This is a genomic window from Mesorhizobium sp. WSM4814 (assembly GCF_055811595.1).
On record NZ_JBVVQT010000009.1, the window covers coordinates 70825 to 128495 of the forward strand.

The 57671-nt window shown below is 63.5% G+C and carries 46 protein-coding genes (1 of these 46 running past the window's edge); 12 read left to right on the forward strand and 34 right to left on the reverse strand.

The features are described from left to right. Nucleotides 1–89 precede the first annotated feature (89 nt). Nucleotides 90–329 carry a VOC family protein gene (locus AC0L2V_RS15950; RefSeq protein ID WP_473508861.1) on the reverse strand — a complete coding sequence of 80 codons (240 nt, stop codon included), beginning with the start codon at nt 327–329 and terminating at the stop codon, nt 90–92. Nucleotides 330–421: 92 nt separating this feature from the next. Here AC0L2V_RS15950 and AC0L2V_RS15955 point away from each other — a divergent pair, with 92 nt between their 5' ends. Then, complete coding sequence (locus tag AC0L2V_RS15955; RefSeq protein WP_473508859.1) at nt 422–1945, forward strand: MFS transporter; 1524 nt, start codon at nt 422–424, stop codon at nt 1943–1945. Nucleotides 1946–2108: 163 nt separating this feature from the next. Here AC0L2V_RS15955 and AC0L2V_RS15960 read toward each other — a convergent pair whose 3' ends face one another. Then, nucleotides 2109–3002, reverse strand: a complete 894-nt coding sequence (locus tag AC0L2V_RS15960) for a PhzF family phenazine biosynthesis protein (RefSeq protein ID WP_473508857.1) — start codon at nt 3000–3002, stop codon at nt 2109–2111. A 70-nt stretch (nt 3003–3072) separates the two neighbouring features. Further along, the gene (locus AC0L2V_RS15965; protein ID WP_091599833.1) at nt 3073–3426 is read right to left on the reverse strand and encodes a VOC family protein; all 354 of its coding nucleotides are present in this window, start codon (nt 3424–3426) and stop codon (nt 3073–3075) included. A gap of 229 nt (nt 3427–3655) precedes the next feature. Between AC0L2V_RS15965 and AC0L2V_RS15970 the strand changes: the two genes are divergently transcribed. The 4 genes from AC0L2V_RS15970 to AC0L2V_RS15985 all read left to right on the forward strand — a co-directional run bounded on the left by AC0L2V_RS15970 (nt 3656) and on the right by AC0L2V_RS15985 (nt 10632). Next, complete coding sequence (locus AC0L2V_RS15970) at nt 3656–4264, forward strand: TetR/AcrR family transcriptional regulator (RefSeq protein WP_091599945.1); 609 nt, start codon at nt 3656–3658, stop codon at nt 4262–4264. A gap of 74 nt (nt 4265–4338) precedes the next feature. Beyond that, a complete protein-coding gene (locus AC0L2V_RS15975) occupies nt 4339–5478 on the forward strand; it encodes an efflux RND transporter periplasmic adaptor subunit (protein ID WP_413468478.1) in 1140 nt (379 codons plus the stop codon). 248 nt (nt 5479–5726) lie between these two features. Further along, nucleotides 5727–8882, forward strand: a complete 3156-nt coding sequence (locus AC0L2V_RS15980) for an efflux RND transporter permease subunit (protein ID WP_473514806.1) — start codon at nt 5727–5729, stop codon at nt 8880–8882. A 256-nt stretch (nt 8883–9138) separates the two neighbouring features. Further along, nucleotides 9139–10632, forward strand: a complete 1494-nt coding sequence (locus tag AC0L2V_RS15985) for an aldehyde dehydrogenase family protein (RefSeq protein ID WP_473514805.1) — start codon at nt 9139–9141, stop codon at nt 10630–10632. A 164-nt stretch (nt 10633–10796) separates the two neighbouring features. On the opposite strand, the gene AC0L2V_RS15990 is transcribed toward AC0L2V_RS15985, so the two are convergent. The 11 genes from AC0L2V_RS15990 to AC0L2V_RS16040 all read right to left on the reverse strand — a co-directional run bounded on the left by AC0L2V_RS15990 (nt 10797) and on the right by AC0L2V_RS16040 (nt 24998). Further along, nucleotides 10797–13166 carry a DUF1989 domain-containing protein gene (locus AC0L2V_RS15990; RefSeq protein ID WP_473520574.1) on the reverse strand — a complete coding sequence of 790 codons (2370 nt, stop codon included), beginning with the start codon at nt 13164–13166 and terminating at the stop codon, nt 10797–10799. 264 nt (nt 13167–13430) lie between these two features. Further along, nucleotides 13431–14060 (reverse strand): sarcosine oxidase subunit gamma, encoded by a 630-nt coding sequence (locus AC0L2V_RS15995; protein WP_473508850.1) that lies wholly within the window; start codon nt 14058–14060, stop codon nt 13431–13433. After that, on the reverse strand, nt 14053–17031 hold the full coding sequence (locus AC0L2V_RS16000; protein ID WP_473508970.1) for a sarcosine oxidase subunit alpha: 2979 nt from the start codon (nt 17029–17031) through the stop codon (nt 14053–14055). The genes AC0L2V_RS15995 and AC0L2V_RS16000 overlap by 8 nt, the downstream gene beginning before the upstream one ends. A 229-nt stretch (nt 17032–17260) precedes the next feature. Then, nucleotides 17261–17533, reverse strand: coding sequence for a sarcosine oxidase subunit delta (locus AC0L2V_RS16005; RefSeq protein WP_473508848.1), 273 nt, complete (start codon nt 17531–17533; stop codon nt 17261–17263). Nucleotides 17534–17549: 16 nt separating this feature from the next. Then, complete coding sequence (locus AC0L2V_RS16010; protein ID WP_473508847.1) at nt 17550–18803, reverse strand: sarcosine oxidase subunit beta family protein; 1254 nt, start codon at nt 18801–18803, stop codon at nt 17550–17552. A gap of 92 nt (nt 18804–18895) precedes the next feature. After that, entirely contained in the window at nt 18896–20203 is a 1308-nt protein-coding gene (glnT, locus tag AC0L2V_RS16015; protein ID WP_473508846.1) for a type III glutamate--ammonia ligase, read from the reverse strand. A gap of 40 nt (nt 20204–20243) precedes the next feature. Next, the gene (locus AC0L2V_RS16020) at nt 20244–21572 is read right to left on the reverse strand and encodes an FMN-binding glutamate synthase family protein (RefSeq protein ID WP_128171957.1); all 1329 of its coding nucleotides are present in this window, start codon (nt 21570–21572) and stop codon (nt 20244–20246) included. 6 nt (nt 21573–21578) lie between these two features. Then, complete coding sequence (locus AC0L2V_RS16025; RefSeq protein WP_473508844.1) at nt 21579–22310, reverse strand: protein GlxC; 732 nt, start codon at nt 22308–22310, stop codon at nt 21579–21581. Between the two features lie 4 nt (nt 22311–22314). After that, nucleotides 22315–23211 (reverse strand): class II glutamine amidotransferase, encoded by an 897-nt coding sequence (locus AC0L2V_RS16030; protein ID WP_473508842.1) that lies wholly within the window; start codon nt 23209–23211, stop codon nt 22315–22317. Nucleotides 23212–23344: 133 nt separating this feature from the next. Further along, entirely contained in the window at nt 23345–23563 is a 219-nt protein-coding gene (locus tag AC0L2V_RS16035) for a hypothetical protein (RefSeq protein WP_473508841.1), read from the reverse strand. Between the two features lie 37 nt (nt 23564–23600). After that, nucleotides 23601–24998, reverse strand: coding sequence for an ammonium transporter (locus tag AC0L2V_RS16040; protein WP_023799478.1), 1398 nt, complete (start codon nt 24996–24998; stop codon nt 23601–23603). Between the two features lie 165 nt (nt 24999–25163). On the opposite strand from AC0L2V_RS16040, the gene AC0L2V_RS16045 reads away from it, so the two are divergent. The 4 genes from AC0L2V_RS16045 to AC0L2V_RS16060 are packed head-to-tail and all read left to right on the forward strand — an operon-like array spanning nt 25164 to nt 28920. Continuing rightward, the gene (locus AC0L2V_RS16045) at nt 25164–26297 is read left to right on the forward strand and encodes an aminomethyl transferase family protein (RefSeq protein WP_473508840.1); all 1134 of its coding nucleotides are present in this window, start codon (nt 25164–25166) and stop codon (nt 26295–26297) included. A gap of 14 nt (nt 26298–26311) precedes the next feature. Next, on the forward strand, nt 26312–26908 hold the full coding sequence (locus AC0L2V_RS16050; protein WP_473520575.1) for a dimethylamine monooxygenase subunit DmmA family protein: 597 nt from the start codon (nt 26312–26314) through the stop codon (nt 26906–26908). Beyond that, nucleotides 26905–27870 (forward strand): PDR/VanB family oxidoreductase, encoded by a 966-nt coding sequence (locus tag AC0L2V_RS16055; RefSeq protein ID WP_473508838.1) that lies wholly within the window; start codon nt 26905–26907, stop codon nt 27868–27870. The genes AC0L2V_RS16050 and AC0L2V_RS16055 overlap by 4 nt, the downstream gene beginning before the upstream one ends. Nucleotides 27871–27879: 9 nt before the next feature. Next, on the forward strand, nt 27880–28920 hold the full coding sequence (locus AC0L2V_RS16060) for a heme-dependent oxidative N-demethylase family protein (protein ID WP_473520628.1): 1041 nt from the start codon (nt 27880–27882) through the stop codon (nt 28918–28920). Nucleotides 28921–29090: 170 nt separating this feature from the next. Here AC0L2V_RS16060 and AC0L2V_RS16065 read toward each other — a convergent pair whose 3' ends face one another. Continuing rightward, nucleotides 29091–29801 (reverse strand): helix-turn-helix domain-containing protein, encoded by a 711-nt coding sequence (locus AC0L2V_RS16065; protein ID WP_473508837.1) that lies wholly within the window; start codon nt 29799–29801, stop codon nt 29091–29093. A 257-nt stretch (nt 29802–30058) separates the two neighbouring features. Between AC0L2V_RS16065 and AC0L2V_RS16070 the strand changes: the two genes are divergently transcribed. Next, nucleotides 30059–31417 carry an NAD(P)-binding domain-containing protein gene (locus AC0L2V_RS16070; RefSeq protein WP_473508835.1) on the forward strand — a complete coding sequence of 453 codons (1359 nt, stop codon included), beginning with the start codon at nt 30059–30061 and terminating at the stop codon, nt 31415–31417. A gap of 34 nt (nt 31418–31451) precedes the next feature. Here the strand turns inward: AC0L2V_RS16070 and AC0L2V_RS16075 are convergent, their stop codons facing one another. The 9 genes from AC0L2V_RS16075 to AC0L2V_RS16115 form a co-directional block, all read right to left on the reverse strand. Then, nucleotides 31452–32474, reverse strand: coding sequence for a serine hydrolase domain-containing protein (locus tag AC0L2V_RS16075; protein ID WP_473508834.1), 1023 nt, complete (start codon nt 32472–32474; stop codon nt 31452–31454). 64 nt (nt 32475–32538) lie between these two features. Further along, a complete protein-coding gene (locus AC0L2V_RS16080; protein WP_473508833.1) occupies nt 32539–34521 on the reverse strand; it encodes an ABC transporter permease in 1983 nt (660 codons plus the stop codon). Further along, on the reverse strand, nt 34518–35603 hold the full coding sequence (locus AC0L2V_RS16085; RefSeq protein ID WP_473508831.1) for a quaternary amine ABC transporter ATP-binding protein: 1086 nt from the start codon (nt 35601–35603) through the stop codon (nt 34518–34520). The genes AC0L2V_RS16080 and AC0L2V_RS16085 overlap by 4 nt, the downstream gene beginning before the upstream one ends. 245 nt (nt 35604–35848) lie before the next feature. Next, a complete protein-coding gene (locus AC0L2V_RS16090) occupies nt 35849–36823 on the reverse strand; it encodes an ABC transporter substrate-binding protein (protein ID WP_473508829.1) in 975 nt (324 codons plus the stop codon). Between the two features lie 520 nt (nt 36824–37343). Then, on the reverse strand, nt 37344–38129 hold the full coding sequence (locus tag AC0L2V_RS16095) for an SDR family oxidoreductase (protein ID WP_473508827.1): 786 nt from the start codon (nt 38127–38129) through the stop codon (nt 37344–37346). Between the two features lie 8 nt (nt 38130–38137). Then, entirely contained in the window at nt 38138–38902 is a 765-nt protein-coding gene (locus tag AC0L2V_RS16100; RefSeq protein WP_441338722.1) for an SDR family oxidoreductase, read from the reverse strand. 134 nt (nt 38903–39036) lie between these two features. Further along, complete coding sequence (locus AC0L2V_RS16105) at nt 39037–40545, reverse strand: sugar ABC transporter ATP-binding protein (RefSeq protein WP_473508826.1); 1509 nt, start codon at nt 40543–40545, stop codon at nt 39037–39039. Between the two features lie 50 nt (nt 40546–40595). Next, nucleotides 40596–41534, reverse strand: a complete 939-nt coding sequence (locus tag AC0L2V_RS16110) for a substrate-binding domain-containing protein (protein ID WP_473508824.1) — start codon at nt 41532–41534, stop codon at nt 40596–40598. Nucleotides 41535–41684: 150 nt separating this feature from the next. After that, a complete protein-coding gene (locus tag AC0L2V_RS16115; RefSeq protein WP_473508823.1) occupies nt 41685–42695 on the reverse strand; it encodes an ABC transporter permease in 1011 nt (336 codons plus the stop codon). 431 nt (nt 42696–43126) lie between these two features. Between AC0L2V_RS16115 and AC0L2V_RS16120 the strand changes: the two genes are divergently transcribed. Further along, nucleotides 43127–44089, forward strand: coding sequence for a sugar-binding transcriptional regulator (locus AC0L2V_RS16120; protein WP_473508822.1), 963 nt, complete (start codon nt 43127–43129; stop codon nt 44087–44089). Here the strand turns inward: AC0L2V_RS16120 and AC0L2V_RS16125 are convergent. The 6 genes from AC0L2V_RS16125 to AC0L2V_RS16150 form a co-directional block, all read right to left on the reverse strand. Further along, entirely contained in the window at nt 44086–45612 is a 1527-nt protein-coding gene (locus AC0L2V_RS16125) for a xylulokinase (protein WP_473520576.1), read from the reverse strand. The two genes, AC0L2V_RS16120 and AC0L2V_RS16125, sit on opposite strands and share 4 nt — an antisense overlap. A gap of 19 nt (nt 45613–45631) precedes the next feature. Further along, nucleotides 45632–46954, reverse strand: a complete 1323-nt coding sequence (locus tag AC0L2V_RS16130) for an NAD(P)H-dependent oxidoreductase (RefSeq protein ID WP_473508818.1) — start codon at nt 46952–46954, stop codon at nt 45632–45634. 355 nt (nt 46955–47309) lie between these two features. Then, nucleotides 47310–48416, reverse strand: coding sequence for a mandelate racemase/muconate lactonizing enzyme family protein (locus AC0L2V_RS16135; protein ID WP_473520577.1), 1107 nt, complete (start codon nt 48414–48416; stop codon nt 47310–47312). A 259-nt stretch (nt 48417–48675) separates the two neighbouring features. Beyond that, on the reverse strand, nt 48676–49845 hold the full coding sequence (locus AC0L2V_RS16140) for an efflux RND transporter periplasmic adaptor subunit (protein ID WP_473508815.1): 1170 nt from the start codon (nt 49843–49845) through the stop codon (nt 48676–48678). A gap of 15 nt (nt 49846–49860) precedes the next feature. Next, nucleotides 49861–53037 carry an efflux RND transporter permease subunit gene (locus AC0L2V_RS16145; RefSeq protein WP_287072861.1) on the reverse strand — a complete coding sequence of 1059 codons (3177 nt, stop codon included), beginning with the start codon at nt 53035–53037 and terminating at the stop codon, nt 49861–49863. After that, entirely contained in the window at nt 53031–53288 is a 258-nt protein-coding gene (locus tag AC0L2V_RS16150) for a hypothetical protein (protein ID WP_473508813.1), read from the reverse strand. Before AC0L2V_RS16150 ends, AC0L2V_RS16145 begins: the two co-directional genes overlap by 7 nt. A gap of 263 nt (nt 53289–53551) precedes the next feature. Between AC0L2V_RS16150 and AC0L2V_RS16155 the strand changes: the two genes are divergently transcribed. Continuing rightward, nucleotides 53552–54133, forward strand: coding sequence for a TetR/AcrR family transcriptional regulator (locus AC0L2V_RS16155; protein ID WP_091596146.1), 582 nt, complete (start codon nt 53552–53554; stop codon nt 54131–54133). 506 nt (nt 54134–54639) lie between these two features. Here the strand turns inward: AC0L2V_RS16155 and AC0L2V_RS16160 are convergent. The 4 genes from AC0L2V_RS16160 to AC0L2V_RS16175 form a co-directional block, all read right to left on the reverse strand. Next, nucleotides 54640–55662, reverse strand: coding sequence for a LacI family DNA-binding transcriptional regulator (locus tag AC0L2V_RS16160; protein ID WP_473508812.1), 1023 nt, complete (start codon nt 55660–55662; stop codon nt 54640–54642). A 69-nt stretch (nt 55663–55731) separates the two neighbouring features. Beyond that, on the reverse strand, nt 55732–56526 hold the full coding sequence (locus tag AC0L2V_RS16165; protein ID WP_287049588.1) for an ATP-binding cassette domain-containing protein: 795 nt from the start codon (nt 56524–56526) through the stop codon (nt 55732–55734). Nucleotides 56527–56529: 3 nt separating this feature from the next. Further along, the gene (locus AC0L2V_RS16170) at nt 56530–57516 is read right to left on the reverse strand and encodes an ABC transporter permease (protein ID WP_473508811.1); all 987 of its coding nucleotides are present in this window, start codon (nt 57514–57516) and stop codon (nt 56530–56532) included. A gap of 123 nt (nt 57517–57639) precedes the next feature. Continuing rightward, nucleotides 57640–57671: the 3' portion of a substrate-binding domain-containing protein gene (locus AC0L2V_RS16175; RefSeq protein ID WP_027152256.1), read on the reverse strand. It continues 901 nt past the right edge of the window; the window shows 32 of its 933 coding nt (coding positions 902–933); its start codon lies off the right edge, out of view; its stop codon occupies nt 57640–57642.

Sequence of the window (57671 nt, forward strand, 5' to 3'; positions counted from 1 at the left end):
GCAGGACAGAGGGGGGCGCGAAGGATCACGACAGATCAGAATTTAGCCTGAGCCGCCGCTCATGCCGGGAACCGGCAATGGGGGCCCGTTCAGTATTGTGAACAATTTTTTTGCCGAAGATGCGAGAGCACGTTGAGCAGCTTGCCGGTTGGGTCGGCAATGAAGAAGCGTCTTACGGTCAAATCATAGACCACTCTGCAACCGATCTCGTTCGCGCGCAGATAAACCGCGTCGACATTGTCGACCTCGATCGACAGATCAGCCACCGGGGTGCCTGAGCCGCACTCAACAACGTGCCTTGCAGCAGCTGGATCGGCTGAACGGAGCAAAAAGATCACTCCGTGTCGGATCGAGTGCCTCCCGATCGTCCTCGATACAGAACCGACTCGACGAAAGAAGATCTAGCAGGAGGAGCATTCTGATGGAGAACGCGGAGCGGGGCCCCAGGGCTACACGGCGCGAATGGATGGGGCTCGCGGTTATCGCGCTGCCTTGCCTGCTCTATTCCATGGACCTGACGGTCTTGAATTTGGCTGTGCCGCGATTGAGCGCAGACTTGAGGCCTTCGAGTTCGCAACTTCTGTGGATCGTGGACATTTATGGCTTTCTGCTTGCCGGATGCCTGATCACGATGGGCACGCTGGGCGACCGCATCGGCCGCCGCAGATTGCTTTTGATCGGCGCGGTGACATTTGCAATTGCTTCGGTCTTCGCGGCGTTCTCCACAAGCGCCGAAATGTTGATCGTCTCGCGTGCGCTGCTCGGGATTGCCGCGGCCACGCTTGCGCCGTCCACCCTCTCGTTGATCCGCAACATGTTCCTCGATCCGAGGGAGCGCACGGTTGCGATCGGCGTCTGGATCGCCAGCTTCTCCGCGGGCGCTGCCATCGGCCCGCTGGTCGGGGGCATCCTGCTGAGCTATTTCTGGTGGGGTTCCGTGTTCCTCGTGGCCGTACCGGTCATGGTCGCGCTGCTGGTGTTCGGTCCGATGGTCCTGCCCGAGTATCGCGATCCAGAAGCGGGTCGGCTCGATATCTTGAGCGCCGCGCTGTCACTTGCCGCGGTGCTTTCGGTGATCTACGGCATCAAGGAAATCGCCGAACATGGATTCGGCCTGGCGGCGGCCTTCGCCATTGTCTTCGGCGCGGCTGTCGGCGCCGTTTTCGTCTTGCGTCAACCACGGCTGAAAAATCCCCTGGTCGATCTGCGGCTCTTTCGCTCGCGCGCCTTCAGCGCTTCATTGGCGGTCAACGTTCTCGGCTTCTTCGTCGCGTTCGGCTCGTTTCTCTTCATCGCGCAATATCTGCAGCTGGTGCTCGGGATGGGACCCTTTGTAGCGGGCCTTTGGACGGTGCCTTCCGCCATCGCTTTCATCGCCGGTTCGATGCTGACGCCGATCGCGGTCGGTAAGGCTCGCCCGGGCTATGTGATGGCTGCCGGCCTTGCGCTCGCGGCAGTGGGATTCCTTATTCTCACCCGCAGTGGCGGCCGAGCCGATCTCGCGGTCATCGTCACAGGCTACAGCGTCTTCTCCCTGGGCCTTGCACCGGTGTTCACTTTGGCCACCGACCTCATCGTGGGCACCGTTGAACCCGGGCAAGCCGGTGCGGCCTCGGGCCTCGCGGAAACCAGCAGTGAGTTGGGCGGCGCGCTCGGCATCGCGATCCTTGGCAGCATCGTCACCGCCATCTATCGCAGCGGCGTGACCGGGATGGTCGCGGATGGGGTGTCCGCACAAGAAATCAGCGTTGCCAAGGACACGCTTGGAGGCGCCGTCGCAGTTGCAATCGCCTTACCGGAGACGCTCGGTTCCGATCTACTCGGCAAAGCGCGGGAGGCGTTCACTCAGGCGTTCCAGATGACGGCCGGTATCTGCGCGTTGGTGGCGCTGGCTGCGGCCATCCTTGCGGGGGTCCTGTTGCAAAAAGTACGGGGGCAGGTCTGAGGCTGGGCAGCAGCCAGCAAAAGCTGCGACACCAACCGACCCCTGAGGCCTAAGCACGACACGGAACAGAGGAGGAAACCCATGCCGATTTTCGGACTATCGCCTGGAGGTCAAGACGAGACCCTTTCTCGGCCATGGGCGCAAAGGCCGCCGCGGTCAGCGACTAGATCGAAAACGCCCCGCTCGCCACCACGATGCCACGTCCACACACGCTCACCGAGCCGGCATCGACATCGACCTCGATGATGCTGGTACGTCCGAGCGCCGTGCCTTGTTTGACCTTGATGACGCCGGGCTGCGCAACACCGTGTGCAACCAGATGTGCGGCGAGCGGACCAGCCGCCGTACCGGTTGCCGGATCCTCGGCAATGCCGACAGTCGGGTTGAAAAACCGTGCATACGCCGTGGTTTCGGGCTGCCGTGGATCGAGTGAGAAGACGTAGCAGCCTTCCCCGCCGATCTGGTTGAGCAGGTCGAAAAGCTGTTTGGCATCAGGCGAAATCCGGTCAACGGCTTGGCGATCGCGGATTGGCACAAGGAGATGGGCAGCACCGGTCGAGACCACCTGGCAAGGCACGACGTCCGTTATTTCTTCAGTATTTAGGCCAAGTGCCGCGGCAAGGGCACCAAGGTTTGAGATCTGCCGGCCGGCCACTGGGGCTTCTTGCCGCATAATGATCTTTTCGAGTTTTCCCTGGCTTTGCCAGATGGCCAATGGATATACCAAGTCGCCGATCTGTTGGTGAAACCATGTCGGGCCATCGCCCAGCTCGAGCCGCCCCGCCGCAGCGAGCCACCACCAGGCCCCTAGCGTGTTGTGGCCGCCTGCGCCGAAAACCTCCACGCCTTTCGGCGTGAAAGAGCGCAATTTCCAATCGGCGTCCGCCCGGGTCGCCGGCAGGACAAAAGTGGTCTCGGACTGGTTGAACTCACGGGCAATGTTCTGCATCAGCTCGAGCGCCAACTCGTCACCGCCATCGACCACCGCAAGGGAATTGCCGGTCAGCGGCTCTACCGCGAAGACATCGACGAAATGAAATGGAATTGTTCTGCTCATGGTTTTTCCTCCGAGAACCGCAATTGGGCCCGTTCAGTTTGCAGAACAATCTCTACCGAAAGAACAATCTCTACCGAAGATGCGAGAGCACGTTGAGCAGCTTGCCGGTCGGGTCGGCAATGAAGAAGCGTCTTACGCCCCACGGTTCGTCGGTCAAATCATAGACCACTCTGCAACCGATCTCGTTTGCGCGAAGATAAACCGCGTCGACATTGTCGACCTCGATCGACAGATCAGGCACCGGGGTGCCTGAGCCGCCCTGGCTGGCGATGCTGATCTGGGGGACGGTGGTTTCGCTGGACGCCAGCGTGACGAGCCAGCCGTGATCCATGACGGCATCGAGCCCGAACAAGTCGGTATAGAACTTCCGAACATCCGGAATGCTGTCTGTTGCGATGTTCGAGACGATGCGCAGCACGGTCATTCCATGTCTCCTTCACAGCTTGGCGTATCTCCACAGCTTCGATGATAACGCATTGCTGCGCTGCGGGGACCCGCAGCAGGCTTCGTTAACGCTGTTCACGCCCAGGTTGTATCAACAGGTGTCGCCCGTCGCCCAGAAAGGTTAACATCACCTGTTGACAGGCGGGCGATTTCGAATTACGAGTGACGAAATTCAAAATTCGTCACTCGTAATGAGCTACTGATACATGATGCATGACACCCTCGACACGACGGCTGACCTGGTCCGGCAGGAGAATGTCGCGCGCATCCTCGATTGCGCAGAGCGACTGTTCCGCCACTACGGCTACGGCAAGACCAATGTCGCCGACATAGCCCGTGAACTCGGCATGTCGACGGCCAACATCTACCGTTTCTTCGCCTCCAAGGTCGAAATCCACCAGGCGGTGTGCGGCCGTATGCTCGCTACCTGCTACCAACTGACCTACGACGCCTGCCATAGTCCCGGAACGGCCAGCGACAGGCTGCGCCGCTACGTGCAAACGCACTATCAGTGGACCCGCGACACCATGCTCGACCAGGAGAAGGTGCACGAAATGGTCGTCGTCGCCATCGAGCGCGATTGGCATGTCATCGAGAAGCATATCGACAGGATCCGCGGCTTGGTCGAGGAGGTGATCCGCGAGGGAATCGCGGCCGGCGAGTTTGCCGACCAGGACCCGGAAGTCGCTTCGCGGTGTTTCGGCGCCGCTATCATCACCCTGTGTCACCCGCAGATGGTCGCCCAGTGCCTTGCCAAGAACAACCGGGCGATGCCGGACGAGCTTATCGAGTTTGCCATCAGGGCCTTGAAGAAATGACCGGCGGCGTCCGCCGGGCGTCGACAATCCATCTCCAGTTCGGGAGTACGCAAGTGTCTTTGTCCAAATCCATCATGAACAGGCTGCCGGCCATTGGTCCGGCTCTGGTCGTCGTCGCGGCGCTTGGGCTCGCCGGTTGCTCGCAAGAAAAAGTGGAAGTCAAGGACATCGTCCGGCCGGTCAAGGTCGTCGAGATCGCCAAGGCGAACGATACCCGTGAGCTCTCCTACTCCGGATCGGTGCGTGCCCGCACCGAGATGAATCTCGGCTTCCGCATCAACGGCAAGATCACCGAGCGCCTGGTCGACATCGGCCAGCGCGTCAAGCCGGGCGACGTTCTGGCCCGCATCGATCCCGCCGACTACGACCTTTCGGTCAACAGCGCCGAGGCCAGCCTCGAGGCCGCCGAGCGGCAGGTCGAGACAACGGGCCTTGCCCGCCGTCGTGCCGAACAGCTGTTTGCCAAGAAGTTCTCCTCGAAATCGCAGCTCGAACAGGCGACGCTCAGCTATGATCAGGCGGTCGCCACCCGCAATTCCGCCCGTTCAGCGCTTGACCAGGCGAAGAACCAGGTTCTCTACACCGACCTCAAGGCGGACAGGAATGGCATCGTCACGTCAGTCACCGCCGATGTCGGTCAGGTGGTCGGCTCCGGCACGCCGGTTGTGACCGTTGCCGTCGATGGCGAAAAGGAAGTGCTGATCGCCGTGCCGGAAACGGATATCGCCCAGTTCAAGCCGGGCAAGGACGTCAAGGCAAGCTTCTGGTCCGACGAAGCGCTGACGCTCGACGGCAAGGTCCGTGAAGTCGCCGGCAGCGCCGATCAGCAGTCGCGTACCTTTGCCGTTCGCGTCAGCCTGCCCAGCGATCCGCGCGTGCTTCTCGGCATGACCGCGAATATCGAGGCTTCGGCCGCCAACAACAGCCTGCAAAGCGTATCGATCCCGTTGAGCGCGCTGGCGCAAAAGGACGGCCAGCAGATCGTCTGGACCGTGGACCGCAACGGCGAGACCGTCCATGCGCGTCCGATCAAGGTCGCCGAGTTCACCGCCGACGGCGTGCATGTTGCCGAAGGATTGAAACCCGGCGATGTCGTCGTTGCGGCGGGCACGCAATTCATGACCGAAAATCTGAAAGTCAAGCTGGCCGGCGATGCGGTGCAACAGTCCGCATCGGCGGACGATGATGGCGACGCCGTCAAGCGCGTGCGCTGACGGCCAGGCAGAAAACGGCTTTTCCTCGCATCGGCGCAAGCCGCGAGGTCAAGCGGTTCACGGTTTCCGGGCGGCAGGCGCCCGATTGTCGAGACGTCAGGTCGATGTACCCCCCGACATCGATCCTGGCGCCCCACCGCGATGAGTGTCTCTCCGCTCGGAAAGCCTCGCCGCCCGGAAGCCAGCACTAGAAGCTCCGTGGGCATGCCATGTGCGTGCGCTGACGATCAGACAGATGGACTGGCGCTATGACCACCGACACCACCGACACCAATAAAAAACGGCCCTTCAATCTTTCGCGCTGGGCGATCGGGCACCCGAGCATTGCGCGGTTCCTGTTCGGCCTGATCATCGTTGCCGGTGCGCTCGGCCTGATGCGCATGGGCCAGAAGGAAGATCCGGATTTCACCTTCCGCGTCATGGTCGTCCAGGCGGTCTGGCCCGGTGCCTCGATCCAGGAGATGGAGGACCAGGTCGTCAACAAGATAGAGCGCAAGCTGCAGGAAACGCCGCATCTCGATTTCGTCCGTTCCTATACGCGCGCCGGCAGCGCCATCATCACCTTGCAGGTGGAAGGCGACACCAATCCGACCCAGGTCGCGGATGCCTTTTACCAGGTCCGCAAGAAGGTGGGCGATATCGCCAATGAGCTGCCCCAGGGGCTGCTTGGGCCTTACTTCAACGACGAATTCGGCGACACTTTCATCACCCTGCATTCGATCAGCGGCGATGGCTACAGCTATCCCGAGCTGAAGAAATTGGCCATCCAGGCGCGTGACATGCTGCTGACCACGCCCGGCGTCGAGAAGGCCGTGATCATCGGCGACCAGCCGGAAAAACTCTATATCGACGTTTCGTCCAAGGTGCTTGCCGAGCGCGGCCTGACACTCACCGATCTGCAGAACGCGATCAAGGGCCAGAACAATGTCGATCCGGCAGGCTCGGTCGACACCGGCCAGCGCTCTGTGCGCATCTCGGTCGAAGGCAGCGTGACGGAGGCGGCCGACATCCGCGAACTTCGCCTGCGCGCCGGCAATCAGGTGACGCGCCTCGGCGACATCGCAACCGTGACCACAGGTCTCGAGGATCCCTATCAGCGCAAATACCGCTTCAACGGCCAGGACAGCGTCCAGGTCGGCGTCGTCATGGCCAAGGGCTTCAACGTCACCGATGTCGGCAAGGAGGTCGAGGCGACCTATCACCGCTTCGAAGAGGCCTTGCCTTACGGCGTTTCAGTCGATCAGATCGCCGACCAGCCGGAAGTCGTGCGGGACGCGGTAAGCGAGTTCATGACGGCGCTCGGCGAGGCGCTGCTGATCGTGCTTGTCGTTTCGTTCCTGACGATCGGCTGGCGTTCGGGTCTGGTGATCGCAATCACCATTCCGCTCGTTCTGGCCGCCACCTTCGCCATCATGTACGAGATCGGCATCGATCTGCAGCGCATTTCGCTTGGCGCGCTGATTATCGCGCTCGGCCTGCTTGTCGACGACGCGATGATCGTCGTCGAAATGATGGAACGCAAGCTCGAGGAAGGAATGGTCAAGATCGAGGCGGCGAGCTTCGCTTACACCTCGACGGCCTTCCCGATGCTGACCGGCACGCTGATCACCACCGCCGGCTTCATCCCGGTCGGCTTCGCGGCTTCGACGGCCGGCGAATATGTGCGCACGCTGTTCTACGTCGTCGGCATCGCGCTGGTCGTCTCCTGGTTCGTGGCGGTCTATTTCACGCCGTGGCTTGGTCATATGATCCTCAAGCAGCGAAAACACGCCGGCAGCCATCATGATGTCTTCGACACGCGCTTTTATCGCCGGCTTCGCGCCACCGTCAGCTGGTCCGTGCGCCACCGCATCATCGTGCTGGTCATGACGCTGGTGACCTTCGTCACCAGCCTGTGGGCGTTCCAGTTCATCCCGCAGAATTTCTTCCCGCAGTCGTCGCGTCCGGAAATCCTTGTCGACCTCTGGCTGCCGGAAGGCACCAGCATCAAGGAAGTCGAGACGCAGGCCAAGGCGCTCGAAACCAGGATGATGGACGACAAGGACAAGCGCTTCATCGCCACCTATATCGGCGAGGGCGCTCCGCGTTTCTTCCTGCCGCTCGACCAGCAGCTCCGCAATCCGAATTTTGCCCAGCTTCTGGTGATGGCCAATGACGAACCGGCCCGCGAACGGCTGATCGTCAAGCTGCGCACCATTCTGGCCGAGGATTTCCCGTCGGTCCGTGCCAAGGTCGACCGCCTGTTCCTCGGGCCGCCCACCGGCTGGCCGGTGCAGATGCGCGTCATGGGCCCGGATCGCCAGGAGGTGCGCCGCATCGCCGACGAGGTGAAGGCGAAGTTCCAGGCAAATCCGCTGCTCGGCGCCGTCCACGACGACTGGCTCGAGCCGGTGCCGGAGATGAAGCTGGTGATCGACCAGGATCGCGCCCGTGCGCTCGGCGTCACCTCGCAGCGCATCCGCCAGATGCTGCAGGCGACCATGTCGGGAGCGCCGCTCGATGATTTCCGTGATGGCGAGGAGACGGTTTCGATCGTCGCTCGCGAGCCGAAGGCAAGCCGCCACCTGCTGTCGGCGGTCGACTCGATCTCTGTCCCGACGGATTTCGGTGGCTTCGTGCCGCTGTCGCAGGTCGCCAAGGTCGTCCCGGTGCTGGAGCAAGGTGTCGAATGGCGCCGCGACCGTCTGCCGACCATCAGCGTGCGCGCCACGCTGCCGGACGGCGTGCAGTCGAACGATGTCGTCATGAAGATGTACAGCGAGATGCAGGGCCTGCGGGACGGTCTGGCGCCTGGCTACAACATCGAGATCCAGGGCGGCGCCGAGGATTCGGCCGAAAGCCAGGCCTCGATTGCTGCGAAAGCTCCAATCATGCTGGCCGTCATCGTCGTGCTGCTGATGATCCAGCTGCAGCATTTCGGCAAGGCGATGCTGGTGCTGGCGACTGGTCCGCTCGGCATCATCGGTGCTGCGGCGGCACTTTTGATCAGTGGCGCGCCGTTCGGCTTCGTCGCCATTCTCGGCGTCATCGCGCTGCTTGGCATCATCATGCGCAACTCGATCATCCTGGTCGACCAGATCGACCAGGACATCGCAGCCGGCATGGAACGCTCGGAGGCCATCATCGGCTCGGCAGTCCGCCGTTTCCGGCCGATCATGCTGACGGCGCTGACGGCGGTCCTGGCGCTGATCCCGATCTCGCGCGGCGTCTTCTGGGGGCCGCTCGCCTATGCCATGATGGGCGGCATCCTCGTTGCCACGGTGCTGACCATCCTCGTCCTTCCGGCAGGCTATGCCTTGTTCTTCGGCCGGGAGCGCAAGAAGGTCGAGGACGCGGCGCCGGCCGCCGAGCCGAAACTGGCGGAAAACGATGACCAGCCGCAACTGCCCCTGGCGGCCGAATAGCGGTCGAGGCAATCGCGCAGGTTGGCGCCGCCCCTCATCTGGCTGCCGCCATCTTCTCCCCGTATAGTGACGGGGAGAAGGACGCCTGCGCAAAGGATTTCGCCAATCTCCAGCGCTGCAAAAAAGCGCCGAGCGTGCGGCCAGCCCCTTCTCCCCGTCACTATACGGGGAGAAGGGCCCGGCAGGGCGATGAGGGGCGGCGCCGAGATCGATAATTAATCTCAAGTGAGGCTACCGCGCGCCGGAGGAGGACGTCATGACCATAGCTCAGGCACCGGTGGCGCTGCGCCGGCCGATCGACGGACGCCACCGCAAAATGTTCGTCGATGGCGCCTGGGTCGACGCCCGCTCTGGCAGGATCATGGAGACCCGCAATCCGGCCACCGGCGCGGTCATTGCCACGGTGCCGCGCGGCGACCGCCAGGATGTTGAGCTGGCGGTGGCCGCAGCGCGCAGGGCCTTCGACGGGCCGTGGAGCCGGTACAAACCCTATGAGCGGCAGGTGCTGCTGCTCAGGATCGCCGATCTCTTCGAAAAGCACTGGGAGGAGATCAGCCGCTCGGACACCACCGACATGGGCATGCCGATCGTGCGCACCCTGGCCAACCGCAATCGTGTTATCGGCATGCTGCGCTATTATGCCGGCATGGCGACCTCCCTGCACGGCGAGACGATCGAGAACTCGCTGCCGGGCGAAATCGTCTCCTTTACGCGCAAGGAGCCGGTCGGCGTCGTCGGCGCCATCATCCCGTGGAACGCCCCGACGGCCGCTTCGATCTGGAAGATCGGACCGGCGCTGGCGACCGGCTGCACCGTGGTGCTGAAACCGTCGGAAGAGGCGCCGCTGACGCCGCTTCTGATCGCCGACATCATGAACGAGGCCGGCGTTCCGCCAGGCGTCGTCAACATCGTGACCGGCACCGGCGCCGAGGCAGGCGCCGCCCTTGCCGAGCATATGGGCGTCGACAAGATCGTCTTCACCGGCTCGACGGCAACCGGCCAGTCGATCGTCCGCGCCTCGGCCGGCAACCTCAAGCGCGTCTCGCTGGAGCTTGGCGGCAAGTCGCCGGTCATCGTCTGCGCCGACGCCGATCTCGACAAGGCGGTGCCGGTGGCGGCGATGTCGGTGTTCGCCAATTCCGGCCAGATCTGCATCGCCGGCTCGCGCCTGTTCGTCGAATGCTCCATCCATGATGAATTCGTCGAGCGGCTGGCGACCTATGCCAAGGGTCTCAGGATCGGCGACGGCATCGATCCGGCGACCGAGATCGGCCCACTCGTCTCCGAAAAGCAGCTGCAACGGGTCGCCTCGTATCTCGAGGCCGGCGCGGCGGAGGGCGCGACCCTCGTCACCGGCGGTCAACGCCTCATGGAAGGTGCGCTGGCCGCCGGCAATTTCGTCGCGCCGACCGTCTTTGCCGATGTCTCGGACGACATGAGGATCGCGCGCGAGGAGATCTTCGGGCCGGTGATTTCGGCGCTGCCGTTCGATACGCTCGATGAGGCGGTCGAGCGTGCCAACAACACGCCCTACGGTCTTGCCGCCGGGGTCTTCACCCGCAATGTCGCCACCGCCCACCAGCTGTCGCGAAAAATCCGCGCCGGCTCAGTCTGGGTGAACACCTATCACGCCATCGATCCGGCCGTGCCCTTCGGCGGCTACAAGATGAGCGGCTACGGCCGCGAGGGCGGTGCCGAGCACCTCGACGAGTATCTCAACACCAAGGGCGTGTTCATCAAGATCGATTGAAAACGCGGCTCTCCCTTCTCCCCTTGTGGGAGAAGGTGGCCTCGCGAAGCGAGGTCGGATGAGGGGTGTTCCAGCTTGGCACGGACGGCACTCCGGCCAACACCCCTCTTCCGTCTTGGCGCTACGCGCCGATCCACCTTCTCCCACAAGGGGAGAAGGCAAGATCAGGACCGCGGCCTGGTCTTCTGCGGGTCGTAATGGGCAAAAGTCACGACGCGTGCCGGCAGCCGCTTGCTGTGGCCGTCGAGCTTGCCGATCTCGACCGCGGTGCCGATCGCAGCATGGGTGACGTCAAGCCTGGCCAGCGCGATGGTCTTGTTGAGCAGCGGCGAGCGCATGGCGGACGTGACCTCGCCGATCTGGGCGCGGCCGACATGGACGCAATCGCCATGCCCGACCGCGACATTGGCGTCGATGTCGAGGCCGACCAGTTTCCTCTGCGGGTTTTCCTTGCGCCGGATCAACGCCTCGCGGCCAATGAAATCGTCGGTCTTGCTCTTCAGCGGCACGGTGAAGCCGATGCCGGCCTCGAACGGATCGGTCTGGTCGGAAAATTCGTGAGCAGCAAAGATCAGCCCGGCCTCGATGCGTACCATGTCGAGCGCCTGCAGCCCCATCGGCTTCAAGCCATGCGGCTGGCCGGCCGCCCAGATGGCGTCGAACACCTTTTCGGCGTCGCGCGGGTGGCACCAGATCTCGTAGCCGAGTTCGCCGGTGTAGCCGGTGCGCGAGACGACGATTGGAATGCCGTTGCCGCCGCCGATGCGGGCGACGGCGAATCGGAACCATTCGAGCTCCTCGATCGACGGCTGCAGCGGCGAGGTCCAGATGATCTCCTTCAGGATGTCGCGGCTCTTCGGTCCCTGTACGGCGACATTGTGCATTTGCTCGGTCGACGAGCGCACCAGCACGTTGAGGCCGAGGCGCGTCGCGGTGTCGCGCAGCCATTCGCCGGAAAGATCGTCGCCGCCGACCCAGCGGAAATTGTCCTTGCCGAGCCTGAGCAGCGTGCCGTCGTCGATCATGCCGCCATGCTCGTAGCACATGGCGGAATAGACGACCTGGCCGACGCCGAGTTTTTTCACGTCACGGGTCAGCGTGTATTGCAGTAGCGCTTCCGAATCCGGGCCGGTGACCTCGAACTTGCGCAGCGGCGAAAGGTCCATGATGACGGCGGCCTGCCGGCACGCCCAGTATTCGTCGATAGGGCCCTCTTTTGCGAAGGAATTGGCCAGCCAATAACCCCTGTACTCGACGAAGTTGCGGGTGTGCTTGGCAAAGCTCGAATGAAATGATGTCTCGCGGGTCATTTTCGGTTCCGAATCGGGCGTCATGCGTCTGGCGATCGCTCGCGAGAATTTATGCTTACCGGAATAGGTCCGCACATGGATGTCGGTCAGGTTCCAGCCATTGGCCGGCGTCGTGTCGTCGGGACAGGCGGACGACACGCAAACGATGTCGGTAAGTGCCCGCAGCAGCACATAGTCGCCCGGCCGCGACCATGGCTCGTCCGACACCATGACGCCATGCGCGTCGATCGCCGTGTTGAAGAAGAAATTGATCGCCATCCAGCCCGCGCGAGGAGTTACACCCTTGTCGGCGAGCGCGTGGTTGAAGTTCTCCGAGCAATTGGGGTGACCGGGATAGCCGATGTCGTCGTAATATTTGGCGGCGCAAGCGAGCGCGAACGCATCGTGCCGGCCGCAGGTGTCCTGCACCACCTCGACCAGCGGCTCCATGTCCTGGTCGTAATATTTCGAATGCAGGCCTGGCATCGGATAGCTCGAACCCATCAGCGTGCGGGTCGTCGTCACGTCGAGCGGATGGTCGCGCCCCTTGTCGAGCTTGCGCGCCGAAAAGCACTGGAAGTCGGTGCATTGGCGCCCGTCGACATCGATGATCTGCAGATAGTCACCCGCCTTGACGAAGTAGGCTTCCGCGGTCGCCGAATGGACGCGCAAATCGAGCACCGGGTCGGCCAGCGGGTCGCCAAGCCTGGACTTCGCCGCCGGACGGATCGTGGCGCGGCGAACGATGACGTTGAGCGGCGTCGCCGTGTCGTGGCCGTCGACCGGCATCGGCCCGCCCGGGGCGGCGATCAGCATCGAGCCGTCGCGAGCGACGGCAAAACCCTGTTCGGTGCCGGCAGGGGTGGCGCCGCCGAAGATGCGAACCGCCTTTGCCTGATCGAACTGCACCTGGCGTCGCTCGAGCCCCCGGCGCAACGAAGCGAGGCTGTCGTCGCCATCGGCCAGCAGCGCCTTGATGCCGGCGGCATTGCTGTTCGATTTCTCGCCGAAAATGCCGGCATCAGGCACGCCGCTGCTGTCCCATGCCAGCAGCTCGCAGGCCTGCCCGCCTTCTACGTTGCGTACGCTGACGGTATCGCCGGCCTCGACATCGATGAGCACCGCCCCATTGCCTTGAACGGAATAGCGTTCCATGCCGGCCGGCAGCGCCATCTGGCCGGGCCGCAGGATCAGGCTCGGTCGTGGCGGTCCGGCGGCGACGGCGGGGTAGGGCGACTGGCTCATCTCGACCCGGGTCTCAAGAAACAAGTTTGCCTGTACGTAAAATTATTTTATCAGCAAGAATAGCAGTGCTTGTCGGTTTGGCAAGGCGAAGGTGGTGGGACTCCCCCTTCTCCCCTTGTGGGAGAAGGTGGATCGGCGCGTAGCGCCGAGACGGAAGAGGGGTGTTGGACGGAATGCTGTCGGTGTCAAGCTGGAACACCCCTCATCCGACCTCGCTTCGCGAGGCCACCTTCTTCCACAAGGGGAGAAGGGAAGAGGCAACCGCTACCCCAACTCCCCTGAATACCCGATGTCGACGCCATACTCGGCGGCTGCGTCGAGCATCGTGTGCCACAGGCTTTCGGCGAAACTTGCAAACACCAGAAGATTGAACACCGCCTGCCCGTCCGGCCGGTCATTGCCACGCCAGAGATTGACGCCGGTGTGGTCGATCGATGTGGCGGCAGCGGCGTCGATCGGAAACGCCGCCGGGTGCAGGTCGATCGACGACAGCTTCGCAAGCATCGCGCGCGCCTTTTCCCCGGATAGGCTGATCAGCGCCCGCGCATGCGATTGGTCGGACAGCGAGGCCGAGCCGGCGAAAGCGGAGCCAAGCGCCTCGGCCGAATGCTTGCCGGCTTTGGACAGGACGAAGAACTGGTCCGGTCCCGACCAGATCAGCGTCGCATCCGCCGTGCCGACCGCCTTCGGCAGATCCGGAGCCGCCATGCCGAAACGGGCCTTGGCGGCGTTTGCCAGTTCCGCCCCTTTGCCGCGCCGCGCCATCACCTGGATCAGGTCGAAATTGCGAATCTCGGTGAACGAAATGCCCGGCGCGACGTCGCGCGCGCCATGGGCGCCCACGACAAGGACATGCTCCAGCGGACTGCGAGAAAGCCACGAAAACTCAGCCACGCTGGCGCCCTCCATCCGGATCGTAGAAGACGGGGTTGCACAACTCGACGTCATAGTCCTCACTACGCAGGGGGTCATGCGCACGGACGATCTCGCCGATGCGCTCGCGGCCGCGTTCGACAAGCGCGAGCCCGATCCACTGGTCAAGCGTCGGCGAGAAACAGACCGAGGTGACATAGCCCTGATCGTTGTCGGGACCCGGTATCTCGGCCTTCGGGATGACATGCGCGCCGGAGCGCAGGCGGCGCGCTCTGTCCGTCGGCTTGATGCCGACCACGACCTGCCGATCCGGTGCGACCAGCGCCTCGCGTCCGGCCATGACGCGGCCGACAAAATCCTTCTTGGTCGACATCATCTTGCCCAAGCCGAGATCGACCGCCGTCGTCGTGCCGTTCAGCTCGGGCCCGGCGACATGGCCCTTTTCGATGCGCATGACGCCGAGCGCCTCGGTGCCGTAGGGCGTTACGCCGTATTGTTTGCCGGCTATCATCAGGTTGCGCACCAGCGCGTCGCCGTAGCGGGCCGGAACGGAGATCTCGAACGCCATCTCGCCGGAGAACGAAATGCGGAACAGCCGCGCCCTGATGCCGCCGCGAAGCGCGACTTGCCGCGCGCCCATGAACGGAAAGCCCTCGTTCGACAAATCCTCGGCCGGATCGACGATTTCGCGAAGCAGGTCCCGGGTCTTCGGCCCGGCGATCGAGAATTGCGCCCACTGGTCGGAGACTGACGTCAGTTGCACGTCGAATTGAGGAAACAGCACCTGCCGGCAGAATTCGAGATGCTGCATCACCGGCCCGGCCTTGGCGGTCGTGGTGGTCAGGAGATAGTGATCCTCGGCCAGCCGCGACGTGGTGCCGTCATCATAGACCAGGCCGTCCTCGCGCAGCATCAGCCCATAGCGGGCTTTTCCCACGGCAAGATTGGAGAAGGTGTTGATGTAGACGCGGTCGAGGAAGGCGCCGGCATCCGGTCCGTGCACATCGATCTTGCCGAGCGTCGAGACGTCGCAAAAACCGACGCCGCCGCGTACCGCGTTGACCTCGCGGGTGACCGTTTCCAGCCAGTCCTTCTCGCCGGCGCGCGGATACCATTGCGCCCGCTTCCACAGGCCGGTGTCGATGAACACCGCGCCCTGTTCAACTGCCCAGTGATGCGACGGCGTCAGCCTTGTAGCATGGAAGTTTTCGTCGCGATGATGGCCGGCAAAGGCGCCGATGGCGACCGGCACATAGGGCGGACGGTAGATCGTCGTGCCGGTCTCGGGAATGGATTTGCCTGATAGCGCCGCCATGATGGCGAGGCCGGCGACGTTCGAGGTCTTGCCCTGGTCGGTGGCCATGCCGAGCGTCGTATAGCGTTTCAGGTGCTCGACCGATTCAAAGCCTTCGCGCTGCGCCAGCTCGATGTCGGCAGCGGTGACGTCATGCTGGTAATCGACAAAGGCTTTGCCTTTGCCGGCAACATGCCAGAGCGGGGTCAGCGAAAACGCTTCGTCTTCGGCGACTGGCGGCGTGCCGGCACTGCCGCTGTGCCCGGCGTTCTTAGCCGCTGCCGCACCGGCGGCAAACCCCTGGCGCAGGCAGGCGCCGAGCCCAAAAGCGCCGTTGGCGGCACCGGCGGCCACCATGCCGGGAGGCGCGCCGTCCGGCACGAAGGCCGATATATCGTCCTGCCATTTCGGCCGGCCGCGATGGCATGAGGTCAGCCCGACCGCCGGGTTCCAGCCGCCGGAAACGGCAAGCCCGTCGGCTTCGACCTCGGCGCGTGCGCCGCCTGCCAGAGATATCGAGATTTTCCTGACACCGTCCTTGCCGCCGTCCACCCCGCTGACGAAACCGTTCAAAATGGCAAAGCCGGTTTTGGCGGCAAGCGCGCGATGCGCGGCCGATACGTCTGGACGCGCATCGACGACGGCAGCGATCTGCAATCCGGCGCCGAGTGCCGCCTCGACCGTGCGCCAGCCATCGTCATTGTTGGTGAACAGCGCAATCCGCTTCGCCGGGGTTGCCGCATAGCGCGCGATATAGCTCCGCATTGCCGAAGCCATCATCACGCCGGGCGTGTCGTTGCCGGCAAAGACGATCGGCCGTTCGATGGCGCCGGCGGCAACAATCGAGCGCTTTGCCACGATCCGCCACAGGCGCTGGCGCACCTGATGCTCCGGCGGCGAGGGCAGATGATCGTTGACCCGTTCGATGGCGCCATAAGTCCCGCCGTCATAGACGCCGAACAGTGTCGTGCGGTTCATGATGCGGACATCGGGCAGCGAGGCGAGCTCGGCCAGCGTGCGCGAAATCCATTCGGCTGCGGGCACCCCGTCGATCGTGCCGCCGTCGGCAAGCAGGCGGCCGCCAAGCGCAAAATCTTCCTCGCACAGGATGACGCGGGCACGAGATCGGCCGGCGGCAAGTGCTGCCGCCAGCCCGGCTGGGCCGGAACCGGCGATCAGCACGTCGCAATGCGCCCACATCTTGTCGTAATGATCAGGATCGGCAACGCCCGCGGCGCGGCCGAGACCAGCGGCGCGGCGGATCGCCGGCTCATAGACTGCTTCCCAGAATTTTGCCGGCCACATGAAGGTCTTGTAGTAGAAGCCGGCGACGAACATCGGTGAGAACAGCTGGTTGACCGCCATCAGATCGTGGCGCAGCGACGGCCAGCGGTTCTGGCTGGCGGCTTCCAGACCGTCATAAAGTTCGGCGGTGGTCGCCTTGGTGTTGGGCTCACGCCGGGCTCCGTTGCGCAGCTCGACCAGTGCGTTGGGTTCTTCCGAGCCCGCGGTCAGGATGCCGCGCGGCCGGTGGTACTTGAACGAGCGGCCGACCAGCTTGACGCCATTGGCGATCAGCGCCGAGGCCAGCGTGTCGCCCTGGAAGCCGGCAAAGGTTTTGCCGTCGAAGCGAAAGTTCAGCGGCAACGAGCGGTCGATGAGACCGCCGGATGGCAGACGATTGGGTTGGCTGGAAATCACGATGCCCGGCCCCCATGCACGAGCGTCGCGCTGCCCCTCATCGCCCTGCCGGGCACTTCTCCCCGTATAGTGACGGGGAGAAGGACGCCTTCACTGAGGGTTTCGCCAATCTCCAGCGTAGCAGGAAGGGCGCCGAGGTTGCGGCCATCTCCCTTCTCCCCGTCACCATACGGGGAGAAGGTGCCGGCAGGCGGATGAGGGGCGGCGCTGAGTTGGCTAAGAATACTCATTTTGCCTGCCTCGCCCCGACGCCCGCCGCCGGCTCGACCGAGGAGATCTTGTGCGTCAGCGTGTTGCGGGTGATCTTCAGCCAGGCCCGGCAGCCGCCGCCATGGTACCAATGTTCGCTCGTCTCGCCGGCAATGTTGTCGCGCAGATAGACATAGTCGAACACTTCGTCTTCCGAGCCACCGGCTGCCGGCCGCAGCGGCTTGGCGTCGCCGAGACAGGTGAACTCGCCGAGTTCGCGTTCGCCGCAGAAGGGACAGACAATACGCATGCTTTTCGGGCCGTCCTCAGTGCAGGTTCGGTTGGGCGCCGACGCCCTTTTCATCGATGACAGCGCCCCGCCGGAACCGGTCGAGGCGGAAGCGCGCCGCCTCCTTGTGCAGTTCGTCGCGGGCCAGAAGATGGGCAAAGACAAGGCCGGAGCCGGGCGTCGCCTTGAAGCCGCCATAGCACCAGCCGGCATTGAGATAGAGCCCGTCCACCGGCGTCTTGTCGATGATCGGCGAGCCGTCCATCGACATGTCCATGATGCCGCCCCATTGGCGCAACAGGCGCACGCGACCGATCATCGGCATCAGCGCCATGCCGCCCTCGCAGACGTCTTCCATCACAGGCATGTTGCCGCGCTGGGCATAGGAATTGTAGCCGTCTATATCGCCGCCGAAGACCAGCCCGCCCTTGTCCGACTGGCTGACATAGAAGTGGCCGGCGCCGAAGGTCATGACATTGGGGATCAGCGGCTTGATCGCCTCGGAAACGAAGGCCTGCAGCACATGGCTCTCGATCGGCAGCCGCAGGCCAGCCATCGCCGCGACGCGCGACGAACTGCCGGCGACGGCCATGCCGACCTTGCCGGCGCTGATTGTGCCGCGCGATGTCTCGACGCCGGTCACCTTGCCGTTGGCGTCGCGCCCAAAGCCGGTCACCTCGCAGTTCTGGATGATGTCGACGCCGAGCGCGCTCGCCGCATGGGCGTAGCCCCAGACCACGGCGTCGTGGCGTGCTGTGCCGCCGCGCCGCTGCAGCAGGCCGCCTTGCACGGGAAAGCGGGCATTGTCGAAGTTCAGGAACGGCATCATCTTCTTGACCGCGGCAAGATCGAGCAGTTCGGCATCGATGCCGTTGATGCGCATCGTGTTGCCGCGCCGCGCATAGGCGTCGCGCTGCGCATCGGAATGGTAAAGGTTGATGACGCCGCGCTGGCTGACCATCGTGTTGTAGTTGAGGTCCTGCTCCATCCGCTCCCATAGCTTCATCGACAGCTCGTAGAAGCCGGTATTGCCGGGCAGCCCGTAATTGGAGCGGATGATGGTGGTGTTGCGGCCGGCATTGCCGGAGCCGATCCAGCCCTTTTCGAGCACGGCGACATTCCTGATGCCGTATTCGCTGGCGAGGAACCATGCCGTCGCCAGGCCGTGGCCGCCGCCGCCGATGATCACCACGTCGTAGCGGTCCTTCGGGCTGGCGTCGCGCCAGGTGCGCTGCCAATTCTTGTGACCGGAAAATGCCGCACGGGCGAGGGAGAAGATCGAGTATTTCATGGTTCTATTCCGAGGTCGCTCGCGCCGCGCAGGACCATTCTTGACGCATCGGAATCGTCCGAAAACCGCTTCACACTTTTCGGTCCGATGCTCTAGATATCCAGCGTGTGGTCGCGCTCCCACTGGGTGAAGTGGGAAGCATAGGAATTCCATTCCTGATGCTTCAGCTTTAGATAAGCCGACGAGAATTCCTCACCCAGCGCCGCCTTGAGCGATTTGTCGTTGTCGAACTCGCGCAATGCATCGAGCAGGTTGAGCGGCAGCTTCGGCGCGCCCTCCACCGTATGCCCGAACTGGTACATGTCGATGTCGTAGCGCTTGCCGGGATCGGCCTTCGAGCGGATGCCGTCGAGGCCGGCGGCGATGATGACCGCCTGCAGCAGATAAGGGTTTGCCGCGCCGTCGGGCAGGCGCAGCTCGAAGCGTCCGGGGCCGGGCACGCGCACCATATGGGTGCGGTTGTTGCCGGTCCAGGTCACCGAGTTCGGCGCCCAGGTGGCGCCCGAAATGGTGCGCGGCGCATTGATGCGCTTGTAGGAATTGACCGTCGGGTTGGTGATCGCGGCAAGTGCCGAGGCATGCTTCATGATGCCGCCGAGAAAATTCCTGCCCTTCGCCGACAGGCCGAGCTCCATGGCGTTGTCGGCAAAGACATTGGTCTTGCCGTCCTTGTCCCACACCGAGATATGGGCGTGGCAGCCATTGCCGGTCAGGCCGGGGAATGGTTTTGGCATGAAGGTGGCGCGCAGGCCGTGCTTTTCTGCAATGGACCTCACCATGAACTTGAAGAAGGAATGCTTGTCGGCGGTCGCCAGCGCATCGTCGAAGGCCCAGTTCATCTCGAACTGGCCGTTGGCGTCCTCATGGTCGTTCTGGTAGGCGCCCCAGCCGAGCGCCAGCATGTGGTCGCAGATCTCGGCGATGACATCATAGCGCCGCATCACCGCCTGCTGGTCGTAGCAGGGCTTTGACGCCGTGTCGTATTCGTCGGAAATCGTCTTGCCGTCCGGCGAGATCAGGAAGAATTCGGCCTCGACGCCGGTCTTGACATGCATGCCGTCGCCCGCCGCCTCGTCAATCAGCCGCTTCAGCGTGTTGCGCGGCGCCTGGGCGACCGTTTTTTCGTCCATCATGCAATTGGCGGCAATCCAGGCGACTTCCGGCTTCCACGGCAGCTGGATGACCGAATCCGGATCCGGCACCGCCAGCATGTCTGGATGCGCCGGCGTCAGGTCGAGCCAGGTGGCAAAGCCGGCAAAGCCGGCGCCGTCCTTCTGCATGTCGGCGATGGCCTGCGTCGGCACCAGCTTGGCGCGCTGTCCACCGAACAGGTCGGTGTAGGAAATCATGAAATATTTGACGCCATTCCCTTTGGCGAAGGCGGCGAGATCGTTCCCCATTATAGTTCCTCGCTTATTGGTTTTTTTTGGTAGTTTGGTATCAGAAGCCGTTCTTCCCCGGTATCCAGTTGGTGCCGGCCAGCGGCACACCGGCCATGGCGGCGGCTTCGATCGTCAGCGCGACGAGATCCTCGGGCTCGAGATTGTGCAGGCTGTTCTTGCCGCAGGCGCGGGCGATCGTCTGCGCCTCCAGCGTCATCACCTTGAGATAATTGGCCAGCCGTCGCCCGGCCGCTATCGGATCGAGCCGTTTCATCAGCTCGGGGTCCTGCGTGGTGATGCCGGCCGGATCGCGGCCCTCGTGCCAGTCGTCATAGGCGCCGGCGGTGGTGCCGAGCTCGTTGTACTCCGCTTCCCAGCGCGGATCGTTGTCGCCAAGCGCGACAAGTGCGGCGGTGCCGATCGACACGGCGTCGACGCCGAGCGCCAGCGCCTTGGCGACATCGGCGCCGTTGCGGATGCCGCCGGAGATGATCAGCTGCACCTTGCGATGCATGCCGAGATCCTGCAGTGCCTGCACCGCCGGCCGGATGCAGGCAAGCGTCGGCTGGCCGACATTCTCGATGAACACTTCCTGGGTTGCGGCGGTGCCGCCCTGCATGCCGTCGATCACGACGACATCGGCGCCTGATTTCACCGCAAGGGCTGTATCGTAATAGGGCCGCGCGCCGCCGACCTTGACGTAGATCGGCTTTTCCCAGTCGGTGATTTCACGCAGTTCCAGGATCTTGATTTCGAGATCGTCGGGCCCGGTCCAGTCGGGATGGCGTGAGGCTGAGCGCTGGTCGATACCCTTGGGCAGCGTGCGCATTTCGGCGACACGGTCGGAGATCTTCTGGCCAAGCAGCATGCCGCCGCCACCGGGCTTGGCACCCTGGCCGACGACGATCTCGATCGCATCCGCCCGGCGCAAGTCGCGCGGGTTCATGCCGTAGCGCGACGGCAGGTACTGGTAGACCAGCGTCTTGGAATGGCCGCGCTCTTCCTCGGTCATGCCGCCGTCGCCGGTCGTCGTCGAGGTGCCGGACAGCGTCGCGCCGCGGCCGAGCGCTTCCTTGGCCGGGCCGGACAGCGAGCCAAAACTCATGCCGGCAATGGTGATCGGGATTTTCAGCTCGATCGGCTTTTTCGCATGGCGCGAGCCCAGCACGACACTGGTGTCGCAGCGCTCGCGATAGCCTTCGAGCGGATAGCGCGAGATCGAGGCGCCGAGGACAAGCAGGTCGTCGAAATGCGGCAGCCTGCGCTTGGCGCCGGCGCCGCGGATATCATAGATGCCGGTCGCAGCGGCGCGACGGATCTCGGAAAGCGTGTAGTCGTCGAAGGTCGCGGATTTGCGCGGCGTCGTCGGCGGGTTGCGATAGGTCATTGAGCCTCAATACGCGTCGGCGTTGTCGATGTTGAAATTGTAGAGGGTGCGCGCCGAGCCGTAACGCGTGAACTCCGCCGCCTTGACGCCGGTCACCCCGGCGCGGTCGAGCAGGTCCTGCAGCAATGCCAGATGCTCGGGCCGCATCTCCTTGGCGATGCAGTCGGCGCCGAGGCTGCCGACCTTGCCGCGCACGAACAGCCGCGCCTCGTAGATGGAATCGCCGAGCGCATCGCCGGCATCGCCCAGCACCACCAGATTGCCGGACTGCGCCATGAAGGCCGACATATGGCCGATATTGCCGTGGACGACTATGTCGATGCCCTTCATCGAGATGCCGCAGCGCGATGACGCGTTGCCCTCGATGACCAGCAGCCCGCCCCTGCCGGTGGCACCGGCATATTGGCTGGCATCGCCTTTGACCGTTATCGAGCCCGACATCATGTTTTCGCCGACGCCGGGTCCGGCCGAGCCATGCACCGTGATGGCGCTGCCGTCGTTCATGCCGCCGCAATAATAGCCGACGCTGCCGCGGACATCGACGGTGACCGGCTGGTCGACGCCGACGGCGACCGAATGGCTGCCTTTCGGATTGAGCACTTCCCAGGCGGTCTGGTTCGAACCGGGAGTCAAATCGTGAAGCGCCTGGTTAAGCTCGCGCAACGGCATCTCGGCAAGGTCGAACACCCCTGATGCATGGCTCTGGTCGAGTGCCTTGGAGACGTTGATTGCCGGCATGAACTCAATGCTCCCAGAAATAGACGGTTGCAGGCTCGGGTTCCCAGACCCTCGCATTGTCGATGCCGGGCAGTTTGGTGAGCGCACGATACTCCGAGCCGAAGGCGACATATTGCTCGGTCTCGGCCATGACGGCAGGCTTGCAGGCGATCGGATCGCGCACCACGCCGAAGCCGTTCTTGGTGCCGACGACGAAGGTGAAGAAGCCGTCGAGGTCGCTCAGGGTGCCCTCCAGCGCCTCGCCGAGATTCTTGCCATGCGCCATCTGCGAGGAGAGATAGGCGGCCGCGACTTCAGTGTCGTTCTCGGTCTCGAATTTCATGCCTTCGCGGATCAGCTCGCGGCGGACATTGTTGTGATTGGACAGCGAGCCATTATGCACCAGGCATTGGTCGGCGCCGGTCGAGAACGGATGCGCGCCCATCGTCGTCACTGCCGATTCCGTCGCCATGCGGGTATGGCCGATGCCGTGCGTGCCGGTCATGCTGCGCACGTCGAAGCGATCGACCACCGTTTCGGGCAAGCCGACTTCCTTGTAGATTTCGACCACGTCGCCAGCGCCCATGATGCGGATGTCGGGGCGCAGCGCCTGGATCGCCTCGCGCACTTCGTCGATCTTGGCAGGCGCGGTCCTGACCACCGCATGCGTCGATTTCACTGCGATGCTTACTGGCGCTCCGATCGCCTTGGCGAGTTCGGCGTCAAGGTTGCTGAAATCCTGCTCCGGCTTTGCCGACTGGATGGTGATCTTGGCCTCGTTGCCTGATGGCGCGCCATAGATGGCGATGCCGGCACTGTCGGGACCGCGATCGCTGAGCGAGATCAGCATCTGCGAAAGCATCGAGCCGAGCTGGGGCTCGAGCGCCTTGTCCTTCAAAAACAATCCGACGATTCCGCACATGTCAGGCTCCCGCGGTGAGGTATGATTTCGGTGCTACCAGCTTCATATCAAGAATTCAACTGGTATGAAAGTTTTTTTCATCTTGGACAAGTCGTCCGGCGCAATTTGAGGCGCCAGACGACCTTATTCCGGTCTAATGGCGATCGATCGCCTTTCTGGTCTCCTCGCCGCTGCGATCCGCCGCCAAATCGGCCTCGATCTCAGCGTTCTCCTGGCGCGTCTGGAGGACGTGCCACCCGATCCAGAAGACGAGGCCGACGATCACCATCACCACTTCAGAACCCTGGAAAGGGTAGATCGCGCCGATGTCCTTGAGGTCCACGGCCCAGCTTTCCATTCCATTGGTCGACATTGCGGTTCTCCCTGTCGGTTGACTAGTTGTCGGTTGACTATTTGATCATGGCCTTTTCGGCGGTTCCCAGTTCGCGGACCGACGCCTCGAACGCATGGTTGAGGGCAAAGTCGACGCCCTCGAGTTCGACCTTTTTCGGTACGCGCAGCAGGTTCATGCTGTTGAGGATCTTGCAGACGACGAAGGTCGGGACGAAGCCGAGCGCGAACATCAGCACCGCACCAGCGAAATTGCCGAGCGGGTTGATGTGCGCGAAGCCCTCATAGGGCGAGGACGGCTGTCCCCACAGCATGAAGCCCGCCACCACGACGCCGAGGAAGCCGCCATAACCGTGCACCGCAACGGCGCCGACCGCATCGTCGATCTTGAAGCGACGCTCGACGAAATAGTGCAGCTTGTAGCAGATGCTCGGGACGATCGCGCCGATCAGCATCGCCTGGATCGGGTGATAAAGGTCGTTGCCGGCCGAGGCGGAGATAATGCCGCAAAGCCCCATCGAGAACGTCCAGAACGGGTCGCCTTTCGAGACGATGTAGCCGGCCAGCATGCCGCCCGACAGCGACATCAGGAAGTTGAAGGTGATCGCCGAGAGCGTCGTCGGCGCGAGATAGATATTGGTCGCCGTCCAGGTCTCGCCGGTGATCTGGCCAGCAATCGTGGCCGGGCTGATCAGCGGAATGTTGCACGCGGCATAGAAGCCCCAGAAGCCGGTGAAGATCAGGAACAGGCCGATCGTGACCAGCCAGACATTGTGGGGCGGGATGTCGCGCGCCGTGCCGTCGGGCCTGAACTTGCCGATGCGCGGGCCGAGCACGATGAGAAAAGCGAGCGCCGCTCCGCCGGCGATCGCGTGCACGACCCCCGATGCATACGCATCATGGTAGCCCCAGAGTTTCACCATCCAGCCTTGCGGATGCCAGCCCCAGGACGCGTCGAGGATCCACAGGACCGAGCCGATCAGGACCGCGACGATCCAGAACGCGCCTGAGCGCGCGCGCTCTATGATCGAGCCCGAGATGATCGACGCCGTCGTGATGGAAAACAGCAGAAAGGCGCCCCAGAACACGCCGTTGAGGCGATGCCACAGCGCGGCGTCGGTAGGGGTGACCCCCGTCTCGCCCGGATTGACACCGGAGAGGTGGGTGCCCATCAGCGGATTCCATGGTTCGGCAAATGGTGCGGTGACAAGTCCGCCGGCGATGCCCGGCCCGTTGGGGAAGCCGAAATAGATCCACCAGCCGAAAAAATAGAAGGTGATCGTGACGAGCGGAATCGCCATCGCGTTTTTCATCAGCGTTTTCAGATGATTGCGCCTACGCGACACGCCGACCTCGTACATGCAGAACCCGACATGGATCAGGAACATCATGACGATGGTCACCCAGTAATAGAACTCCGTGAAAATGGTCGTTAGAGCGTTGAGATTCCCTTCCATTGCATGTCCCCTCCGTTCAGTTGCGTTCCTTGCCTCTCAGTAAAACTTTTTGCATCTTAGTATTGCGCGCTTTTGGAGTTTTGAGTCAATATGGCGCGGACCGTCGCATGGCCTCAGTGCCCTTGAGCGGCGAACGCCGGCAATCTTGTGAGGAGAAGCAAGTCCATGACCGCATCCTGGAGATTTTCGACCTTGGCGGATCGCCATCGTGCGCTCGGTTCGAAGCTCGAAGACTGGAGCGGGATGGGCACCGCCTGGACCTACGACAAGGACGCCGACGAGGAGTACATCGCCATCCGCACCAAGGCCGGGCTGATGGACGTGTCGGGCCTGAAAAAGGTCCACATCACCGGGCCGCATGCCTCGCACCTGATCGACCTCGCCACGACGCGCGACGTCGAGAAAATATATCCCGGCAAGTCGGCTTATGCCTGCATGCTCAACGAGGCCGGCAAGTTCACCGACGATTGCATCCTCTACCGGACCGGTCCGAATGCCTGGATAGTTGTGCATGGTTCGGGCACCGGCCATGAGGAGTTGCAGCGCGCCGCCATGGGCCGCGATGTCTCGCTGCGCTTCGACGACAATCTGCACGACCTTTCGCTGCAGGGACCGATATCAGTCGACTACCTGGCCAAGCATGTGCCTGGCATACGCGACCTCGCCTATTTCCATCACATGCAGACCCGGCTGTTCGGTTTTCCGGTGATGATCTCGCGCACCGGCTACACCGGCGAACGCGGCTACGAGATCTTCTGCCGTGGCCAGGATGCCGGCACGATCTGGGACACCATCCTCGACGAGGGCAAGAGCGCCGGCATCATCCCGTGCCGGTTCACCACGCTCGACATGCTGCGCGTCGAGAGCTACCTCCTGTTCTACCCCTACGACAATTCGCAGAAATATCCGTTCGAGAACGAAGGCCCCGGCGACACGCTGTGGGAACTCGGCCTCGATTTTACCGTCAGCCCCGGCAAGACAGGGTTTCGCGGCGCCGAGGAGCACTACCGCCTCAAGGGCAAGGAACGCTTCAAGATCTTCGGCGTGCTGCTCGAAGGCAAGGAGCCGGCCGACGAGGGCGCACCGGTCTATCGCGACGGCAAAAGGGTCGGCGTGGTGACCTGCGCCATGTATTCGCCGCTGGTCCAGAAATCGATGGGCATTGCCCGGCTCGACGTCGACTGCGCCGTCAAGGGCACCCGGCTCGAGATCCGCAACCAGAGCGGCGCCATCAGCGCAACGGCCGAGCCGCTTCCATTCGACGATCCGAAGAAGACCAAGCGCACGGCAAAAGGCTGAGGCATACTGAGAGGATGGCAGCGAAAAGCATCATCAGCCGGCCGGTCTACGGAACCCTGTCGCCGCAGCCCGGCAAGCACCATCTTTTCGTGGCCGATGCAGACGGCGCGCTAGCGATAACGGACTTGGCCCCCAAGGCGCCCGACGGTTTTTTTGCCGATGCCCATATTATTTTCATCCCCGGCAATGAGGGCCAGCATGTCGCCGCGCTCGAAGCGCTGAAGCCGGCCCAGCTCTATCAGGGGCCTTCCTTCGCCAGCGCCCTGCCGCGGCTGAAGCAGACGCTGGCCAACGCGCATATGGGCCTGCGCCTCTATCTCGCCGGCACCGAGGGGCTGATCGGTCAGGCGATGCAGGCGGCGCTCGAAGCCGGCATCGACCACACGTCGATCCAGACCGAGCATCGCGGCTCGCTGGCGCGCCGCGTCCAATGCGTCCATTGCAAGGGCATCACCGAAAACGTGACGACGCAGCCGGCGACCTGCTCGCATTGTGGCCTGCTTCTTCTGGTACGCGATCACTATTCCAGGCGCCTCGCCGCATTCCAGGGCGTCTGCATCAACGCGGAAGACCGCAGCGAAATTCCTCCGGCGGAGGAGATCTTTCGATGAGCACCGGCACCACCAAGCTTGACATCGTGGTGAGCGATGTCGTCCCGGTCAACGAACTGGTGACGCGCTTCCATTTCCGCCGGCGCGACGGGCAGCTTTTGCCGACATTCTCCGGCGGCGCCCATGTTGTGGTGGAGATGCGCGACGGCGAGCGGACCAGGCTCAATCCCTATTCGCTGATGGGCTCGCCGCTCGACACGCGCGAGTACACCATCTCGGTGCGCCGCGACGACGCTGGCCGCGGCGGCTCGCTGTTCATGCACAGCACTGTCAAGCCCGGCCATGAGATGGTGATCAGCTATCCGGTCAATCTGTTCTCGCTCGACCTGCGCGCGAGGAAACATTTGATGCTGGCCGGCGGCATCGGCATCACGCCGTTCATGGCGCAGACCGCGCAGCTGGCGGCGGATGGCGGCAATTTCGAGCTGCATTACACCTGCCGCACCGCCTCGCTCGGCACCTATGCCGATGTGCTCAGGGAGCGCTACGACCGCCGGGTCAGGCTCTATCACGACGATCGCGACGAGCGCATCGAGCTCGACCGGCTGCTGTCGTCGCAGCCGCTCGGCACGCATCTCTACGTCTGCGGCCCGTCGGGCATGATCGGCTGGGTGCGCGATCGCGCCGCTGCGCTGGGCTGGCCGGCGGAAACCGTGCATTTCGAGCATTTTGCCGCCCCGCAGCCCGGTGCCCCGTTCGAGGTGACGCTGGCGGTCAGCGGCAAGACCATCCGCGTCGGCGAGCAGCAGAGCCTGCTCGAGGCGATCGAGGCGGCAGGCGTCGATCCGCCCTATCTCTGCCGCGGCGGCGTCTGCGGTCAGTGCGAGACCAATGTCATCGCGCATGACGGCAACTTCATCCACAACGACCACTGGCTGAGCGAGGAAGAGCACCGTTGCGGCAAGAAGATCATGCCTTGCGTCTCGCGCTTCGAGGGCAGGTCGCTGGTTCTGGAAAGATAGGAGGCGAGCCTGGGCATCACCTTTCGTAACGAAACGTTCCGTAACGACTTCACCTTCAGGAACAGCCCGGAGCACATCAGGCGGTTCCCGTTCCCGTTCCACGAGGACAGCTACATGTATGCGGTCAACATCGAGCCGCACGTCGTCGGACCGAAGGGCAGCGCGCTCGAAAACCTGATCGACGTCGACGAGCACTATGTCTCCGAGATGCAGGACCGCGCGCTGGTGCTGGCGGAAGACCCGCTGCGCTGCCAGTCGCTGCCGCACATGACGCTGGCCGGCTGGGACCTGCTCGAACTTCTGATGGAACAGCAGGCGCTGGGCTATCCCGAGCATTTCACGCTGACGCGCGACGGCGACAAATGGCGCTGGATCAACCGGCCGCTCGGCATCGACGACAGCTTCACCTTCGGCGATGTCTCGACGCTGCCCTACGGACCGATGGAATACATCACGCGGCAAAGCCAGGGCGATTTCTGCATCCTCGACCAGCGTGACGGCAATCTGTGGATGGATGCCGGCATGGTCACCACCCAGGCCGACTGGTCGCTGGATTTCGACATCGGCATGAACTTCTTCGAATGGCACGCGCCGGTGCCGCTGGCGCATGAGAAGGGGATTTTCACCCGGGCGCTAAAATTCCTCACCAACATCCAGCAGGGCAAGCCGGCGCGGCGGCTGAACTGGACGATGACCATCAATCCGCGCCTCGACACCAGTCCGGAAAATTATCATAAATGGGGTCCGGACCGGACGACGGTGACGCCCGAAAACGTCGGCGACAAGGTCCACCTGCGCGTTGAGCTGCAAAGCTTCTGGCGGCTGCCGCGCTCGAACGGCATCGTGTTCCCGATCCGCTGCTACCTGATCAAGATGGACGAGCTGGTGACGCAGCCGATATGGGCGCGGCGCCTGCATCGCGTCATTCGCGACCTGCCCGAAGAACTCGCCAATTACAAAGGCTTGACGCGCTATCGCGCGACGCTGGTCGAGTGGCTGTCGAAGCTCGACGACGGCAGCCCGACATCGCCGGGCTTCGGGCCGGATTAAGCAAGTCCCCTTCATCCGGCCGCTTCGCGGCCACCTTCTCCCCGCTGGGGAGAAGAGGTAGGCACCGGCGCGGCCAAACTCCTCTCCCCTTGGGGAGAGGTCGGATTGCCCCGAATTGCCCTTCGCAATTCGGTTGGCAATCCGGGTGAGGGGGTCTGCTTGCGTCCCGCTCAACCGGCGCTGGCCTGCGGATAGCAGATGATCGAGAGATAGCGCATCGGCAGGACGGTCAGCACCTCCGGCCCGTGCGGCGCGTCGGCGTCGAAGAACAGGCTGTCGCCGGGTTTCATCGGATAGAGATTGCTGCCGTGCCGGTAAACCACCTCGCCTTCGAGCATGTAGAGGAACTCCATGCCCTCGTGCTGAAAAGTCGGAAACACATCAGAATCCTCGGTCAGCGTGATCAGATAGGGTTCGACGACGACGCCGCTGGTGTTGGAGCCGATATGGCCGAGCAGATTGTACTGGTGGCCGGCGCGCGTGCCGCGGCGCTCGACGTCGAGGCCTTCGCCGGCCCTGACGAAGACGGCGCTGCGCTCTTCCTCGAAACGGCGGAAGAAGGCGGTGACCGGAACGCCGAGCGCCCGCGACAGCGCCTGCAAGGTGGTCAGCGACGGCGAGGTGATGCCGTTTTCGATCTTCGACAGCATGCCAAGCGAAATGTCGGTGGCTGCGGCAAGATCGGCAACGGTGATGCCGAGTTTCTTGCGAAACGCGCGCACCTCGCGGCCGATCGCGACCTCGAGGACCTTTTCGCGGGTGTCGCGAACGGCGTGCGGGTCCTGGGTCAGCGGCGTCCGGATCGTTGCCACGCTTTTCGGCGATGGCTTGGCCTTGGCGGCGGCTGCCCCATTCCTGAAACTGGAAGCCTTCTTCGCCATGTCGCCACCCCGTCTGCAAAATTTATTTCACTCGGGGTGAACGTATTCGCTGCGGATACAGAGCGCAACAGTGACAGCAAGCCACTTTAACTCGAATGGCACGCTCTCTCGGAGTTTCCGCCATCAGCGCTTTTGCCGAAAATCCAATCGGGTGAACCGTCGTTTCGGCAGAAGGCCTGTTGACAGCATCGAAGGGGCAATTACTGTCCTGTCAGTGAAATTTGTTTCGTTAGGGAAATGAGACCGGGAGGCTCGCAATGAAAAGTCGTGTTGCCGTCATCGGAGCCGGACCGTCCGGCATGGCCCAGCTTCGAGCCTTCAAGTCGGCAGCCGACAACGGCGCGGATATTCCGGAAATCGTCTGCTTCGAAAAGCAGTCCGACTGGGGCGGCCTGTGGAACTACACCTGGCGCACCGGCCTCGACGAGCATGGCGACCCGGTGCACGGCTCGATGTACCGCTACCTCTGGTCGAACGGGCCGAAGGAATGCCTCGAATTCGCCGACTACACGTTCGAGGAGCACTTTGGCCGGCCGATCGGCTCCTACCCACCGCGCGCCGTGCTGTGGGACTACATCAAGGGCCGCGTCGAAAAATCCGAGGTGCGCCAATGGGTGCGCTTCAACAGCCCGGTGCGCATGGTGACGTTCTCCGACGCGACGAAAAAGTTCACCGTCACCGCGCATGACCGCAGCAACGACGTCACCTATTCGGAGGAGTTCGACAACGTCGTCGTCGCCTCGGGGCATTTTTCCGTGCCCAACGTTCCCTATTTCGAGGGTTTTTCGACCTTCAACGGCCGCATCCTGCACAGCCATGATTTCCGCGACGCCATGGAATTCAAGGATAAAGACATCCTGATCATCGGCCGCTCCTATTCGGCCGAGGACATCGGCTCGCAATGCTACAAATACGGCGCCAGATCGATCACCTCCAGCTACCGCTCGAAGCCGATGGGTTTCAAATGGCCTGACAACTGGCAGGAAGTGCCGCTGCTGCAGAAGGTCGTCGGCAAGACCGCGCATTTCAAGGACGGCAGTACCAGGGACGTCGACGCCATCATCCTGTGTACCGGCTACCTCCACTCCTTCCCGTTCCTGACCGAAGATCTGAAGCTCAAGACCGCCAACCGGATGTGGCCGGACGGGCTTTTTGAGGGCGTCGTCTGGGAGAAGAACCCGCAGCTGTCCTATATCGGCATGCAGGACCAGTTCTACACCTTCAACATGTTCGACGCGCAGGCCTGGTTCGCCCGTGACGTCATCATAGGTCGGATAAAACTGCCCTCGGCCGAGGCGATGGCCGAACATGGCGCGAAATGGCGGGCGCGTGAGGAAACGCTGGAAGACGCCGAGCAGATGATCTGGTTCCAGGGCGACTACACCAGGGAGCTGATGGAGCAGACCGATTACCCGGGCTTCGACGTCGAGGCTGTCAATCAGACCTTCATGGAATGGGAGCACCACAAGGTGGAGAACATCATGGGTTTCCGCGACCACGCCTACCGCTCGCTGATGACCGGCACGATGGCGCCGCTGCACCATACGCCCTGGCTGCAGGCGATGGACGATTCGATGGAATCCTATCTCGAGGTGAAAGGCGTCGCGGCGGAGTAGCGGATTCCTCGCCACTCACTTTTGCGCGCATGCACTAGCTGCGCGCCTCGCGCACCTCTTTCGTCGCCTCGATGATCCGGCCGAGCAGGGCATGGAGATCGTCGCGGTGGCCGCTGCGGCCGGCGGGGCCGTTTTCATCTGAAGTCATGACCACGGTCAACGCGCGCCCGGGCACGACATAGACCATCTGCCCGCCATAGCCCCAGCCGTAGAAGACCGTTTCGCCCGCGATCTGACGGATGAACCAACCATAGCCATAACCGTCACCGGTGAAACGCGAGGCGGTGCGTGGCTGCCAGGAGAGCTTGATCCAATCGGCCGGCACGAGCTGCCGTCCGCTGCGGCTCTTCCCGCCGCTGCGGTAGAGCTCGCCAAAGGCCAGCAGCGAGCGCGGGCTCATCGCCATCTGGTTGCCGCCGAGATAGATGCCCTGTGGGTCGCGGTCCCAGGCGGCGATGGAAAAGCCCTGCTGCGGCCCCAGCCATTCGCGCGCCAGTTCCAGCGTCGAGCGGCCGGTCCGCCGCGTCAGGATCGCCGAAAGCAGATGCGTCGAGCCGGTGGAATAGAGCATGGTACCGCCCGGTTCGTCGTCGAAAGGCATGGCGAGCGCTGCCCGCACCCAGTTGTCGCTTGCCACCCAGCGCCCGTAGTTTGGGCCTGAGGTCCGACCGAGCCCCGCCTGCATGGAAAGCAGATGACCGATCGTAACCTGCTGGAGACGCGGATCCGCGTCGGCTGGCAGGTTGGCCTGAAGAAGCGGAGCGATCTTCTGGTCAGTGCCTTGCAGCACGCCCTTGTCGATGGCGATGCCGACGAGCGCCGAGATGATCGACTTGGAGGCGGATTTTATGTTGGCCGGACGTGCCGGGGAGTGGCCGCGAAAACCGCGCTCAGCCACCACCGCACCCTGATGCGCGATGGCAACCGTGCGCAGCGGCGCCAGGTGCTCGGCCTCGTCAAGCAGCTTTCCAAGCCGCTGCTCCAGGCCGTCGGCAGCGTGAGCAGCGACGGAAAGGATGAGGAGAAAGGCGAGAATCACGGTGGGGCGCTTCAGCATGAAGCCAGCTTGGGACGCATTTTGGGCAAGACGAAGGTAGGACGCGCGATCCACTATTTCACGGCTATCCCAGCCTTGCCCGTGCCTTGGCCGTCCAGGCGTTGAACAGCCGGTCGGCGACGATGCCGATGAAGGCGATGGCGAGGCCCGCGACGATGCCGCGGCCTGAATCGGCCTTGGACAGCGCGATGAACACCTCCTGGCCGAGATCGCGGGTGCCGACCATGGCGCAGATGATGATCATCGCCAGCGCCATCAGGATGGTCTGGTTGACGCCGAGCATGATCTCAGGCAACGCCAGCGGCAGTTGCACCCGCAGGAACGTCTGGCGCTTGGTGCAGCCCGACACCTTTGCCGCCTCGATCAGCGCCGTCGGCACCTGCCTGAGGCCGTGATTGGTGTAGCGGATGGCCGGCACTACGGCAAAGGCGACGGTCGCGATCATCGCCGTCACGTCGCCCACTCTGAACAGCATCACCACCGGGATGATGAAGCAGAACGACGGCAGCACCTGCAGCGTGTCGATAACAGGGGTGACGATCTTCTCGACACGGTCGCTGCGCGATGCCATCAACCCGATCGGAATGCCGATCAGGCAGGCGATGAAGGCCGAGATGCCGCAGAGGTAGACCGTCGCCATGGTCTTTTCCCAGAGGCCGGTCACCGCGCAGAAGACGGTCAGCGCCGCGACCAGGGCAGCGAGGCGCAGGCCGCCGAGCTGGTAGCCGGCAAGGCCGAGCAGGAACACCGCGCCCAGCCACGGAAAACCCTCGCAGAAGGCGCGCACCGGGTTCAGCATATTGAGGATCAGCGCCACGCGGAAGGCTTCGATCGTGTCGAAGAAGTTGATCGTGATCCAGCTCACCGCTGTCTTCCACATCGGCGCGGTGGTGAAGGTGATCGCCTTTGGCACCGCGGCGAAGGCCGGCACGAACAGACCAAGCAGTGTCGTGACGGCAAGGATGGCGACGGCCAGCGTCAGATTGGGGTAGCGCCGCCAGAAGCTCGGGCTGACCTCCTGATAGACATGGCCCTTCGCGTGATTGCGCGCGATCGCCTGGCTCAGCCGGTCGAGCGCGATTGCCAGCGCCACTATGGCAAGGCCGGCTTCCATCGCCTCGCCGACTTTTAGCGCCCTGAGCGCCAACAGCACGTCGTAGCCGAGGCCGCCGGCGCCGATCATCGAAGCGATGATCACCATATTGAGCGCCAGCATGATGACCTGGTTGACGCCGACCATCAATGTCGGACGCGCCGAAGGCAGCAGCACGCGCCACAGTTTCTGGCGCGCCGTGCAGCCGGCCATCTCGCTGAAATCGTCGATCTCGGACGGCACCCGCGACAGCCCCAGCATCGTCGCGCGCACCATCGGCGGCGTCGCGAAAATGGCCGTCGCGATCATCGCCGAAACCGAACTGTTGCCGAACAGAAGAAGCATCGGAATCAGATAGGCGAAGGTCGGGATGGTCTGCATCAGATCGAGGGCAGGGGAGATCAGCAGCCTCTCCGCCCATGGCTGGCGCCACGCCCAGATGCCGACGAACAAACCGGTGACGATGCAGAACGGCACGGCGATGGAGATCAGCCCGAGCGTCAGCATGGCGCTGGTCCACTGGCCGAACAGCGCGATGTAGAGGAAACAGCCGCCGACCAGCGCGCCGAGCTTCCAGCCACCGGCGGCACGTCCGGCCAGGAATGCGGCGATGCAGACACCGACCCAGGACAGGCGCGGCAGGACGAGCATGTCGGCGCCATGGCCGATCTTGAAATTCTTGGCGAGCAGACCGAGCGCAAAATCGAGCGGCACGCCGAGCGCCGCGGTGATCGAGCGCGTCAGCCAGGAGAAGTTCGACTTCACCCAACTCATCAGCGCGCTGACCCAGTCGGCGACCGGAATGATTGCGCCGGCCGGATAGTTGACCGCCCAGGGCAGCCTGTCCTGCAGCAGGAACACGGCAAGCACGGCGGCAAGGGCGCAGGCCCAGACCACCAGCCAGAGCTGAACCGGCCGCGATCTCGCCTCGCTGGCGCTTGCCGTCACCGTCATGCATTGGCCTCGGAACGCTCGATGCCGGCCAGAAGATCGATCACGGCTTGCGGCGTGACTTCGCCGATCGGCTTGCCGGTGCCATTGACGACGGCGAACGGCTTGCCGGCCGAGACGATATCAGCCGAAAAACTCGATATCTTGGCATCCGGCGCGACCACGCCGCCATGCTCGGCGCCGGCGCAGGCGCGCATCAGGCTTCGCGCCGAGATCACCTTGGCGCGGTCGACGTCGCGGGTGAACTCGGCGACATAGTCGGTCGCCGGGTTGACCACCAGCTGTTCCGGGGTGCCGATCTGGATGACCTCGCCGTCCTTCATGATGGCGATGCGGTCGGCCAGCCGGATGGCCTCGTCGAAATCATGGGTGATGAAGACGATGGTCTTGTGCAGCATGGTCTGCAGCCGCATCAATTCGTCTTGCATCTCGCGGCGGATCAGCGGATCGAGCGCCGAGAACGGCTCGTCGAGAAACCAGATTTCCGGCTTGGTGGCGAGGCTGCGGGCGATGCCGACACGCTGCTGCTGGCCGCCGGAAAGCTCACGCGGATAGAAATGCTCGCGGCCGCGCAGGCCGACAAGCTCGATCACTTCGCGCGCGCGCTTCTCGCGCGTCGGCCGGTCCTGCCCTTGGATGCCCAGTGGAAAGGCGATGTTCTCCAGCACATTCAGATGCGGCAGCAGGGCGAAATTCTGGAACACCATGCCCATGCGGTGGCGCCGCAGCTCGATCAGCGCGGCATCGGAGATTTTCAGGAGATCCTTGCCCTCGAACTCGACCTTGCCATGCGTCGGCTCGACCAGCCGCGACATGCAGCGCACCAGCGTCGACTTGCCCGACCCCGAAAGCCCCATGATGATGAAGATCTCGCCCTGGCGGATTTCGAGGTCGACGGCGCGCACCGCGCCGACCAGCCCGGCCGCGGCGACCTCCGCCATGCTGGCCTTGCCGTCGCGCTGGCGGATGAAATTGGCCGCGTTCGCGCCGAACAGCTTCCAGACGTTGCGGCAGGCAAGTTTTATCGGTCGGGCATCCTTCGGCGTGCCTGCCGTTTGCGGCACCTGTTCAGTCGTATCGGCCATGCAGTCGTCCTTCTGGAATCCAAGGAAATCGCTTCGGCAAAGACCCCTCATCCGGCCGCTTCGCGGCCACCTTCTCCCCGCTGGGGAGAAGAGGCAAATGCCGGCTCTAGCGACCTCTTCTCCCGTGGGGAGAAGGTGGCCCGAAGGGCCGGATGAGGGGGCCTCATATGCGCGAACCTTCTCCTGGAACGGAGTAGATACCCGGCTGATCAACAGCCGGGTCTCGCAGTTTCCAGTTGGAACGATCACTCGGCCCAGGCTTTCCAGTCGGCTTCGTGGGCGGCGATCCAGGCGGCGGCGACGTCTTCCGGCGTCTTGCCTTCGAGATCGATCTGGCCGCTCATCTTGTTGAGCTCGTCGGTGTCGATCGTGTAGTTCTTCGCGACCTTGTAGGCGACCGGCCATTTGTCCTTCATGCCGGCCCAGGAATATTTCCAGATCTCGCCATGCGGCTTGCCGCAGTCATACTTTGCCTCGGGGTTCACACCCCATTTCGGATCGGTGTAGCATTCCGGCGTATAGTCGGGGAATTCGACCCATTCGCCCTTGTACTTGGCCGGCGCCCAATGCGGCGAATAGACCCACAGCATGATCGGCGCCTTGCGCTGATAGGCCGAATCCAGCTCGGCGAACATCGCCGCGTCGGTGCCGGCATGGATGACGGTGAAGGGCAGGTTCAGCGCCGCGGCACGCTCGTCGTCAAAACCTTCCCATGTCACCGGGCCGCCGAGATAGCGGCCGTTCGGCGCCGTTTCGGCGGTCGAGAAGGCCTCGGCGCATTTCGGGTCCTTCAGCGCCTCCCAGTTCGGCAGGCCCGGGCATTTTTCCTTCATGTATTCGGGATACCACCATTCTTCCTTGGCCTTGGGCCCGAGCGGGCCGAGGCGTTCGGTCTGCCCGGTCGCATCCGAGGCCTTCATGGCTTCGCCGGCCGTCGTGTCCCAGAATTCCATGGCGACGGCGAGATCGCCATTGGTAAGGCCGGTGGTCAGGCTGGAGAGATAATCGGCGGTCGGATACTCGACCGTGTATCCCAGCTTTTCAAGAATGCCGCCGAGGATCTTTGCGTTCAGATTGACGCTGGTCCAGTCGAACAGCGCGATCTTGATAGGGTCGTTCGATTCTGGCGCCGCCGCTTGGGCCGAAGGCGTCAGTGCACTTGCCGCGGCAAGTGTTAAGGCTCCCATTGATAATCTCGAAATCAAACTCCGAAGTGACATGCCTGTGCTCCTGTCAAGCTCTGGTGGAAGTTATCGTTCGTTCCCTTCTTGCGTCTTTTTGATTGTGTTGGAAAAGCTGGTCGTTGCGCAAGTCCATTGGCAGCAAATTGCTGTCGGCGCTGAAGTAGGCGCAGACGGGAATGATGCCCAATTCGATGAAGAGGTCGTGCGACCGCGTCATGGCTGCCGTGCTGCCGAAGCAGTGATCCGCAGATCGATCGCCGCTCTTGCGGCGCCCTCAAGCTTGCGAGCCATCAAGGTCCCATGCTGTCGGCTCTCGGCAGTCGCCGAAGCCATTTTCATGAGATGAAATTATATATACCAACATTCATGTCGCGCAACGGCTAATGCGCCTCTTCCTTCTCCCCTTGTGGGAGAAGGTGGCCTCGCCCACGGGTCTTGCCTCCGGCAAGCCCGAGAACAGGCTCCGCGAGGGTCGGCCAACACCCCTCATCCGTCTCGGCGCTGCGCGCCGATCCACCTTCTCCCACAAGGGGAGAAGGCAAGAAGCGGTGGCGCCTCACGACATGATCAGGCCGCCATCGACATTGATCGTCTGGCCGGTGATGTAGGCGGCGTCGTTGCTGGCCAGGAAGCTGACCAGGCCCGAAACATCCTCGCCGCTGCCGGCGCGGCCCATCGGGATGTTCTTCACCCATTCGGCCATCAACTCACCCGGCTTGTAGTCGCCCATCAGTCTGCCCCATGCCGCGTCGTTGTAGGCCCACATGTCGGTATCGATGATGCCGGGACAGATCGCGTTGACGGTGATCTTCTCCTTGGCCACTTCCTTGGCGAGGCTCTGGGTGATGCCGACGACGCCGAATTTCGAGGCGGCATAGTGCGGCGTGTAGATAAAACCCTGGCGCGCCTGGCCGGAAGCGGTGTTGATCAGCCGGCCGCCGTCGCCATGCTTGCGGATGCGCGCGATCGCCTCCTGGCAGCACAGGAACACGCCCTTGGTGTTGACCGCCATCACCTTGTCCCATTCGGCCTCGGTCATCGCCTCGATCCTGGCGATGGTGATGACGCCGGCATTCTGCACGGAGATGTCGACGCGGCCGAACTGCTGTTCGGCCAGATCGTAGAGGGCGGCGACCTCGTCCTTCCTGGTCACGTCCATACGCAGCGATGCGACCTTGGCGCCCTCCGCCTTCAGTCCGGCGGCGACCTCGTCGACGCGCGGGTCGATGGCGCTGACGACGACAGCAGCACCCTCAGCCGCGAAGCGCCTGGCCATGGCCGCGCCAATGCCGCCGCTGGCGCCGGTGATGACCGCCGTCTTTCCCTCGAACCGGTTCTGCATGTTCTCTCCTACCAGCAGACGAAGCCGCCATCGACGATCAGGTCGATGCCGGTTACGAAACTCGAGGCGCGGCTGGCCAGGAACACGGTCGGGCCGACCATCTCTTCCGGCGCCGCCATGCGCCCCATCGGCGTGTCGCGCTCGAAGATCCTGACCTGGTCGGCGACCTCCGGCCGCTTGTTCATCGGCGTCAGCGTGTAGCCGGGGCTGACGACGTTGACGCGCAGGCCGCGATCGGCCCATTCCATGGCGAGACTCCTGGACATGTGGATGACGGCGGCCTTCGACGAATTATAGTGCGCCTGGGTCAGGCCGCGATTGACGATCGAGCCCGACATCGAGGCGATGTTGATGATCGAGCCCTTGCGCCGCGTCAGCATTAAGCGCGCTTCGGCCTGGCAGGACAGGAACACGCCGCTGACATTGACGTCGTAGAGCTTCTGCCATTTCTCCAGCGACAGCGTCTCGGCCGGCTCGGCCCCGGCGACGCCGGCATTGTTGACGGCGATGGTCAGCGCGCCGAGTTCCTTCTCCGTGCGTTCGATCGCCGCTGCCAAATCGGCCTCTGAGGTCACTGTGCCGGTCAGCACCAGTGCCTTGCGGCCGAGCGCCGAGATCCTGTGCGCGGTCTCGTCCAGCCCGCCCTTCGAGGCATGGCCGAAACAGGCGATATCGGCGCCGGCCTCGGCCAGACCGATGGCGATTGCTTGCCCGATGCCGCTGCCGGCGCCGGTGACGAGAGCAACGTCGCCATGAAGATCGAATAGTTTCATCGAAATGTTTTCCTGTTGAGCCGCCGGCGCTGCCCTGGGGAGGAAGGGGCGCCAGTCCTGACTGGCGCCCCGCGCGGTCCGGTGCCTGGGAGGATACCACCTGCTGCGCTCTATTCCGATCCTTTATGCCGCCCTCAGCTTGTGGCGAGCTCCATGACGGCGACGTTGCTTGCTTCGCTGCGGTCGAGAATGCCACGCTGGCGGCCACGGCTCAGCACCAGCACGCGATGCGACAGGCCGAGCACTTCCTCGAGGTCGGAGCTCACCACCACCACCGCCATGCCGGAGCGGGCGAGTTCGGCGATGACATCGTAGATCGCGGCGCGGGCGCCGACGTCGATGCCGCGTGTCGGCTCGTCCAGGATGAACACCTTGGGCGGCCGTGAGATCCATTTGGCGATGATCACCTTCTGCTGGTTGCCGCCGGAAAGCTTGCTGATCGCCTGGTTAGGCCGGCCCTTGACGCCGAGCCGGCCGATGCCGGCCTCGGCGAATTTCTGCACCGCCTTGGGAAACACCCAGCCATTCGGCGCGACATGGTCGAAATTGCCGATCGCCAGATTCTCGCCGATGGTCTGGTCGAGCACCACGCCTTGCGCCTTGCGGTCTTCCGGCACCAGCACGACGCCGGCCTTGATCGCCGCCGCCGGGCCAGTGAGGTGCACCGGTTTGCCGGCGATACGCACCGACCCCGAGGAAATCGGATCGGCGCCGGCAATCGCCCGCACCAGCTCGGTGCGGCCTGCGCCGATCAGCCCGGCGATGCCAAGGATTTCGCCGGCCCTTACCGAAAAGCTGACATTCTGAAAACTGCGTTCCGGCGAGGACAGGTTCTCGACCTCGAGCAACGCCTCGCTGCCCGGCTTCGACAGCGGCGGGAACATCCGCTCGACGCTGCGGCCGACCATCTGCTCGACGATCGTGCGCACCGGAACGTCGGCGCGCTCGTGGCGGGCGACAATGCGCCCGTCGCGCATCACCACGACGCGGTCGGCGATCTCAGCGACCTCGTCCAGCCGGTGGCTGATATAGATGAAGGACATGCCTTCCGCCTTGAGCTTGCGGATCTGCTTGAACAACAGCTCCGTTTCCTCGCTGCCAAGTGCCGCTGTCGGTTCGTCGAAGATCAGAAGCTCGGCATTGAGCGTCAGCGCCTTGGCGATCTCGACTTGCTGCTGGGCGGCGATGCGCAGCGTGCCCACCTTGCGTTCCGGCGAGACATCGAGGCCGAGCCGCTTCAGTTGGGCCGATGCCCGCGTATTCATGGCCGCGCGGTCGATGCGGCCGCCGCGCATCAGCAGGCGCCCGACATAGACGTTCTCGGCGACCGACAGATCCGGCAGCAGCTTCAGTTCCTGATGGATCATGCCGACGCCGGCGTCGATGGCCGCGGCGGGAGAGGCGGGGGAATACGGCTTCCCCCGCCATGCGATGCTGCCGGCATCGGGTTTGGTCGACCCGGCGATGATGTTCGAAACGGTGGACTTGCCGGCGCCATTTTCTCCAAGCAGCGCCACGACCTCTCCCGGCCGCACCTCGAAGCTCGCATCGGCCAGGACCTGCACCGGTCCGTAGCTCTTGCAGAGGCCGCTGACAAAGAGCCCCAGATGCGGGGTCTGCGTATGGCTGGGATCCAGGGACATCGTTCCGCTCGTCAACTGCCGGACTCTTTTGGGATCAGGGATGCCTGATATTAAGGATGCTTGGCGATGAACTGGTCGACGTTGTCCTTAGTGGTCAGCGTCGCATCCTGCAGCTGTTCTGCGGGAACGGTTTCGCCGGCCACCAGCTTGATCGCCGCATCGACCGAAAGCCGGCCCATGCCTTGTGTCTGCTGCGTCGCGGTCACGTCGAAAACGCCGCCCTTCAGAGCCTTGAGCGCCGCCACGTCGCCGTCGAAACCGGCGATCCAGACCTTGTGGCCGGGATTGGCGACCTTGACCGCCTGCGCCGCACCGAGCGCCAGCGCATCGGCCTGGCCGATGACGATCGATACGTCGGGATGCGACTGCAGCAGGTCCTGCGTCAGCTTGAAGCCCTCGTCCTGGTGCCAGCCTTCGCTCCATAGCTCGCCGACCACCTTGATGTCGGGATAGGCGCTCAGCGCTTCGCCGCAGCCCTTCGACCGGTCGACCTCGGGCGTCGTGCCTTTCTGGCCATGGATGATGATCAGCTCACCCTTGCCGCCGGCCTGCTTGGCGATGTAGTCGCAAACCGCCTTGGCCGATGCCACGCTGTTGGTGGCGATGAAGGTGTCGCCGGGTGCGCCCTCGGCGTTGCGGTCGACATTGATGACCGGGATGCCGGCAGCCTTGGCCGTCTTGGTCGGCACGGTGGCGGCGGTGGCGCCGGCCGGGATGTAGATCAGCGCATCGATGTTTTGCGTGATCAGGTCCTGCACCTGGCTGACCTGGGTCGCCGAATCGCCCTTGGCGTCGACGGTGACGATCTCGATGCCTTTTTCCTTGCCATAAGCCTCGACGGACTGCTTGATCTGGTTGAAGAAATCGGCCTGCAAATTGGCGACGGCAAGACCAAGCTTCTTGGCCTCCTTGGCCGAGGCCATATCGGACAGTCCGAGCAGCGGAACGACGGCCGCGGCAGCAAGCAGCAATGAACGTTTGGTCAGCATGTGTTTCCTCCGTTGATGTTCAAATCTGTCCCGCCGGCGCATCACGGCGCCCTTGGCCGAACAACTCCAGTTTCGGATCACCGATCCGTGTTCGCCCGGACATCCGGGTGAATTCTTTAATGCGCCCCACTCTTCATTGCGCGCCAGTCTTCATTGGGCTCTGCGCCGCCATGTATCCGTGGCCACCGCCAGCGCGATCACCACGCCGATCACCACCTGCTGGATGAAGGGCGACACACCAAGCAGGTTCAGCCCGTTGCGCAGCACGCCGATGATGAGCACGCCGATGGCGGTGCCGCCGATCGAGCCGACGCCGCCCGACAGGCTGGCGCCGCCGATCACCACCGCCGCGATCGTATCCAGCTCGTAGCCGAAGCCGGAACTCGGCTGGACGGAATCAAGCCGTGCCGCAAGCACGATGCCGGCGAGCCCGGCCAGAACGCCGCAGACAGCATAGACCCAGTTGGTCAGCGACTTGACCGGTATGCCGGACAGCCTGGCGACCTCGGCGCTGCCGCCGATCGCGTAGAGGCTGCGACCGGTCGCGCGATAGTTGAGGAAGATCGCGAAGATGATGGCCAGAACGATCATCAAGCCGACGGTGACCGACAGGAAGCCGAAATGGCGGATGATCGACAGGCTGGTGAACCAGTCGGGGAAGCCGATGATCTGCGAGCCGTCGGTGATCATGTTGGCAAGACCGCGCGCCACCGACATCATCGCCAGCGTGGCGATGAAGGGTGGCAGCTTGGTGACGGTCACGAGCAGGCCTGAAACCAACCCGCAAAGCCCAGCAACGACAAGCGCTGTGACGATGCCGGCAGGCATGCCGAGATTGAGGTGGTCGGGATGGGCGACGAAGCCCATCACCATGGCGGCGAGCGCCAGCACGGAACCGACGGACAGGTCGATGCCACCGATCAGGATGACCAGCGTCATGCCGATCGCCATGATGCCGAGCACCGTGACCTGGTCGAGCACGTTGAGGATGTTGCGGACGGTCAGAAACGTGTCGGTGGTCAGCGACAGCGCAAGGCACAGCAGCACCAGCCCGATTAGCGGTCCCATGGTTCCGGCGAACAGGGCCGAAAGCTTCGCGCCCGCCGCGGCCTGTGCATTTGCGCCGGCCTTCAACTCGCTTGCACCGTTGCTCACAGCCATTTTGTCTCCTCCATCAGCGATCCGGCGATGCGTCGTCGGCTCACTCTTGTTCACCAGGCACCTCCCTGTGAACAATTTATCTTTGATATGCAATTTTGTTCAGCTAAACTGTTCGTCGGAAAATTGTCAAGGCCCGCCGCATCATTCCACGCCGGTTTGCGCCGCCAGCCGGTTTGCCTTACGAAAGGGCATGAAATGCCGCGTTCTCAGGTCCGGTCGCATCCTGCGAATTCATGTCGGCTGCTTGAGCAGGGCAGGACGGCCAAGACGAAGTAAATGTTGACCATTTTGGCTTTCATTCACGTTGTAGAGATATCCTGTCGATGTCCTGAATCTCGAATCCTGGGCACAGCACGATTTCGCGTCGTTTGGTCGGATAACGCCATTTGAATGGCATTTAAGGATTCAGACGACCGCGGGAGGGCAAAAAGATGGCGATGACAGACAATGACAAGGCCTCGCGCTTCCCGGATGCCGAGCTGAAGGCGCGTGCCGCGTGGCACTATTATGTCGAGGGTCTGACGCAGGAGAGGATTTCGGAGATCCTCGGCATCGGCCGCATCAAGGTGCATCGCATCCTGTCCGCCGCGCGTGAGGAGGGCGTCGTCCAGTTCCGCATCCGTGACAGCGTCGTCGAATGCCTGGTGCTGGAAGAGGCTCTAAAACAGCGTTTTGGGCTCAGCCAGGCCGTTGTGGTGCCGTCGGCCGCCGACCGAAGCAACGCGCCGCTGATGATCGGCCATGCCGCGGGCGCCTATCTGGCCGACAATGTGAATGCCGGCGATGTCATCGCGCTGGGCTGGGGGCGCACGCTGAAGTTCGCCATCAATGAATTGCCGCGGCGGCCGATCGCCAGGACGACGGTGGTTTCCATGCTGGGCGGCCTCACCCATGCCCAGCCGCTCAACCCGACCGAAAGCGCCTGGGAATTCGCCGAAAAGATCGGCGCCGAGTGCTTTCTGCTGCCGGTGCCGGTCTATGCCGACAGGCCGGAGCAGCGCGAAGCCTTCATGAGCCAGCGCAGCGTTCAGGACGTCGTCTTCCGCGCGCGCCGGGCAAACATCGCCGTGCTCAGCGTCGGATCGTTCTCCACTGACAGCCCGATCGCCAATTACGGCTTCATCAAGCCCAGCGAACTCGAAGAGCTTCAGGCGGCCGGCGCAGTTGGCGATATTTTATGCCATTTCATCGACGCCGACGGCCATCTCGTCGACCATGAGGTCAACCGCCGGGTCTGCGCCTATCCGCTGCAGGACCTGTCGGACATCCCGGCCATCATCCTGGTCTCGGGAGGGCAGGAAAAAATCGCCATCATGCGGGCGGCGCTTGCCAACACCAGGATATCGGTTCTGATCACCGACGAGGACGCCGCCAAGGGCCTGCTCAACCGCTAAACCTGCCCGACTTCACCGAGCCGCACATGGGTCTCGCGCGTCGCCTGGTAGAGGTCGCGGTAGATTGCCTTGCGCGCACGGTAACTGGAGACCAGGCCGTCGACGGGGTCGACATGCCTGGTCGGCGGCGCGGCCATCGCCTCAGCCGCCGTTTCAGACGAGGCAAACCATCCGATAGCGGAAGCCGCCAACATGGCGGCGCCGAGCGCTGCGGCTTCGTTGACCGGCGAGACGGAGAGCGGCCGCTCGAGCACGCTTGCCATGATCCGCATCAGCAGGGCGCAGTTGGTGCCGCCGCCGGCGGCGATCATCGCCGCCGGTTTGCCGCCGGCCTGCGTTTTCGCCGCTTGGGTTTCCGCTGCTTGAGTTTCCATTGCCTCGCTGGCTATGGCCTGCTCGAAGGCGATGCCTTCCAGAACCGCTCGAAAAAGGTGCTTCGGCTCATGGTCGAGCGACAGGCCGACAATGGCGCCGCGCGCCGCGCCGTCCCAATAGGGGCTCATGACACCGGCCCAATACGGCAAGACGAGCAGGCCCTCGCTGCCGGCGGCAACGTCGACCGCTGCATTCTCCAGGGCTGCAGCCGACGGCGAGCCGGTGGTGCGAACGATCCAGTCGACCAGTTGCATGCCCGAGCGCAGCACGGTCTCCAGCATGAAGCCCGAGCCGGTCGGCGAGACCAGCGTTCGAAACGCGTCCGACGTCGTGATCCCATGGGAGTAACAGCCGCTGACGATGCCCGAGCCGAGCGAAAGATAGTTTTTGCCTTCGCCATAGACGCCCATGCCAAGGCCCATCGCCTGGCCGTCGCCGGCGCCGGCGACAACAGGCGTGCCAGCCTTCAACCCGATCAGCCGGGCCACGCTTTCGCCAAGCCCGCCACAGATCGCGCCGGGCGCGACCAGTCGCGGCAACTGGTCCGGGCGCAGTCCTGCGGCCGCGACGAGTTCAGGACGCCAAGTGCCATTCTTGACGTCGAGCAGCCCGAGCGGATCCGCACTTGCCGTGCTGGTGACCAGACTTCCGGTCAGCCGGTGGACGAAGAAGCCGTGCACGTCGACGAGTGCGGCCGCGTCATCAAGCGCTTGCGGCTGGTGCTCGGCAAGCCAGGCGATCGCATAGAGCGCCGGCGTCGGGTCCGGCGGCTTGCCGCTCCAGTCGCGGATCGTCTCGCGGCCGAGCTCCGCCGAAAGCCTGATGACTTGCGGGCGCGCCCGCTCGTCCAGCCACAGGATCGCCGGAATAAGCGGCTTGCCGGCATGATCGATCAGCGCAAATGTCTCGCGCTGGTGGGCGATAGCGATCGCCGCCACCCGGGCAGCGCCAACCGCCTCAGCGACCTGCTTCAAGGCGCCGAGCAGCGCGGTCCACCAATGTTCGGCATCCTGCTCGAAATGGCCGGGCCTGGGATTTGAAAGCGGATAGGCTTCGCGCGCCTGGAACAGCTCCTTGCCGTCGCGCGTGAAGGCAATCGCTTTCACGGCCGTGGTCGAGGCGTCGATCCCGATTACGACATCGTCCATCAGGCGGGAATCCAGCGGATCAGGCGGCGTTCGTAACGAACCGTCCGTCCGACTGGTCGAGACGACGGCGGATCTGGGTTATCACCATCGAATCGTCGGGTACACAATTTTCATAGGTGAGGAAATCGCCTGTCTTGACCGGCTTGACCACCTTGGCGCGTTCGGCGAGGCCGAGCGGCAGGGCGCCGCGGGCGCGCGCGTCCTCCCAGGTCATGGCGAAGCCGCGATAGTCGTTCTCGCCGATCATGCCGAGCAACTGGCCAGGGGCAAGCTCGCTCTTGGCGACCGCCACCGCCTCGGCGACCGGATGGTCGAGCGGCTCCATGTCGGCGCGCTTGTAGACCACGGCGCGCGCCGCCGACAGCGGCACTTCCAGGCTGGTCAAATGATAGGGGCGGAAGATCGTGAAATACGGGCCCTTGCCGACCTTGAGGTCGATCATGCGCTCCAGCACGCGCGGATGCCTGGTCTCGATGATGCAGAACACGCCGGGCGCCACGCCCTTGCCGATCGAATAGTCGACGACGCCCTTGCGGTGCAGCACGCCGCCATCCTCGCGCGGGCAAAGCACGCCGGCGAGTTCCTCCAGCGTCGCGGTCGGGCCGTGCATGCCCGGCACGTCGGGCACCAGGCCGGTGGCGTTGGCGATCGCCACCATCTCGATCGCCGTCTTCGAGCCGTCGACGAACTCGACCAGCATGCGCGCATTCATGTTGCGCTCGGCCGCCTCCTTCTCGTAGTCGGCCGGCATGGCGTCGATCTTCAGCGGATTGTTCTTGCCCTTGCCGGCGGCGATGATGTTGAAGCCGAGGCTCCTGGCAAAGCCGATGATCTCCAGCGTGCAGGCCGGCTCGTCGCCGGCCGCACCGGTATAGACGACGCCGGCCTTGCGCGCCTCCTCCTTGAGGAAGCGGCCGATGGTGATGTCGGCCTCGACGTTGAGCATGACGATATGCTTGCCGTTCTTCATCACTTCAAGCGCGAACAGCGTGCCGATGTTGGGATTTCCTGTCGCGTCGATGATGACGTCGATGCGGCCGGCCGCAGCCAACGCATGCAAATCTTCGGTCACCGCGATCTTGCCGGCCTCGATGGCGCGGTCGATCGCCGCCGCATTGCCGGCCTGCACGATATCCGAGCGGTCGTGGCCGGCGAGCAGCGCCGCATCGATCGCCGCCTGCGGCCTGACCTCGGAAATGGCGCCGATCCGCATGCCCGGCATCAGCGCGACCTGGACGACGATGTCGGTGCCCATCTGCCCGGCGCCGGCAAGCCCGATGGTGATCGGTCCCTGCTGTTCAGCGCGCTGCAAAAGTTCCGCTGCAAATTGCGGATGGGCCATGTCGCTTCCTCCAGTTCCTGACGCGCCGCAGCGTCGAAGTCATCATTTTGAACATTCCTATTTCCAAATGAAAAATATTTCAACCGGCAATTCGGCAGCCGTCCCCGCAAACATTCTGTGATTTAATTTGTGCAAGCCTTGGCTTGCGGCTTGGCAGCGCGGTCAGCGAGGGCGCAGAAGGCGGTGATCTCTTGGGATGCAGGCGGCGACGACCGTGACATTCCTTCTCGCAAGCAAGCGAGTGCGACGAAAAAACTGTTTCACGACCGCTCAGCTGCCGCTGCGCCTATCGCCAGCGACGAAGCCGCGCAACAGAGAGCGCCAGCCGGAATGCTGGCGCATGCCAGTATATCAGTCAGCTGCCGACCTCGAAGAAGGGCGCGCCAAGCAGGTCGGGAACAACGTCGATGCCGAGGCCCGGCCCGTCCGGAATGCCCATGCGGCTGCCCGAAACCGGCGGCTTGTTCGATGCGGTGCGCACCGTCACCCATTCGTGGAAGGCAATGGCGTGCAGCCGGCGCTCCTCCGGCGTCGACAGCGACAGATGCGCCATGGCTGATGTGTCGATCTCGGCGCCGCCGGTGTCCTCGACGGTGATCATGAAGCCCAGGTCGACGGCAAGGTCGCGGATCTGGCGCGTCCTGGTCACGCCGCCGAGCCGCGAGATCTTCAGCGTCAGCCCGTCGGCCGCCCCCTTGCGGTGGATGTCGAGCATGTCGTCCAGCGAGGCGACGGATTCGTCGAGCACCATCGGCTTGTCGAGCGAGCGGCGCACCGACATGCATTCGTCGATCGTGGTGCAGGGCTGCTCGAACGTGTAGTCGATGGCGCGCGTCGCGTCAGCGAACTGGCGCGCCTGATAGGGCGTCCAGCCGGCATTGGCGTCGCAGAAGATGACGGTGCCCCTCGGCACTGAAGCGGCGACCGCGGTGACGCGCTCGATGTCGTCATGGACGTTGCCGCCGACCTTGACCTGCAGCCGGTGAAACCCGTCCCTGACGATGCGCTTGGCCAGTGCGGCCATCGCGTCGACGGTGCCATGGGTGACGACCTTGTAGAGTTCCGCCGTCTCGCTCTCGCGCCCGCCGAGCAGCGTCACCAGCGGTATGTCGGCGGCGCGTGCCGCGAGATCCGAGCAGGCCATGTCGAGCGCCGATTTGATGTAGGGATGGCCCTTGAACACCGTGTCCATCAGCCTGCCGATACTGGCCAAGGCGCTAGGATCGTGGCCGAGCAGATGCGGCGCAATTTCGATGACGCCGGCGCGAGTGCCGGCCGCGAATGCCGGCGAGTAGAAATTGCCGAGCGGCGCCATCTCGCCCCAGCCGGTCAGCCCGCTGTCGGAGGTGATGGCGACGATCACCGCGTCGAACGCGTCGGCGACACGCCCCTTGGACATGCGGTAGGGCCCGTCCACAAAGGGCTGCACGACATGGTAGGCCTTAATGGTTTTGATCCGCAATTTTTCTGTCCGTCGCTGTGACGCCCTGACGAAGCCGCCAACCGGCATCGTCCGCTGGGCTCAACTGCCGTCAGGCCGGTTGCGCGTCAGGCCGGCGCGATCGGCCTTGACGCCTCTGAAGCACACTGTTCGAGGCAGCGCGCATAGGCAAGCAATTCTTCGAAGCTGTGCCGATGTCGCCGGCCTTGTCGAACTGCTCAGCAAAACGGCGCCCTCGGCATAGCCGGGGGCGCCGCTGGACCGGGCCTGATGGGGGGTATCAGGTGGCAGGTTTCTGTGGCAGCGGCGAGACAGGCATTCCCGGGCCGATCTTCTGCAGATTGCCTGTTATCACCTGGTCGCCTTCCGCTACGCCGCTCGAGATCGCCACCAGGTCGCCGTTGGTCGGCCCCAGCGAAACAATGCGCTGGTCGACAGTATTGTCCTTGCCGACGACGTAGAGATACTTACCGAGTTGGCTCGATCCCAATGCCGTCTGCGGCACCATCAGTGCATCTGGCTGCTGCTTGATATGCAGCCTGACACGAACATATTGGCCCGGCAGCAGCGTGAACTTGGCATTGCCGATCGTCGCGCGTGCGGTGATGGTGCCGGTCGAGCGATCGACCGTGTTGTCGATGAAGGTGAGCTGACCTCTCTGGCGCGGTTCCGTATCGCCGGGAAGCAGGACGTCGACATCGATGGGTCCCGTCGCGCGGGCTTCCTCGATCTGTGCCAGATCCGTTTCGCTCGGATTGAAGGTGACATAGATCGGGTCGAGCTGCACCAGCGTGTTGAGCACTGTGCCGGCGACGCTGACCAGCGTTCCGACCGAGGCCTGGTTGCGGCCGACGCGCCCGGCGAACGGCGCCTTGATTTCCGAATAGCTCAGATTGAGCTCGGCGGTCCGCACAGCCGCCTGGTTGACGGCGAGTGATGCCTGGGCCTCGCGCAAGCTGCTGGTGCGCTGGTCGAACGCATCCTTGGCGATGTATCCGCTCTTGGCCAGTTCGGTGCCGCGACCAAGGTTGGATCGTGCATAGTCGAGCGTTGCCTCGTCGCGCTGGACCTGAGCCTTCGCCTGTTCAAGGGCAGCCTGGAAATCCTCTGGAGCGATCTTGTAGAGAAGGTCGCCCTTCTTGACATCGCTGCCGTCGGGCGCGACCTGCTCCTGCAGATACCCCGGCACGCGCGCCTGCAGCGTGATGCTGCGGATCGGCTCGGTGCGAGCGGCATAGTCGAGATAGATCGGGATCGTCTTCTTGACGACGCTCACCACTGGCACCGGCATGACAAAAGCCGCGGGCTCGGGCGCCGCGGACTCAGGCGTTGCCGCCCCTGCCGTGCCGGCGTTGAGGCCGAAATTTCCCATGTCGAGCAAGTGGACGCTGGCCATCGAGACCGCCCCCACGGCAACAGCCGCTCCCAACGCAATTTTCCATTTACGCATGATCATTCTCCAATTCTATTCGGCCGCTTCGGCCAATCGCTCGAAAGCGGGTTCGGCAGTTGGTTCAGTCGGTTCGGCGACAGGCTCGCTCTTGCTGCCGCGCTCGCGCAGCTGCTCGATCACCGCGTAGAAGACCGGCACGAACACCAGCGACAGGATCGTCGCTGCGACCATGCCGCCAAAGACGGTGGTGCCGATCGACTGGCGGCTGGCTGCACCGGCACCTGTCGAGAACATCAGCGGCAGCACACCGAGGATGAACGCGAAGGCGGTCATCAGGATGGGCCGCAGCCGCAGGCGCGCCGCTTCCATTGCGGCGTCGACGATGCTGAGACCTTCCTCGCGCCGGCGCCGGGCAAACTCCACGATCAGAATGGCGTTCTTCGCCGCCAGCCCGATCAGCATGACGAAACCGATCTGCGAATAGACGTCGATCTGCATGCCGCGCATAAGTAAGGCGACAAAGGCGCCGAACAGGGCAAGCGGCACTGCGAGCAGGACCATGAAGGGCATGGCCCAGCTCTCATATTGGGCGGCAAGGATCAGGAAGACGAAGACCATGGCGAGACCAAAGACGATCGAGGCGATCGATCCGGCCTTGAGCTCCTGATAGGTGATGCCCGTCCATTCATAGCCGAAATCCTTCGGCAGCGCCGTGGCGGCGGCACGCTCCATCGCAGCGACCGCCTGGCCCGAGGAGAAGCCGGGTGCGGCACCGCCATTGATCAGGGCCGACGCATTGTTGTTGTAGTGCGGGACGGTTTCCGGGCCGACGATAGGCACCAACTTGCCGAGCGTGCTCAACGGCACCATGCCGCCGGAGGCATTGCGGACATAGAGCCGCGAAATGTCGGCGGCACCCGCACGCGCATCCTTGTCGGCCTGGATCGTCACCCGGAAGGTGCGGCCGAACAGGTTGAAGTCGTTCACATAGAGCGAGCCGAGATAGATCTGCAGTGTGTTGAACACGTCGGGCAGGCTGAGGCCGAGCAGCTTCGCCTTGTTGCGATCGAGGTCGTAGTTGAACTGCGGCGTCGAGGTCGAGAACGACGAGAACAATTGCTGCGGGTTGAGTTCGGGCTGCTTGCGCGCTTCGGCGAGCACGGCCTGCGTCGCGTCGTTGAGCGCAGCGCTGCCGCGACCGGTCAGGTCCTCCACCTGGAATTCGAAGCCGCCGGTCGTGCCGATGCCTGGAATCGAAGGCGGATCGAAGCTCAGCGCGAACGCTTCCGGAAGTTCCATGAGCTTCGAGCGCACGTCGGCGACGAGCTTCGAGGCGCTCTGGTCAGGGCCGCGTTCGTCCCATGGCTTCAGGATGGCGAATTCCACCGCCGAGTTCGACTGGGCGGCACTGGTGAGGAAGTTCAAGCCGCTGATCGAGCCGACGATATCGACACCAGGCGTGTTCTGCAGGATGTCGCGCGCTTTGCGGGCCACCGCGTCGGTGCGCTCCAGGGACGCGCCGTCCGGCAACTGGATGACCACGAAGAAATAGCCCTGGTCCTCGACCGGAAGGAAGGTCGAGGGCAGGCGCTGCCAGACGAAATAGGTCGCGACAAGCCCAGCCGCGAATATGCCGAGCATGATCCAGCGCAGGCGGATGAGGAAGCGCACACCATTGGCATAGGCATGCGACAGCCGATCGAAGCCCGTGTTGAACCAGCGGAACAGCACGAATTGCGTTGCCGGGCGGTGGCGCAGGAAAGCGGCGCTGAGCGCCGGGGTGAGCGTCAACGAGACGAAGGCGGAGATGCCGAAGGAGATCGCCACCGTCAGGGCAAACTGGTTGTAGAGCCGGCCGGAAACGCCGGGTATGAAGGCGACAGGCACGAACACGGCCATCAGCACGGCGGTTGTGGCGATGATCGGGCCGGTGACCTCGGCCATCGCCGCGCGCGTCGCAGCCAGCGGTTTGAGGCCGGCCTCCAGCTGGCGTTCGACATTCTCGACGACGACGATCGCGTCATCGACGACGAGGCCGATCGCCAGCACCATGCCGAGCAGGCTGAGCATGTTCAGCGAGAAGCCGAACATGTACATGACGACGAGGGTGGCCACCAGCGACACGGGAATCGCGATCGTCGGGATGATCGTGGTGCGCCAGCTCTGCAGGAAGATGAACACCACCGCGACAACCAGGACCAGCGCCTCGCCGAGCGTGACCAGCACGTCGTGCATCGATGCCGAAACGAAACGTGTCGTATCGTAATGCATGGCGTAGCTGACGCCCTTCGGGAAGCGGGCCGACAGTTCCTGCATCTTGTCTTTGACGCGCTGCTGCAGATCGAGGGCGTTCGAGCCCGGCATCTGGTAGACCGCGAGCACCACGGTCGGGTCCTCGCCGAAGAACGCCGACGACGAATATTGCAGGGCGCCGAGTTCGATGCGCGCGACGTCGCGCAACCGCACCAGCGAACCGTTCGCGGCATCGGCGCGCACGATGATATCGCCAAATTCCTTGGGGTCGCTCAGTCGGCCGACGGCATTGACCTGCATTTCGAAAGCGGTGCCGGCCGGCGCCGGCGACTGCCCGATCTTGCCGGCCGCAACCTGGACATTCTGCTCGGCGATGGCGTTTTGGACATCGACGGCGGTGATGCCGAGATTGGCGAGCTTGTCGGGATCGAGCCATACGCGCATCGAATAGCGCCGCTCGCCGAAGATCTGCACGTCGCCGACGCCGGGCAGGCGCTTCAGCGGGTCGACCACTTGCAGGTAGGCGAGGTTGCTGAGCGCGACCGGATCGACAGAGCCGTCGGGCGAGGTGAGGTTGACGATCAGGACGAAGTTCGGATTCTGCTTTTTGATCGTCACGCCGCCCTGGTTGACGATGGCCGGCAGCGAGGACGCCGCCTGTGAGACGCGGTTCTGGACATCGACGGCGGCGGTGCTCAGGGGATAGCCGACCTCGAAGGTGACGGTGATCGTCGAGGAGCCGTCATTGGAACTCGACGACGACATGTAGGTCATGCCTTGAACGCCGTTGATCTGCTGTTCGAGCGGCGTCGTGACGGTGTCGGCCACGACTTGCGCACTGGCGCCCGGGTAGTTGGCGCTGACCACCACCTGGGGCGGCGTGATGTCGGGAAACTGCGAGACAGGCAGCAGGAAATAGCAGATCGTCCCGGCGAGCACCATGATGATGGCGATCGACGATGCGAAGATCGGACGGTGGATGAAGAAATTTACCATGACACGCACGCCTCACCCGATGCTCTTGCTTGGCCAAAGGCCTTGGCTACCCTGGACAGCCGCCGGCTGCGGCTTTGCCCGGAATCCTCCAGGAAACGAGGCGGCGCCTTGCGGCTGCGGCCTTGCGCATCCGCAAGGGTACGCAGCATCGTCTCGAAAGAGCGCGGGTCGACACGGTCGGCCTGCATCAGCATCCGGATCATCGGATCCTTCACAACTTCGTCGATCGTCAAATCTTTGCGCTGCGACATCGTAGCGGCTCCTGGCTTTGGCGATCTGTGGCGTACGCCGCCGCAGATCGGGTGGTCTTCCTTTTCGCGGCCAAAGTCGCCTGGGGCGCAGTTTCATGCCTGGGCCGATTTGGCGGAGGCTGTTCACAGGCGCCTGCGAGATTGACACGAGGCAATGGGGGTGTTACCAGTAAGTAACATCTAGAAGTTACAGACCGGTAACACCCTAGTCAAGAGGTGTGCCGAGGGATTTTTCGGAAATCCCGGAAACCAAGGAGGTTTTGATGGAAGACGGCACTGCGGAACGCATCCGCCCCCGGGATCGCATCCTGGAGACGGCACGGGATATGTTCCACAAGCATGGCATCAAGGGCGTTGGCGTCGACGCGATCACTGAGGCCGCCGGTACCAACAAGATGACGCTCTACCGTCATTTCGAGTCCAAGGACGATCTGGTCATCGAGTGCCTGCGGGCGACCGCATGCAGCGCCAACGCGATGTGGCAAAAGTTCGAGGCGGAGCATCCGGGCGACAAGCTTGCGCAACTGCATGCCTGGGTTCGGATGGCAGCCGATTGCCTGATGATGGACGGCCGCGGTTGCGACATGGCCAACGCCGCCATCGAGTTGAGCGAGACCGACCATCCGGCCCGTCGGGTAATCAAGGAACTCAAGCAGGCTCAGCGCGACCGCCTCGTCGGCCTGTGTCGGGATGCCGGCATCGGCCAGGCAGAGCTTCTCGCCGATACATTGTCGCTGCTGCTTGAAGGCGCCCGTGTTAGCCTGCAAAGCGTCGGAGCCGAAGGCCCCAGCGCGCAGTTTGTCCGCATGGCGGAAGGCCTGATCACCTCGTTCAAGGCTAGATAGTCTCGCAAGCGGCGAAACGATCGCTGGCGTGTTCATTGCAAGCCGCGCCGCGAGTGCTCTTTTGCCTTGGGATGTGCTGTCATCTCACGTCTCCGTTGCCGGTCTGTCGCCGCGCTCTTGCGCGCGGCGGTCGCTGCTGGTTGTGAGCAGGCTAGGCCCGATGGCGAATTGGTGAGAGTGACAAGTGTGGCGGGATTCCGATGGGGCTGCGGCACTGCCCGAACCAGCCATTGGCGATTGCCGCCGCCTTGCCCGACACCCAAGAACAAAAAAAGCCCGCTGCCGGGAGGAGGTGGCAGCGGGCTCGATTTCGAATACGACGCGGGAGGAGGTGCGCCGCACTCAGCGTCGGCATCGCATCTGGGAGGAGTAGATGGCCGACACCTGCGAAACTATCAATTGCCCAATGATTCGGCAATAGCAAAGGATGCATAGCAGATGTGCAGATTCGCGGTATCAACCGAATATTAACCATCGCGGCGACCAACCGTGGCGCTTGCGTGGCATCACTGGACCGGAACGTTCTCCTTGAAGATCAGGCGCGGTTCGATGAATTTCCGCGTCAGATAAGGCGCCGAGGAAGCGATCGAGCCGAGCAGGCGAATGACTGATTGCTCGGCGATCAGCCGTGCATTCTGGTCGATGACGACATCGAGCAGATCGTCGACGAGATAGCTGCGTGTCGCTCTTGTCAGGTCGTGACAGATGAACACCGGCTTCCTTTGCGGCTTGGCTTCCAGCAGCGCTTTCGCCACGCCAGAGCGTCCGGCGCCGACGCAATAGATGCCGAGCAGTTCCGGCTCGTTGTGCAGCGCCTTCATCGTCGCCGTGTAGCTGATATCAGGCTCGTCGTTGATCTCGACGGCGCTGGTCACGGTCAAATTGCGGAACTCCTCGCTGAGCACCGAGCGAAAGCCCATTTCGCGTTCTTCATGCCCGCGATAGGAGCGTGAGCCGACGATCATTGCCAGATGGCCCGTGCGGCCGCCCAGGAAACGTCCCATCAAAAGGGCTGCGGTGCGCCCGGCGACACGGTTGTCGATGCCGACATAGGCCGATCGCGGCGCGCCCGGAACGTCCGACACCAGCGTGACCAGGCGGATGCCGGCTTCGACGATCTCGCGCAGGATGTTGCGCGTTCTCGGGTGATCGATGGCGATGACGCCGACGCCGTTCGCCCTAAGCGAGAGGTTTTCGACCGCCGCCTGCAACGCGTTCGGCGAGATCCCGGCGAGTTTGTGGATCCGACAGGAGGCGACAAGCGGCAGGCGTGCCGCATAATCCTCGATATGATTTGCCAGATCCATCATGAAGGCATTGGAGCCTATCGGCAGGAAGAACTCGAGATGCGCCGGCCGCGAGGGCAGCGTGACCTGATCCACGACCGGCAAATAGCCAAGCTGCTTGGCCGCCTCCATCACCCGCTGCCGGTTGGCGGCGCTGGCGCCCGGCCGGTTGTTCAGCACCCGGTCGACCGTCGCGGTCGACAGCCCGCAGCTTCTGGCGATGTCCGCAACGGTGGCTTTCATAGTCGCAGTCATAGGAGCCGATGTGATCCTGTGCCAGAGATACGGCCAACCCGGCTTCCAACTGGCCACTCAGCCTTGTGGTTGCTTCCCCTGCACGATGGCGTCACGGATCTCCTTGTCGGACATGCCGGTGATGATCCGTTCGACTTCCGCGACGTTGGTGTTCTTCGGATCGATATCGTCGGCAACCACCTTGCCGCGGCGCATGACGACGATGCGGTCGACCACCTGGAAGACATGATGGATGTTGTGGGCGATGAAGATGCAGGAATGGCCCGAATCGCGGGCGCTGCGCACGAAGCTCAGCACACCTTGCGTCTCGGCGACGCCGAGATTGTTGGTCGGCTCGTCGAGGATGATGAGGTCGCTGTCGAAATGCATGGCGCGCGCGATTGCCACGGCCTGCCGCTCGCCGCCGGAGAGCGAGCCGATTGGTGTGGTCGGCGGGATGTCCTTCGAGATGCCGACCTGCTTGAGCAGGTTCCGGGCGACCACGTTCATCGCCTCCTGGTCCATACGGTTGAGGAAACGCGGCGGCTTGATCGGCTCGCGCCCGAGGAACAGGTTGCGCGCGATCGACAATTGCGTGACCAGTGCGGAGTCCTGGTAGATCGTCTCGATGCCGTGGGCGATGGCGTCGCTGGTGCTGCGCAAGTCCACCTTCTTGCCGCGGATGAAGATGTCGCCGCTGGTCAGCGGGACCGCACCCGACAAGACCTTGATCAGCGTCGACTTGCCGGCGCCATTGTCGCCGAGCAGACCGACGATCTCCCTTTCGTTGACATGGAAATTGGCGTCCACCAGCGCCTGCACGCGCCCGTAGGACTTGCGGATGTTTTCCATGCGGACAAGCGGCTCAGCCATGGTTCAAGTCCCCGCCTGATGCCGGCGTTCCAGCCATGAATGGAGCGCCATCATGCCGAGGATGATCGCGCCGATGAAGATGTTGTAGGCAAGCCCAGGCACGCCGATCAGCACGATGCCGTTGCGCATCACGCGCAGGATCAGGATGCCGAGCACGGTACCGATGATGGTGCCGCGTCCGCCGGTCAGCGCCGTGCCGCCGATCACCACCATGGCGATGACTTCGAGCTCGTAGCCAGTGCCGCTGTTCGGGTTGGCCGCCGAAGTGCGCAGCGAGCTGATGACGCCGGCAAGCGAAGCCATGATCGACGACAGGATGAACAGGCCGATCTTGACGCCGCTGACATTGACGCCGCGCGCCCTTGCCGCATTGGGGTTGCCGCCGGCCGCCTGGATCCAGTTGCCGGTCCGGCTCTGCGTCAGCACGTAGCCAAGTGCGATCGCGGCTGTGATGAACCAGAACAGCGACATGTAGATGCGGAACGGCCCGATGAAGAAATCACCGACCAGCGCCTCGGCGAGCCAGCTGCCTTCGGCGCTCCAGGTCCGTTGCGGAAATCCGCTGGTGACGAACAGAGCGGTGCCGCGCACCACCAGCAGCATGCCGAGCGTCACCAGGAAGGATGGAATCTTGAGTTGCGTCACGAACCAGCCATTGACCAGCCCGATGAAGGCGGCAACCAGCAAGGCCAACACGAAGCCGGCCTCCAGCGAGGTGAGGCCGCTGTTGAAGAGCGTCCACATCAAGACGGGCGAGAAACCGAACAGCGAACCGACGGAGAGGTCGAATTCGCCTGAAGTCATCAACAGCGTCATCGCCAGCGCGATCAGGCCGAGCTCGACCGTGAAGGCGAGTATGTTGCTGATGTTCTGCGGTGACAGGAAGTCGTGGTTGAACCCCCAGAACACCGCGAGCTCGACCACAAGCAGCACGAAGGGCCCGAATTCCGGCCTGGCGATCGAGCGTTGGATGATGGAACTGTTTTCCACGTTGGACCCGCGACATGGTTGGAACTGGCCAAGCCCGGCGCCGCATGAGGCGGTTCGAGGCTCAGCGGGATGATGGGGATGATCGCTGCGGCAAGCGCCGCCGCGACCATCCCGATCGCGGTTTTATTTGCCGGACAGGATGTCGTCGTAGACCT

Coding starts and splice junctions, on each gene's coding strand:
- AC0L2V_RS16155 (WP_091596146.1), top strand. CDS start 53,552: ATGGAAGACGGCACTGCGGAACGCATCCGCCCCCGGGATCGCATCCTG.
- AC0L2V_RS16005 (WP_473508848.1), bottom strand. CDS start 17,533: ATGCGTATTGTCTGTCCCTTCTGCGGCGAACGCGAACTCGGCGAGTTC.
- AC0L2V_RS15980 (WP_473514806.1), top strand. CDS start 5,727: ATGACCACCGACACCACCGACACCAATAAAAAACGGCCCTTCAATCTT.
- AC0L2V_RS16145 (WP_287072861.1), bottom strand. CDS start 53,037: ATGGTAAATTTCTTCATCCACCGTCCGATCTTCGCATCGTCGATCGCC.
- AC0L2V_RS16110 (WP_473508824.1), bottom strand. CDS start 41,534: ATGCTGACCAAACGTTCATTGCTGCTTGCTGCCGCGGCCGTCGTTCCG.
- AC0L2V_RS15975 (WP_413468478.1), top strand. CDS start 4,339: ATGAACAGGCTGCCGGCCATTGGTCCGGCTCTGGTCGTCGTCGCGGCG.
- AC0L2V_RS15965 (WP_091599833.1), bottom strand. CDS start 3,426: ATGACCGTGCTGCGCATCGTCTCGAACATCGCAACAGACAGCATTCCG.
- AC0L2V_RS16055 (WP_473508838.1), top strand. CDS start 26,905: ATGAGCACCGGCACCACCAAGCTTGACATCGTGGTGAGCGATGTCGTC.
- AC0L2V_RS16150 (WP_473508813.1), bottom strand. CDS start 53,288: ATGTCGCAGCGCAAAGATTTGACGATCGACGAAGTTGTGAAGGATCCG.
- AC0L2V_RS16040 (WP_023799478.1), bottom strand. CDS start 24,998: ATGGAAGGGAATCTCAACGCTCTAACGACCATTTTCACGGAGTTCTAT.
- AC0L2V_RS16165 (WP_287049588.1), bottom strand. CDS start 56,526: ATGGCTGAGCCGCTTGTCCGCATGGAAAACATCCGCAAGTCCTACGGG.
- AC0L2V_RS16025 (WP_473508844.1), bottom strand. CDS start 22,310: ATGCCGGCAATCAACGTCTCCAAGGCACTCGACCAGAGCCATGCATCA.
- AC0L2V_RS16035 (WP_473508841.1), bottom strand. CDS start 23,563: ATGTCGACCAATGGAATGGAAAGCTGGGCCGTGGACCTCAAGGACATC.
- AC0L2V_RS16115 (WP_473508823.1), bottom strand. CDS start 42,695: ATGGCTGTGAGCAACGGTGCAAGCGAGTTGAAGGCCGGCGCAAATGCA.
- AC0L2V_RS16020 (WP_128171957.1), bottom strand. CDS start 21,572: ATGACCTATCGCAACCCGCCGACGACGCCGCGCAAATCCGCGACCTTC.
- AC0L2V_RS16130 (WP_473508818.1), bottom strand. CDS start 46,954: ATGGCCCATCCGCAATTTGCAGCGGAACTTTTGCAGCGCGCTGAACAG.
- AC0L2V_RS16045 (WP_473508840.1), top strand. CDS start 25,164: ATGACCGCATCCTGGAGATTTTCGACCTTGGCGGATCGCCATCGTGCG.
- AC0L2V_RS15990 (WP_473520574.1), bottom strand. CDS start 13,166: ATGAGCCAGTCGCCCTACCCCGCCGTCGCCGCCGGACCGCCACGACCG.
- AC0L2V_RS16070 (WP_473508835.1), top strand. CDS start 30,059: ATGAAAAGTCGTGTTGCCGTCATCGGAGCCGGACCGTCCGGCATGGCC.
- AC0L2V_RS16095 (WP_473508827.1), bottom strand. CDS start 38,129: ATGCAGAACCGGTTCGAGGGAAAGACGGCGGTCATCACCGGCGCCAGC.
- AC0L2V_RS16075 (WP_473508834.1), bottom strand. CDS start 32,474: ATGCTGAAGCGCCCCACCGTGATTCTCGCCTTTCTCCTCATCCTTTCC.
- AC0L2V_RS16010 (WP_473508847.1), bottom strand. CDS start 18,803: ATGAAATACTCGATCTTCTCCCTCGCCCGTGCGGCATTTTCCGGTCAC.
- AC0L2V_RS15960 (WP_473508857.1), bottom strand. CDS start 3,002: ATGAGCAGAACAATTCCATTTCATTTCGTCGATGTCTTCGCGGTAGAG.
- AC0L2V_RS16065 (WP_473508837.1), bottom strand. CDS start 29,801: ATGGCGAAGAAGGCTTCCAGTTTCAGGAATGGGGCAGCCGCCGCCAAG.
- AC0L2V_RS15970 (WP_091599945.1), top strand. CDS start 3,656: ATGCATGACACCCTCGACACGACGGCTGACCTGGTCCGGCAGGAGAAT.
- AC0L2V_RS16030 (WP_473508842.1), bottom strand. CDS start 23,211: ATGTGCGGAATCGTCGGATTGTTTTTGAAGGACAAGGCGCTCGAGCCC.
- AC0L2V_RS16120 (WP_473508822.1), top strand. CDS start 43,127: ATGGCGATGACAGACAATGACAAGGCCTCGCGCTTCCCGGATGCCGAG.
- AC0L2V_RS15955 (WP_473508859.1), top strand. CDS start 422: ATGGAGAACGCGGAGCGGGGCCCCAGGGCTACACGGCGCGAATGGATG.
- AC0L2V_RS16160 (WP_473508812.1), bottom strand. CDS start 55,662: ATGAAAGCCACCGTTGCGGACATCGCCAGAAGCTGCGGGCTGTCGACC.
- AC0L2V_RS16140 (WP_473508815.1), bottom strand. CDS start 49,845: ATGCGTAAATGGAAAATTGCGTTGGGAGCGGCTGTTGCCGTGGGGGCG.
- AC0L2V_RS16050 (WP_473520575.1), top strand. CDS start 26,312: ATGGCAGCGAAAAGCATCATCAGCCGGCCGGTCTACGGAACCCTGTCG.
- AC0L2V_RS16080 (WP_473508833.1), bottom strand. CDS start 34,521: ATGACGGTGACGGCAAGCGCCAGCGAGGCGAGATCGCGGCCGGTTCAG.
- AC0L2V_RS16090 (WP_473508829.1), bottom strand. CDS start 36,823: ATGTCACTTCGGAGTTTGATTTCGAGATTATCAATGGGAGCCTTAACA.
- glnT (WP_473508846.1), bottom strand. CDS start 20,203: ATGGGGAACGATCTCGCCGCCTTCGCCAAAGGGAATGGCGTCAAATAT.
- AC0L2V_RS16100 (WP_441338722.1), bottom strand. CDS start 38,902: ATGAAACTATTCGATCTTCATGGCGACGTTGCTCTCGTCACCGGCGCC.
- AC0L2V_RS16125 (WP_473520576.1), bottom strand. CDS start 45,612: ATGGACGATGTCGTAATCGGGATCGACGCCTCGACCACGGCCGTGAAA.
- AC0L2V_RS15985 (WP_473514805.1), top strand. CDS start 9,139: ATGACCATAGCTCAGGCACCGGTGGCGCTGCGCCGGCCGATCGACGGA.
- AC0L2V_RS16085 (WP_473508831.1), bottom strand. CDS start 35,603: ATGGCCGATACGACTGAACAGGTGCCGCAAACGGCAGGCACGCCGAAG.
- AC0L2V_RS16105 (WP_473508826.1), bottom strand. CDS start 40,545: ATGTCCCTGGATCCCAGCCATACGCAGACCCCGCATCTGGGGCTCTTT.